We start from the raw sequence: 57,671 nt of genomic DNA, 5'->3' as shown, positions 1-57,671 counted from the left end.
AGTACGGCTGGATGCTCTTCACCGCATACTGCCCGATCGGGAATTTATAACCGGCGAAGTATTCAACGCCCCACGCATCATCCGCGAAGTAGTTGTTGACGGTGTTGCGTTTGGTTGGCGAGAAGTTCTCATACCAGCCCGCACCGGCGGACAGCGTCCAGTTGTCCGGCGTCCAGCTCAGCGCGGTGCCGTAGATATTCTGGTCGTAACGCTTGCTGTCGCCATTGCCCGGATTGCGGATATCCGCACGGGTGTAGTTCCACGCGGTGCCCCACGCCAGATCTTTGGTGATGTGATAGTTCACGCCCAGCGAACCGCCGCCCTTGCGCTTGTAGCGCAGGCCGTTGCCCGGCAGATAGTCGTTATCTTCAAACAGATAAGCCGCATAGACATCCGCATCGCCGAAGGTGTTTTTATACTTCAGCATCTTGCGCGAGCGGTAAGATCCGTCGTAGTCACCGTTGATGCCGTTACCCGGTGCCTGGGCCAGCATATCGTAGTCCCAGATATCGGTTTTAGCGCCGACGACATCGTAATAAACGCTGTTCTGCTGGCCAAAATAGAGCTCGCCCAGCGATGCGCTTTTGAAACCGGTATACAGCTGGCGACGCGTGGTGTTATGGGCGCCATCCGCATAGTGGTTATCCCAGCCCCACCACGCCGGGAAGTTAACGCCCAGCTCGTAGTAACCCACCCAGCTGACATCGTCAAACAGGTAGTAGTTGGCGCTGAAGCGGAAACGTGAACCGCCGTCGTAGCCGTTACGCTTATACGATTTATCGTTAACCCCGTTCTGATGCAGATACTGCGGACGAATACTGCCGCCCACTTTGAAATCAAGACGGCTAAGCGGATCGCCGGCCTGCGGATCCTGCTTCAGCAGGGTGATTTCCGCCTGACTGGCGAGGGGTGCAGCAACAAGTAACGCAGCCACTGCGCTGAGAGTGAAAGCACGCATTTTCATTTTTATATCCCGTTAAGGTGAGCGCTCTATGATTGAGCAGCGGAATAGTACGGTGCGCTTAGCGGAGAGGTATTTATAATTTTGTGCGGATACGCCTGAATGTAACTGGTTTCGCATCAACTGATAAAAATTATGTCAAATCAATAGATTTGTAACGTATAACCTTATGCAGCACAGGCAAAACAGGCCAAAAAAAACGGCCCGCGCGGGGCCGTTTAGTCACAGAGCAGGCGGTTTAGCCTTTGATCTGCGCGTGCATTTCCTGCACCGAAATCACTTTTTCGGTCGGATCCGCATTCAGCGCCATCGCGGTAGCAAAACCACCGTTCAGCGTGGTGTCGTAATGCACTTTGTACTGCAGCGCGCTGCGGCGAATCAGTTTCGAATCCTCAATCGCCTGGCGTCCTGCGGTGGTGTTGACGATGTAGGTGTACTCACCGTTCTTCAGGCGATCCTGAATGTGCGGACGTCCTTCGTGCACCTTGTTCACCAGGCGCGGATTGATGCCGGCTTCACCCAGCACTACGGCGGTACCGTGCGTCGCATCCAGCTCGAAGCCAAACTTCTGCAGCTTCGCGGCCAGGTCAACGATACGTTTCTTGTCGCCTTCACGCACCGACAGCAGCGCACGCCCCTGCTTCTTCATATTGCTCTGCGCGCCGAGCATAGCTTTGCTGAATGCTTCCGCGAAGGTGCGGCCCACGCCCATCACTTCACCGGTCGAACGCATTTCCGGACCAAGAATCGGGTCCACGCCCGGGAATTTGTTGAACGGCAGCACCACTTCTTTCACCGAGTAGTACGGCGGAATCACCTCTTCGGTCACGCCCTGTTCAGCCAGGGTTTTGCCAGCCATCACGCGCGCAGCCACTTTCGCCAGCGGCACGCCGGTGGCTTTGGAGACAAACGGCACGGTACGCGCGGCACGTGGGTTCACCTCAATCAGGTAAACTTCGTTGTCCTTGACCGCAAACTGCACGTTCATCAGGCCACGTACGTTGAGTTCGAACGCCAGCTTTTCCACCTGCTGACGCATCACGTTCTGAATCTCAGTGCTCAGGGTGTACGCCGGCAGCGAACAGGCCGAGTCACCAGAGTGCACGCCCGCCTGCTCAATGTGTTCCATGATGCCGCCAATCAGCACACGTTCGCCGTCGCAAATCGCATCGACGTCCACTTCCACCGCGTCATCGAGGAAGCGATCCAGCAGCACTGGCGCATCGTTGGACACGGACACCGCAGTCTGGAAGTAGCGCTTAAGATCCACTTCGTCATAGACGATTTCCATCGCCCGGCCGCCCAGCACGTAGGAAGGACGCACCACCAGCGGATAGCCAATCCCTGCGGCTTTTTCTACCGCCTGTTCCAGCGTCGCCACCGTGGCGTTAGCTGGCTGTTTCAGCTTCAGGCGATCCACCGCCTGCTGGAAACGCTCACGGTCTTCCGCGCGGTCAATGGCATCCGGGCTGGTACCAATCACCGGCACGCCAGCCGCTTCCAGCGCGCGCGCCAGCTTCAGCGGCGTCTGGCCACCGTACTGCACGATAACGCCTTTTGGCTGCTCGATGCGCACGATCTCCAGCACGTCTTCCAGCGTTACCGGCTCGAAGTAGAGACGGTCTGAGGTGTCGTAATCGGTTGACACGGTTTCCGGGTTACAGTTGACCATAATGGTTTCGTAACCGTCTTCACGCAGCGCCAGCGCCGCATGCACGCAGCAGTAATCGAACTCAATACCCTGACCGATACGGTTTGGCCCGCCGCCCAGAATCATGATTTTGTCGCGATCCTGATTAGGATTGGCTTCGCACTCTTCTTCATAGGTGGAGTACATGTAAGCGGTGTCCGTGGCGAACTCTGCCGCACAGGTATCCACGCGCTTGTAAACCGGATGCAGGTTGAACTGATGACGCAGCTTGCGGATTTCACTCTCCGCCACGCCTGCCAGCGTTGCCAGACGCACATCGGCAAAGCCTTTACGCTTCAGCGTACGCAGGAAATCCGCGCTCAGCGAGTTGACCCCTTCGCGCGCCACCTGCTCTTCCAGGCGCACCAGCTCTTCAATCTGCACCAGGAACCAGCGGTCAACGTTGGTCAGGTTAAACACGCCGTCGACCGACATGCCGGCACGGAACGCATCAGCGATATACCAGATGCGGTCAGAACCGGCATCTTTCAGCTCGCGGCGGATACGGGTCAGGGCTTCGCCATCATCCAGATCCACTTTCGGGTCGAAGCCGCTGGCGCCCACTTCCAGACCGCGCAGCGCTTTCTGCATCGACTCCTGGAACGTGCGGCCAATCGCCATCACTTCACCGACTGATTTCATCTGCGTGGTCAGACGGTCATTGGCACCGGCAAACTTCTCGAAGTTGAAGCGGGGAATCTTGGTGACGACGTAGTCGATGGACGGCTCGAACGAGGCCGGCGTACGGCCACCGGTGATGTCGTTCATCAGTTCATCGAGGGTAAAGCCCACCGCCAGCTTGGCCGCGACTTTGGCAATCGGGAAGCCGGTCGCTTTCGAGGCCAGCGCTGAGGAGCGCGACACGCGCGGGTTCATCTCAATGACGATCAGGCGACCATCTTTCGGGTTCACCGAGAACTGGACGTTGGAACCGCCGGTTTCGACACCGATTTCACGCAGTACCGCCAGCGAGGCGTTACGCATGATTTGATACTCTTTATCGGTCAGCGTTTGGGCAGGCGCCACGGTGATGGAGTCACCGGTGTGAATCCCCATCGCGTCAAAGTTTTCGATCGAGCAGACGATGATGCAGTTGTCGTTTTTATCACGCACCACTTCCATCTCGTACTCTTTCCAGCCAATCAGCGACTCATCAATCAGCAGCTCATTGGTTGGCGACAGATCGAGGCCGCGCTCGCAAATCTCTTCAAACTCTTCGCGGTTGTAAGCGATACCGCCACCGGTGCCGCCCATGGTAAACGACGGACGAATGATGCACGGGAAACCGACCTCTTCCGCTACTGCCAGCGCTTCTTCCATGGTGTGCGCGATACCGGAACGTGCGGTATCCAGGCCGATGCTCTTCATCGCCACGTCGAAGCGGCGACGGTCTTCGGCTTTATCAATCGCATCGGCGGTGGCACCAATCATGGTCACGCCAAACTCGGCCAGCACTCCCTGACGCTCCAGCTCCAGCGCACAGTTCAGCGCGGTCTGGCCACCCATGGTCGGCAGCACCGCATCCGGGCGCTCTTTTTCAATGATTTTACGCACCACTTCCCAGTGGATAGGCTCGATGTAAGTCGCATCCGCCATTTCCGGGTCGGTCATGATGGTGGCCGGGTTAGAGTTCACCAGAATGACGCGGTAACCCTCTTCACGCAGCGCTTTACACGCCTGCGCACCTGAATAGTCGAATTCACATGCCTGGCCAATCACAATCGGGCCAGCGCCAAGGATCAGGATAGATTTTATGTCAGTACGTTTTGGCATCGTGGGCTCCTGATTACTTCGCGTTAGAACGGTAAGCTTCGATCAGTTCGATAAAGTGATCGAACAGCGGCGCCGCATCGTGCGGACCTGGGCTGGCTTCCGGATGTCCCTGGAAGCTGAACGCCGGTTTGTCGGTACGGTGAATGCCCTGTACGGTCTGGTCAAACAGGGAAACATGGGTCACGCGCAGGTTAGCCGGCAGGTTGGTTTCATCGACGGCAAAACCGTGGTTCTGCGCGGTGATCATCACGGTGTTGTTATCGAGGTCTTTCACCGGATGGTTGCCACCGTGATGGCCAAGCTTCATCTTCACGGTTTTCGCACCGCTGGCCAGTGCCAGCAGCTGATGGCCAAGACAGATACCAAACACCGGAATGTCGGTTTTCAGGAAAGCCTGAATCGCGCTGATGGCGTAGTCGCACGGCTCCGGGTCGCCAGGGCCATTTGACAGGAAAATCCCGTCCGGATTCAGCGCCAGCACCTCATCAGCCGGCGTTTGCGCCGGGACAACCGTCAGGCGACAGCCGCGATCCACCAGCATGCGCAGAATGTTGCGCTTGGCGCCGTAGTCATAAGCCACCACGTGGAACGGCAGCGCGTCAGCGCTTTGCTGCTCGGGCAGGCCGCCTTTCAGCGCCCAGCTCCCCTGCTGCCACGCGTAGGTTTCCGCCGTGGTCACTTCTTTCGCCAGGTCCATGCCTTTCAGGCCCGGGAACGCCTGGGCTTTCTGCAGCGCCAGCGCCGCATCCGGACTGTCGCCGGCGATGATGCAGCCGTTCAGCGCCCCTTTCTCACGCAGCAGGCGCGTCAGTTTGCGCGTATCGATATCGGCGATACCGACAATATTGTTGCGCTGCAGATAGGCTGACAGGCTCTCTTCGCTGCGGAAGTTGCTGGTAATCAGCGGCAGATCGCGGATGACGAGGCCCTGAGCATGGATTTGACTGGATTCTTCATCGGCGGCATTGGCACCAACGTTGCCGATATGAGGATAAGTGAGGGTGACGATCTGGCGGGAATAGGAAGGATCAGTGAGGATTTCTTGATAACCGGTCATTGACGTATTGAAAACGACCTCCCCCACTGCCGATCCCGTTGCCCCGATGGCCCGACCGTGGAATTGGGTTCCGTCTTCCAGAACCAAGAGCGCTGACTTAATCAAAACATCCTCCAGGGAATAAACAGTCACAATATCTGCATATTAATTCAAAATGATGCGCTGAATCAATGCAAAAACCGCCTGACCGCTCGATTTTTGGCAAATTGCGCGCATTCTAATGATCGACCTGGTGATTGTCTACCCTGAGTGGTTATTTTTTTGTATATTTCGGGCTACTGAATGTTAAAAGTGAAGCAAGGCGACAAAATAGTGAGAGATCTCCGATAAATAATCGGTTGCCTGACGCAATTAATGGCAAAACACCGGCTGACTGCGTAAATTTTTGACCAAATGGTCAAAAAAAGCCACCCGACATGAAAAAACGCGCAGATAAGTCATAAAAACAACCATCATAAACAAAAATAACAATCAGACTTCCATTTTACAGACAAAATAAAGGGCAATGAAAACATTGCCCTGTTCAATCAATATCTTACCGATTGAAATAACCACATCACGATGGTTCACAACACTCACAACATCGACAAATCCAGCACATCACGCATATCATAAAGGCCAGATTTCTTATCTTTTAACCACGCAGCGGCTTTAACGGCCCCGTTGGCGAAGGTCATACGGCTGGAAGCCTTGTGCGTAATCTCTACGCGCTCGCCGATATCCGCAAACATCGCGGTGTGCTCACCGACAATATCGCCCGCGCGCACGGTGGCAAAGCCAATAGTTTGCGCCTTGCGCTCGCCGGTATGGCCTTCGCGCGCGTAAACCGCGTGCTCATCCAGCTTCCAGTGCATGGCGTCGGCAATCGCCTCTCCCATCGCCAGCGCCGTGCCTGATGGCGCATCCACTTTGTGGCGGTGATGCGCTTCCACAATCTCGATATCCGCATAGTCGCCCATCACTTTTGCCGCCTGCTGTAACAGGTTAAGCACCAGATTGACGCCTACGCTGAAGTTAGCGGCAAACACGATGCCAATCTCTTCAGCTGCTTCACGGATGGCTGCCTTACCGGCTTCATCAAAACCGGTGGTGCCAATCACCATCGCTTTTTGATGCTGACGGCAGAACGCCAGATATTCCAGCGTGCCTTCCGGACGGGTGAAATCGATCAGCACATCGAAATCATTCACCACCTGCCGCAGATCGTCGGTCACCCGTACGCCGGTTTTGCCGATTCCCGCCAGTTCACCGGCATCCGCCCCCAGCAGCGAGGAACCGCTGCGCGCCAGCGCCGCGCCTAACACCACGCCTTCCGCCTGCTGTGCGGCCTGAATCAGATTGCGTCCCATGCGACCCGGCGCACCAACAATAGCAATGCGGATTTCACTCATATTTATTCATTCCTGATACAAAACTATGCATGCAAAGCGTAAACAGGTTAACGGTCAGATAACAGTCACGCCACAATAATAACGGGATAATAAGAATTTTAGGCCAGCCGCGATAGATTATCAGTAAAAGCAATCCCGCCCGCTGGAAGTCACGGCTGAGGTGATAAAGGATAAAGAAAAGGCCGAACATTGTCGGCCTGTTTCTGTCAGCAAATTGAAGTGCTTACTGCACGTTGCGTACGTCGACGCGCAGCTCTTTCGGCACTTCAAACACGATATTCTCTTCACGGCCAATCAGCTCAATTGCCGCTTCGCCGCCCAGCTCACGCAGGCGCTGAATCACCTGCTGCACCAGAATATCCGGAGCCGAAGCACCGGCGGTAACGCCGATACACTGCACGCCTTTGACCCACTCTTCCTGAATATCATCCGCAGAATCAATCAGCTTCGCCAGCTTGCCGGCACGCTGCGCCAGCTCCGCCAGACGATTCGAGTTGGAGGAGTTTTTCGAGCCGACCACCAGAACCACCTCCGCATCCTGCGCCAGCACACGCACGGCTTCCTGGCGGTTGGTGGTGGCGTAGCAGATATCATCCTTACGCGGTCCGATGATTGCCGGGAAGCGCTGACGCAGCGCATCGATCACGTCCGAGGTATCATCCACCGACAGCGTGGTCTGCGTCATAAAGCACAGGTTGTTTTCATCTTTTACCTGCAGCTTAAACACATCCTCTGGCGACTCCACCAGATACATACCGCCGTTCGGGTTGCTGTACTGGCCCATGGTGCCTTCCACTTCCGGATGTCCGGCGTGGCCGATGAGGATCGCTTCCACGCCTTTACGGCTGGCACGCGCCACTTCCATATGCACCTTGGTCACCAGTGGACAGGTGGCGTCAAACAGCATGGTGAGGCTGCGCGCTTTCGCTTCGGCCCGCACGGCCTGGGAAACGCCGTGTGCCGAGAAAATCAGGATGGCGTTGTCCGGTACTTCACTGATCTCTTCAATGAAGATCGCACCGCGCTCGCGCAGGCTGCTGACCACGTAGCGGTTATGCACCACTTCATGACGCACGTAGATCGGCGCGCCATACATCTCCAGCGCCCGCTCGACAATGCTGATGGCGCGGTCGACGCCTGCACAGAAACCGCGTGGGTTAGCTAACAGGATTTGCATCGCTGGCCTCCAGCACCGGATCGATCTCCAGCACTTCAATCTCGAATTTAATGCGCTGACCCGCCAGCGGATGGTTGAAATCGACGGTAATCGAGTCACCGGAAATTTCACGAATCACGCCCGGCATCTCGCTGCCGCCCATGCCGCTGAACAGCATGATGGCACCGACTTCCGGCTCGCCCGCGTCGTTGAAATCACGGCGCGAGAAGTACTGGATCAGATCCGGGCTGGCAGCGCCAAAGGCGTCTTCCGGCTCGAGCGTAAAGGCGTGCTGATCGCCCACTTTACGCCCGACCAGCTCCTGCTCCAGCGCCGCCGACAGGCTGCCATCTCCCAGACGGAACAGCGCAGGCTTGCCGTTGGCGCGCGTGGATTCAGCCGTCGAGCCATCCTCCAGCTTCAGTGTAAAATGCACCAGCAGCGCGCTGTCGCGCTGAACGATGTCTGTCATCTGTTACCCTTATTTATTCGTGACCTGTTTGCCTTTCGGGCTCAGAAAGCCCTCCAGCACCACCAGCGCCGCACCGATGCAGATTCCGCAGTCGGCAATGTTAAAGGTGGCGAAGTGCCAGTCACCGACATAGAAGTCGATAAAGTCGACCACAAAGCCGTGCCAGGCACGATCAAACAGGTTACCCAGCGCCCCGCCAATAATCAGCGCGTAGGCAATGTTGGTTAATTTATTGCTGGCGCGATTGCGATACATCATCACCAGCAGCGACACCACAATGGCGATGGCAATACCGGCAAAGAACCAGCGCTGCCAGCCGCCTTTGTCTGCCAGGAAGCTGAACGCCGCGCCATAGTTGTGCGCGTAGAACAGGTTCAGGAACGGCATCAGCGGCTGGGTTTCATGCAGCATCATGTTGTTCATGACCCACTGCTTGCTGGCAAAATCGACCACGATCACCACCAGCACCAGCCATACCCAGCGCAGTCCGGTTGAGCACAGTTTACTCATCAGGCAAATTTCCGCACTTCACCGTTTCCGGCTACGTTGGTGTAGCAACGTCCACACACCGCAGCATGCTCCGGATTCTGGCCGACGTCAGTAGTGTAATGCCAGCAGCGCGGACATTTCTCGCCTTCTGCTTTGTGTAGCGCGATTTTCAGACCTTTTAACAGCTCGCTCTGCTGTGCTTCGTCGCTGGCCGTCACATAATCCGCCACGGTCGCGCCCGAGGTCAGCAGCACGAAACGCAGCTCATCGCCCAGCGCCTGCAGCTTCGCCGCCAGTTCCGGATCGGCGTACAGCGTGACGGTGGCTTCGAGTGCGCCGCCGATGCGTTTGTCGCTGCGCGCCTGCTCAATCACCTTGTTCACTTCACCGCGCACTTTCAGCAGTTCTGCCCAGTACGCATCATTCAGCGCTTCATCCTGCGCCAGACCGAACAGGCCCTGATACCACTCTTCGGTGAACACGTACTGTGGACGCTCGCCAGGCAGATAGCCCCAGATCTCATCCGCGGTGAACGACATGATCGGCGCCATCCAGCGCACCAGCGCTTCAGCGATATGCCACAGCGCGGTCTGGCAGCTGCGACGCGCCAGGCTGTCGCCCTTCGCGGTGTACTGACGATCTTTGATCACGTCGAGATAGAACGAGCCCATCTCGATGGAACAGAAGTGCATCAGACGCTGCACCACTTCGTGGAAATCGTAGTTCTCGTACGACTGCACAATATCCTGCTGTGCCGCCAGCGCACGGCCTACGGCCCAGCGATCCACCACCACCATCTCTTCCGGGCTGACGCAGTCGGTTGCCGGGTTGAAGCCTGCAAGGTTGGCCAGCAGGAAGCGCGCGGTGTTTCGGATACGGCGATAGCTGTCGGCAGCCCTTTTCAGGATTTCGTCGGATACCGCCATCTCACCGGAGTAGTCGGTTGAAGCCACCCACAGACGCAGAATATCCGCGCCCAGCTTGTCCATCACGTCCTGCGGTGCCACGGTGTTGCCGATTGATTTCGACATTTTGCGGCCCTGACCGTCGACGGTGAAGCCGTGAGTCAGTACCTGACGGTAAGGCGCTTTGCCTTTCATCGCCGTGGAGATCATCAGCGACGACATGAACCAGCCGCGATGCTGATCCGAGCCTTCCAGATACATATCCGGTGCGTGCCCGTCAAATTCCGGACGCGCATCCACTACCGAGAAGCTGGTCGATCCGGAGTCAAACCAGACGTCGAGGGTATCCGGCACTTTGACGTAGTGATCGGCGTCATCGCCCATCAGATCGCGCGGATCGAGATCCCACCACGCCTGAATACCGTCCTGCTCGACGCGCTGCGCCACTTTCTCCATCAGCTCCAGCGTATCCGGGTGCAGCTGCTCGCTCTCTTTATGGACGAACAGCGCCATCGGCACGCCCCAGGTGCGCTGACGCGAGATGCACCAGTCCGGACGGTTAGCGACCATCGCTTCGATACGCGCCTGGCCCCAGTCCGGGATCCACTGCACACCTTTGATCTCTTTCAGCGACTGCGCACGCAGGCCTTTCTGATCCATGCTGATAAACCACTGCGGCGTAGCCCGGAAGATGATTGGCGTTTTATGACGCCAGCAGTGCGGATAGCTGTGCAGCAGTTTTTCCACGTGCAGCAGCGCGCCTTTCTCCTGCAGCAGCGCAACGATCATGTCGTTGGCTTTAAATACGTTAACGCCATCCAGGGTTGGATAGGTGCCCGGCAGATACGCGCCGTCCGGCCCGACCGGGTTAGCGGTTTCGATGCCGTATTTCTGGCCGATCACATAGTCATCCGGACCGTGGCCTGGCGCGGTGTGCACCGCACCGGTACCGGCGTCCAGCGTGACGTGCTCACCCAGCACCACTTTTGACTGGATCTGCTCAAGGAACGGATGCTGGAACAGCTGCAGCTCCAGCGCGGCGCCTTTGCATTCGCCCAGCACCTGCCACTCACTGATGCCTGCGCGTTTCAGCACCGATTCCACCAAATCTTTCGCGAGGATCAGGCTGCGGCCGGCAATCTGCACCAGCTGGTAGTCGAATTCCGGATGCAGCGAGATGGCGCGGTTTGCCGGCATGGTCCACGGCGTGGTGGTCCAGATAACCAGTGAAACCGGGCCTTCCGACGCCGCAACGCCAAACTTCGCGCGTACCGCATCGGCGTCCAGCGCGTTAAACATCACGTCGATAGAAGGTGAGGTTTTGTCGTAATACTCCACTTCCGCTTCCGCCAGCGCGGAACGGCAGTCCATACACCAGTGCACCGGCTTGGCGCCTTTGTGCAGATGGCCATTACCGATGATCTTGCCCAGCGCGCGAATGATGTTGGCTTCGGTCTGGAAATTCATGGTCAGATAAGGACGATCCCAGTCGCCGAGCACGCCAAGACGGATGAAGTCCTTCTTCTGGCCTTCAACCTGCTCCGCCGCGTAGTTGCGGCAGGCTGCGCGGAATTCAGCTGCGCTGACTTTCTCGCCCGGCTTGCCAATCATCTGCTCAACTTTGTGCTCAATCGGTAAGCCGTGGCAGTCCCAGCCGGGAACATACGGCGAGTCAAAGCCCGCCATGCCTTTCGACTTAACGATAATATCTTTCAGAATCTTGTTGACTGAGTGACCAATATGAATGCTGCCGTTCGCATACGGAGGGCCATCATGCAGGATAAAGGTTTTTTTCCCTTTTTTGGCTGCGCGGATGATGCCGTACAGGTTGTCATCATACCAACGTTGCAGCATTCCCGGTTCGCGTTTGGCCAGATCGCCACGCATCGGGAACCCCGTTTCCGGCAAATTCAGGGTAGATTTATAGTCACTCATCAGATTCTCGGTTCCGTATTTCGGTCATTAAACCGGTGTTTTTAGCCCAAAAAATTGGCGGGCCGTCACCACATCTTTCGCAATTTGTTCTTTCAGCGCGTCCAGCGAAGCGAAACGCTGTTCGTCGCGAATCTTCTGCTTCAGCACCACCTCAATGTGGCGCCCATAAAGATTCATATGTGTGTCGAGCAGGTGAACTTCAAGCTGCTGACGCAGACCTTTTACCGTCGGGCGCGTACCAATGTTTGCCACGCCGGGAATCGGCTGCTCGCCCAGCCCCAGCACTTCAACCGCAAAGACACCTTTTACCGGCGTCACGGTGCGACGAAGCGGGAGATTGGCGGTCGGGAAACCAATGGTGCGTCCCAGTGCATCACCGTGCACCACGCGGCCAGAAATACTGAACGGATGACCGAGCAGCTGCTGCGCCTGAGCAAAATCGTCCTGCGCCAGCGCCTGACGTACCGCCGTACTGCTGATACGTTTGCCGCCATCACAATAGGTCTGGGTGCTGATGACCTCAAAGCCATACTCCGCACCGGCTTTCTGTAATAACAGGAAATCCCCCTGGCGACCAGCGCCAAAGCGGAAATCATCCCCCACTGCGAGGAATTTCACATTGAGCTTGTCGACCAGCAGTTCGCTGATAAAGCTTTGTGCTGAGTGTGCCGCAAAACGGCGATCGAAGCGCACGCACACCACGGCATCAACGCCCGCCAGTGCGAGGTATTTGAGCTTTTCACGCAGACGCGTCAGGCGCGCCGGCGCTTTGTCGCCGGCAAACAGCTCCAGCGGCTGTGGCTCAAACAGCATCACCACCACCGGCAGGTTGCGTTTACGTCCTTCGGCAATTAACTCCGCCATCAGCGCCTGGTGGCCGCGATGCACGCCGTCAAAATTACCAATGGTCAGGACGCAGCCGCGATGCTGCTCTTTCAGATTGTAAATACCGCGGATAAACTTCATGGCTGACTCAAACCGGTGGAAATCGGCGGATTATACCCTTGAATAGCGTTCAGGTTAACCCGTCTGCGTGCCTTTCCTGCGCCTGATTCAGCGTCAGGCGCCCGCTGGCTGGCGGCTCCGGCCCCATCACAACAATTTTGTTGCGAAATACTGTATTCAGCGCGGTGTTGCTGGTAGAATCTTGCGCCATCAATTACGTAAGCGGGTGTCGTGGTTAAAACGACGCTTTATTGCACAAATCCATTGACAAAAGAAGGCGCAAAAGGCATAGTCCTCGGCCTTTGATTTGTCCATATAGAACACATTTGGGAGTTGGACCTTGGCTAATATCAAATCAGCTAAGAAACGCGCCGTAACATCTGAGAAACGTCGCAAGCATAACGCGAGCAATCGTTCTATGATGCGTACTTTCATCAAGAAAGTATACGCGGCTATCGCAACCGGCGACAAAGCTGCTGCGCAGAACGCATTCAACGAAATGCAACCAATCGTGGACCGTCAGGCTGCTAAAGGTCTGATCCACAAAAACAAAGCTGCACGTCATAAAGCAAACCTGACTGCTCAGATCAACAAACTGGCTTAATCGCCGTCTGTTTATCGCTTTGTTAAAAGAACCGGCGCTTCGCCGGTTTTTTTATGCCTGCGATCCGTGGCTGAACAGCGCGCTGAAGTCGCGATGACAGATGCTCTGCACCGCCGGATGCTGAATCATGCGCCCGGCAAAAATAACGTGATACTCCTCCATCACCGTCTCCAGCCTGCCGATCTCGCGCACGCTATCGTCACGATAGACCTCATCCCCGTACAGCGTCGGTGCGACAAAGATCGCATTATTCTGCGCGCCAAACGCCTTCATCAGCGCCGCATCATCAAATTCACCGAGAATCTCAACCTGTAACCCCTGGCTGTGGATCCAGTTCAGCAGCTTGCGCCCCAGCATCGAACGCCGGCCGGGCAGCAGCAGGCGCCGCTGCTCCAGACAGGCCGGAAACGGCAGCTCAGGCAGTGGCGCATTACACCAGAAGCTAACCGGACATTCGCCGAGCTTGACCGAAAACAGCCCGGCCTGCTGAGTTGAATCTATCGGGCAGTCGGAGAGGATCATATCCAGCTTATGCTGGCTGAGCTGCTCCAGCAGCATTTCATGCGTTGATTCAAAGCAGCGCAGCTGAATTTTCTCGCCGGCCATCACCGCCGTTTCCAGCACCTTGCTCACCAGCTGTTTTGACAGCGCATCCGCCACGCCAACATCAAACAGCAGATGCGACTCCTTGCGGTAGTTAACGATATCGAGCATTTCCTGGCTGAGCATAAACATGCGATCGGCATAGCGGAACACCAGCTGCCCCAGCTCGGTGGGCACCAGGCCGCGCCCCTGACGGCGAAACAGCACGCCATTCAGCTGCTCTTCCAGCGCTTTGATCTGGCCGGTTACGGTCTGCGGCGTGAGGCACAGCACTTCAGCGGCGCGCACCACCGAACCGGTTTTGCACACCTGCCAGAAGTAGTAGAGATGATTAAAATTGAGCTGATTCATACCATAAAGGAGGCTTGCGCCTCTCCTTATTAGCGCAGTTTGATGCGCAGCAGCGTGTAACCTATCACCGCCGACAGCAGTGAACCGCTAAGAATGCCCAGCTTCGAGAACGTCACCAGCTGTTCATGCGCGGCGTCAAACGCCAGCGAGCTGATGAAGATCGACATGGTAAAGCCGATACCGCACAGCACGCCGATTGCCATAATGTCGCGAATGGTGGTGCTGCCAGGCAACGCCGCCAGCCGCAGCTTCACCGCCAGCCAGCAGAACAGCGTGATACCTAACGGTTTACCAATCAGCAGACCGAGGATAATGCCAAGCGGCTCCGGCGACAGCACATCGCCAAAGGTGATGCCGCTGAGCGAGATGCCGGCGTTGGCGAACGCGAACAGCGGCAGGATCAGCCAGTTCACCCACGGCATCAGTCCGTGCGCCAGGTGCTCAGCCGGTGAGTGTCCCTCTTTCTCCTCCAGCGGCACAAAGAAGCCCACCACCACGCCCGCCAGCGTGGCATGCACGCCGGACTTCAGTACCGCGGTCCACAGCACCACGCCCACCAGCATATACACCGCGATGTTGCGCACCCCGCAGCGATTGAGGATCGCCAGCAGCACGATAGCGCCGCCCGCCACGCTCAGCGACAGCACTGACAGATCGCTGGTATAGAACAGCGCAATAATCACGATGGCACCGAGGTCATCAATGATCGCCAGCGCCATCAGGAACACTTTCAGCGCCGCCGGTACCCGGCTGCCGAGCAGCGCCAGCACACCGAGCGCAAAGGCGATATCGGTGGCCGTAGGAATTGCCCAGCCGTTGCGGGCAACCTCGTTATCATGATTGAACAGCAGGAAAATGAGCGCCGGCGCAACCATGCCACCCAACGCAGCAATCACCGGGAAGATCGCGCGATCGCGGCTGGCCAGCTCGCCGCTGATCAGTTCGCGCTTCACTTCGAGGCCAATCAGCAGAAAGAACAGCGCCATCAGCGCATCGTTAATCCACAGCAGCAGGTTTTTGCTGATATCCAGCGCGCCGAAGCGAATCTGTACCGGCTCCGCCAGCAGGTTTTGATAGCCCTGCGCGGTGGCGGCATTATTGGCCAGCACCATCGCCGCCACCGCCGCCAGAATCAGCACCATGCCGTTGCTGGCGTCACTTTCGATAAAGCTTTTCAGCAAGCTTCGAATACTACGGGGTTTGTTCACAACTCCTCCTGAGCAGAGACATTTGGTGGAGAAGTTTAGCCGCTGAAACACCTCGTTAAAAGCAGCTTATGTCTCGTTTATTGCTCGGGATTTTCGAGTTATTCGCCAGGCCGGGCGTATTGCAGCGGAGGGAGGGGCTGAAAGCGGACGAACGCAATACGGCGCTGGTCGCTAAGCAGGTAGCGCGCCGTCAGGCCTGGTGGTTAGTGCAGGTCAGCAGCGTCACGTCATCCGTACGCTGCTGTGGCAGCGCATTATCGCCGGCAATCTCATGCTGGGCGCAGTGTGGCTGATGCGGATGCAGGCCGCCTGGCGGTGAGAAAGGCTCAGCCATCTGGGCACTTGCCAGCGCGGAAAACGCCACAAGCGCTGTTGAAAGTAACAACGGTAGAAGTCGCATAATTTTTTGTCTTTTCACTCTAACGGTCCGGAATGGACCAGGCATGCAGGTGATGATCCAGCCTGAGAGGTGGCAAACAGTGTTTTCCACGGTCAGTCAGGTTTCAGTGAAGGATTTTACGCCACTCAGGCGCAGGAATTTATAAAATCGTGCGGTTTATCACAGTTTACCGCACGATTTATGCATTAACCGACTTTAACCGGAATGTAAAAGGTGCCCTGCAGCAGATCCGGCGTGCTGTAGCGGAGATCGAGCTTAATCAGGTCCTTGCCCGGCCGCCGCGCCACGCCGAGCGCAGGCAGATGGTTGTAGTACACCTCTGCGGTAAAGGCATTGATCTCTTCCGGCGCACCGTGCCAGTCGATCTCCGCATACAGTCCGCTTTCACCGGTCCAGTTCTGCACATTACCGGTCAGCACATCGGCGTACTGGCTCTCCAGCGCCTGGAACAGGCTGATATGCTGCTGATCGCTGGAGTTGACGCCCGGACTGAACTGGAAACCGAGCCAGCCACGCTGCACGTGCTGGCCAGCGAAGGCGATGAAATCACGCGTATGCTGCGCCACCACGTGATTGTGATGATCAATGTATTCGCCGAAGCGGCACTCCCACTCGATCACTTCTCCGCACAGCTTCAGCTCCGGCTTCTCTGCCAGGCGCGCACTCACCCACTGCCGCTGGGTGGAGATGCGGCTGTGGAAGTCTTTCATCTGCATCTCAGGAATGCGGCGATAAGCGCCTGGCGTCATGGCGAAGTGGCTTTTAAACACCCGGGTAAAGTTTTGCTGATTATCAAAGCCAAACCGCACGGCGATATCAATTAGCGGCATGCTGGTCAGGCGCAGCGCCATGGCAGAGAGCGTCAGACGACGCTTGCGCGTGTACGAGGCCAGCGTCTGGCCGGTCATCTCTTTGAACATGCGCTGCATGTGCCACTTGGAGTAACCGGATTTCAGGGTAATCAGATCGATGTTGAGCTCGTCGGTCAGATTGGCCTCGATCCAGTCCACCAGATCGTTGATGTACTGTTTTTTCAGATTCAGGCTGAGCATTTTTTTTAATTGAATGGGTTGGGAAAGGCGGTGCTTTTGCGTAATCCGTCACATAAATATAACAAAATCGTATGGATAACGTAAGGAAGAGTAAAGACAGCGAGACGGGAAAAGCATTAATTGCTTAGGTAACTAACCTTTTATCGTCTTAACGGCATCGCATCGTTGAGCAGTGATGTGTCTGCGCATAGCGGTGCGCATCAATGCGCACCCTACGAAAATCGTGCCAGTACTCTGTCGGGGCGCCATGTATGGCGACCAAATGCTGGTCAATCTGATGGGCCGACACATGATCGGTGCGCATTAATGCGCACCCTGTAACATCGTGCATCACCTTGCAGGGTCGCCATTAATGACGACCGATAACGCCGGGCAGGCGTGCCTGCCCTCATCGACAACTCAGTGCGAACGCATGCCCGCTGCCGTCATCATCATACGAAACAGTGATGCCACCACGCCCAGTGCCAGCACGCTTGCGCCGTAGATGATTACTAACCACAGCACGCGCTTCCACCAGGGGGCTTTCGTTTCAGTGGGGTTGTTCATATTGCTGACCTCGGTTTGCATCTCAGTGGTATCCTTCGTCGGCTTTGATTTTTCCGCGGAACACGTAGTAACTCCAGAAGGTGTAACCCAGAATCACCGGAATAATCAGTAAGCTACCGACCAGCATAAAGGCCTGACTCTGCGGCGGTGACGCGGCGTCCCAGATGGTGATCGACGGCGGAATAATGTGCGGCCACACGCTAATACCAAGGCCGGAGAAGCCGAGAAACACCAGCGCCAGCGTCAGCAGGAACGGCGAGTAGTGCGCCTCACGCTTAATGGCGCGCACGATGCCCCACGAACACAGCAGCACCAGCACCGGCACCGGCAGGAACCAGAACAGGTTAGGACGGCTGAACCAACGGTGCGCAATCGCATCGTGGGTGAACGGCGTCCACAGGCTGATAATGCCGACAATCAGCAGCAGCGCGATCACCAGCGGCGTCGCCAGCGCGGACATCTTACGGTGCAGCTCATGCTCGGTTTTCATGATCAGCCAGGTACAGCCCAGCAGCGCGTACGCCACCACCAGACCGACGCCGCAGAACAGCGGGAACGGCGCCAGCCAGTCCAGCGCCGAGCCGGCAAACTCGCGCCCTTTCACCGGGAAGCCGTCGATAATCGCACCGACCGCAACGCCCTGACTGAAGGTCGCCAGCAGTGAACCGGCGATAAATGATTTATCCCAGAACGCACGGTGCTCTTCCGTGGCCTTAAAGCGGAACTCAAACGCCACGCCACGGAAAATCAGACCAATCAGCATCGCGGTGAGCGGAATGGCCAGCGCATCGGCAATCACCGAATAGGCCAGCGGGAACGCACCGTACAGACCGGCACCGCCCAGCACCAGCCAGGTTTCGTTGCCATCCCAGACCGGCGCAACGGTATTCACCATCATGTCGCGCTCAACTGCATCTTTATTGAACGGGAACAGGATACCGATGCCAAGATCGAAGCCATCCATCACGATATACATCAGGGTGGCGAACACGATAATGGCGAACCAGATAATGGAGAAATCGATCATTTATTTACCCTCCTGCGGTTCGTTCAGACTCTCATGGGCCGCAGAAAGCGGACGCGCAGGTGTTTTATCCTGCCCCGGACCACCGTGGCGCACATCTTTACCCTCGCCGGTCAGCGGACCTTTCTTGATCAGGCGCATCATGTAAACGTAGCCGACACCAAACACTGACGAATAGACGAGGATGAAGGCCAGCAGGCTGATGCTCATATGCAAATCACCATGCGCCGACACCGCATCAATGGTGCGCTGCACCCCGTACACCACCCATGGCTGACGACCAATTTCCGTGGTAAACCAGCCGGCAAGAATGGCGATCAGGCCGGACGGGCCCATCAGCAGGGCGAACCACAGGAACGGCCGGGAGTTATACAGCCGCTTTTTGTAACGCAGCCACAGGCTCAGCACGCCGAGGGTGATCATCAGCAGGCCCATCGCCACCATCACGCGGAACGACCAGAAGATCACCAGCGAATTCGGACGGTCCTCTTTCGGGAAGCTCTTCAGCGCCGGGACCTGTTTGTCCAGGCTGTGGGTCAAAATCAGGCTGCCAAGGTACGGCACTTCCAGCGCATATTTGGTGCGCTCTTCATCCATATCCGGAATACCGAACAGAATCAGCGGCGTCGCTTCCCCCGGCGGGTTTTCCCAGTGGCCTTCAATCGCCGCAATTTTTGCCGGCTGATGCTCAAGGGTATTCAGGCCGTGCGCATCGCCGATCATCGCCTGAATCGGCGCAACGATCAGTGCCATCCACAGTGCCATGGAGAACATTTTGCGGATTGCCGGGTTATCGTTACCGCGCAGCAGATGCCACGCGCCAGACGCGCCAACAAAGAAGGCACTGGCGAGGAAGGCCGCCACCGACATATGGAACAGGCGGTACGGGAACGACGGGTTGAAGACAATCTTAAACCAGTCCTGCGGCACCACGATGCCATTCTCTATGATGTAGCCCTGCGGGGTATGCATCCAGCTGTTGGACGCGAGGATCCAGAAGGTCGAGATGATGGTGCCGAGCGCAACCATGCAGGTGGCAAAGAAGTGCAGGCCCGGCCCAACGCGGTTCCAGCCAAACAGCATCACGCCGAGGAAGCCTGCTTCAAGGAAGAAGGCGGTGAGCACTTCATAAGTCAGCAGCGGACCGGTAATACTGCCGGCAAACTGCGAGAAGCCACTCCAGTTGGTACCAAACTGATACGCCATCACCAGTCCGGACACCACGCCCATACCGAAGTTAACGGCAAAGACTTTGGACCAGAAGTGGTAGAGATCGCGATAGGTCTCGTTACGGGTTTTCAGCCACATGCCTTCGAGCACCGCCAGGAAACTGGCGAGACCGATGGTGATGGCCGGGAAAATAATATGGAAGGAAACAGTAAAGGCGAACTGAATCCTGGCCAGGTGGAAGGCATCTAATCCAAACATTGCTTACCTCTTTGCCACAAGATTACACCGAATTTTTACTTATAATTAACAAGTTTGACGCACAAAAATTATTATTTCGTGACGTCGGAAGAGATTCACGCCAATTGTAAGGCAAGCGGCGAGAACAAAAAGAAACAGTGGGAATGGCTAAAACTATAACAGTATTTTTTGATTTCGATCATTGTTTTCACCAGAAACTACTTCTTTAAAATCACTAAGTTAAGGTTAAAGCCCGTGATTTATTGTGACAATCTTGTTATTAAGCAGAGCGAGAGGAAAAGGCGGCAATCTGGTAACTGGCTAATTTAGCTGTTAATTACAGCGCAAAACAAAACGGCAGAGGACCGCACCGTTACGTTACGCTGTAAAATTTCCTGCACAGCCGCCAGAAAGAAAGTTTGTTAATTAAAAGATAATTTTTATAGACCAAAAAGAAATTAATTTGCTGCCTTTCGGTGACATTTTGTGAGCCATCGCGCATTAACCTGCTGGGGCACGGCATTTGCCAGCGGCGTCAGGCTGTGCTTTGTTAAAGCAGCACAGTCCGGTTAATCAGCGAAGGAGAGGTTATGACCCGTCTTACCGCCCAGGATTTTCCCCAGGAACTGCTTGAGCTTTATGACTACTATGCGCACGGTCGCATCAGCAAGCGCGAGTTTCTCTCGCTGGCCGCGAAGTTCACCATCGCCGGCATGACCGGAGCCACCCTGCTCAGCGCCATGAGCCCCAATTATGCGCTGGCAGAGCAGGTGTCGTTTACCGATCCTGATATCAACGCCGAATACATTCACTACCCGTCGCCCCAGGGACATGGCGAGGTACGCGCTTATCGGGTGCGCCCGACTCACGCCAGCGGCAAGCTGGGTGCCGTGGTGGTGGTACACGAGAATCGCGGCCTGAATCCTTACATTGAAGACGTGGCAAGACGGGTCGCCAAAGCGGGCTATGTTGCGCTGGCGCCGGATGGCTTAAGTTCGCTGGGCGGCTATCCGGGCAATGATGAAGAGGGCCGTGCGATGCAGGCCAAAGTCGACCCGACCAAACTGATGAACGATTTCTTCGCGGCGGTCGATTTCCTGATGCAGCATCCCGAGGGGAACGGCAAGGTAGGCATCACCGGCTTCTGTTATGGCGGCGGCGTAGCAAATGCGGCGGCAGTGGCGTTTCCTGAGCTGGCCTGCGCCGTGCCGTTCTACGGCCGCCAGCCAAAAGCGGAAGATGTGGCGCGCATTCAGGCGCCGCTGCTGCTGCACTATGCCGCGCTGGATAAAGGCATCAACGAAGGCTGGCCAGCCTATGAAGCCGCCCTGCAAGCCAGCCACAAAACCTATGAAGCGTATATTTATCCCGGCGTGAATCACGGCTTTCACAACGACTCAACGCCACGCTATGACAAAGCTGCCGCCGACCTGGCATGGGGTCGCACACTCGGCTGGTTTGAGAAATATTTGCACGCCTGAGCCTGGCGCGCCGCGACGGCACTCACGCCGTCTGCGGCGCTTTAATGATGCGGTGGACATTGCTTTCCAGCCAGTCGGCGAGGCCGATGACCTGCCCTTCCACCTCATGGCCCAGCGCCGTCAGCCGGTACTCCACGTGCGGCGGCACCACTTCATAAGCGATACGCTCAATGAAGCCATCCTCTTCCATGTAGCGCAGCGTCTGCGCCAGCATGCGTTCACTGATGCCACCAATCCGGCGGCGCAGTTCGCTGAAGCGCAGCGTTTCAGCGCGCAGCGCCAGTAACACCAGCACACTCCAGCGGCTGGTAATCCGTTTTAACACTTCACGTGACGGGCAGTTCACATTGAGCAATTCACCACGGGAAAATTTATCACTCAGGTTTTCAGCCATTTACATCACTCCACTCAAACTAACAAATCTGTAAGTACTTACTAAAAGTTAGTTTATCTCGTAGGCTGTTTCCATACCAGTTCAACCTGAGGAAAAACACCATGATTGCGATTACCGGAGCCACTGGCCAACTGGGCCGTTTAGTGATTAATGCCTTGCTGAAGAAAGTACCGGCCAGCGAGATCATCGCGGTGGTACGTTCACCGGAAAAGGCGCAGGACCTGCAGGCGCTCGGCGTCGCGCTGCGTACCGCGGATTACAACCAGCCACAGACGCTGCAGGGCGCCTTTGCCGGCGTGCAGAAAGTGCTGCTGATCTCCTCCAGCGAAGTGGGCCAGCGCGAAGCCCAGCACCGGGCGGTGATTGATGCCGCCAAAGCGGCGGGCGTGTCATTTATCGCGTATACCAGTCTGCTGCATGCCGATATCTCGCCGCTGGGTCTGGGCGTCGAACACCGCGCCACCGAAGCGCTGCTGCAGGCTTCAGGCATCCCTTATGCCCTGCTGCGTAACGGCTGGTACAGCGAAAACTACGCGGCCAGCATCGCACCGGCGTTAGCGCATCATGCCTTTATCGGCGCGGCGGGCAACGGGCGCATCGCGTCGGCGGCGCGCGAGGATTATGCTGTCGCGGCGGCAGAGGTGATCAGCCGTGACGATCAGGCCGGCAAAGTGTACGAACTGGCCGGCGATGACAGCTATACGCTGGCAGAATTCAGTGCGGAGATCGCCCGCCAGTCCGGCGAACAGGTGGAGTATGTTAACCTGCCGCCTGCGGAATTCAGCGCAGCGTTGATCGGAGCCGGTTTACCCGCGCCGCTGGCCGAACTGCTGGCGGATTCCGACGCCGGTGCCGCTCAGGGTGCCCTGTTCGACGACAGCCACACGCTTAGCAAACTCATTGGCCGCCCGACCACACCGTTCGCCGCGGTAATTAAGGCCACGCTGGCAAAGTAAGGCGCTGATGGCGCCCTCACCTGCGGTGAAATTCGGGGTGAGGGCGACGAAAAGCCCTCTTTTCCCGTCTCGTTTGCCATCAAATGATCAACCTCTTCCCGCTTCTTTGCCGTTATCACTGACGATTTTCTTATTTACAGATAATTCTGTTCACTTATTTAAAGCTTCATCTGAAACACTGCTTTCAATTCCTGAAATATAGGACGTTGTATTCGCTGAAAAAAGCCTTAAATAGCCGATCAATCGACAAGATTTATTACGTTCATAGATATTTCGCATTGTTGTCTCATCGGGTCAGAGATCTATAATTTGTCCTTTGAGCAACCAGGCAATTTCAGGAGGCCGCTATTAATACTAACCACCAGCAACGTCAAGCTTTCGGAGAACACGAAGCCCATGCTGATCTGGGGTATCAATACGATCCTCACGAGTTTATCCGCGAAGGTATGCAGGATTCGGAGCCGGAACCCGAGCTGATCGAAGGCCTGCCTGCGCCTGATGCGCTGACACCTGCCGATCGCTATCTGGAGCTGTTTGAGCACGTGCAGACGTCACGTATTTTTGCCGACAGCAAAACGTTTCCGGACTGCGCGCCTAAATTCGATCCGCTGGATATTTTAATCCGCTATCGCCGCCGTAAACGCTCGGCGGAGTTCGACCTGGAAAAATTTGTCCACGAGCATTTTTATTTACCGCAGGTCAATGAGAGTTTTTATGTTTCCAATCCGGATAAAACCCTGACGGAACATATTGACGATCTGTGGCCAGTGTTAACCAAAATGCCGCAGCAGCATTTACCGCATTCGTCGCTGCTGCCGCTGCCGAAGCCTTACGTAGTGCCCGGCGGGCGTTTTGGTGAAACGTATTACTGGGACTCCTACTTCAGCATGCTGGGACTGGCCGAAGCGGGCCGCGACGATCTGCTGCGTCATATGGCGGACAACTTCGCCTGGCTGATTGATAACTACGGTCACGTGCCGAATGGCAACCGTACCTATTACCTCAGCCGCTCGCAGCCGCCGGTGTTCGCGCTGATGGTCGAGCTGTTTGAAGAGGACGGCATTCGCGGCGCGAAGCGCTATCTTGACCAGCTGATGAAAGAGTATCAGTTCTGGATGGACGGGGCCGGCGAGCTGATGCCGCATCAGGCCTATCGCCACGTGGTGCGCATGCCGGATGGTTCGCTGCTCAACCGCTACTGGGACGATCGCGACACGCCGCGCGATGAGTCGTGGATGGAAGATGTGGAAACCGCCAGCAAATCGCGTCGGCCGGCCAGCGAGGTCTATCGCGATCTGCGCGCCGGTGCCGCTTCCGGCTGGGATTACTCCTCGCGCTGGTTGCGCGATCCGCAACGTCTGGCCAGCATTCGCACCACCCAGTTTATTCCGGTGGATCTGAATGCGTTTCTCTACAAGTTGGAGCTGATGATCTCGACGCTGGCGCACGCGAAGGGCGAAGAACTCACCGGCCTGGCGTGGCAGAAGAAGGCGGATGCGCGCAAGCAGGCGATTCATCGCTATCTGTGGGACAACACCGCAGGCGTGTACCGCGACTACGACTGGCGTCGTGAACGCTTTGGTGCCTTTACCGCAGCGGCGGTGGTACCGCTGTTCCTGGGGCTGGCATCACCCGAGCAGGCGCATCTGCAGGCGGTGGCGCTGCGCCAGCTGCTGCTGACGCAGGGCGGGCTGGTAACCTCCATGGTGGAGAGCGGCGAGCAGTGGGATAAACCTAACGGCTGGGCACCGCTGCAATGGATGGCGGTGGTCGGACTGAATAACTACGGTGAAGAGACGCTGGCAACGGAGATTGCGGTCAACTGGCTGACCACGGTGAAGAATTTCTATTCGCTGCACCATAAGCTGGTAGAGAAGTACGATATCAGCGGCGATCGCGCCCGCCCGGGCGGCGGCGGTGAGTATCCGCTGCAGGACGGCTTCGGCTGGACCAACGGCGTCACCCGTCGCCTGCTGGCGATGTACGGGCATTTGCTGGCGGACTGACGCGGAGTACTACGGTCTGATGCGGGATGCTGCGGCCTGATGCGGGATGCTGCGGCCTGATGCCCTCACCCTGGCCCTCTCCCACCGGGAGAGGGAAACACTGCCATATGTGATTAATGAACTAATAGTTCACTCGATCGGCCCCCTCTCCCACCGGGAGAGTGAAACGCTGCCATATGCAGGACTGAGACAGCCCAGGTTAATTCAAGAGCCAATCCCCCGCTCGATCGGTTCCCTCTCCCGCGTGCGGGAGAGGGTTAGGGTGAGGGGACAGAACGCACTCCCCCCTTAATTCCCCTGCAAAAACGCCAGCAGGTCGGCATTCAGCTGGTCCTGATGCGTCACCGCAAAACCGTGCGGGCCGTTCTCATACACTTTCAGCTGCGAACCCGCAATCATCTCATGCACCAGCTTGCCGGTGGCTTCAAACGGCACCACCTGGTCATTACTGCCGTGGATCACCAGCGTCGGCACATCCACCTTCGCAATATCCGCACGGAAATCCGTCTCAGAGAACGCGGTCACGCAATCCAGCGTACCTTTCAGCGACGCCAGCAGCGCAATGTTCAGCGTCTGCGTCAGCACGCCATCGGAAACCGTCTGGCCCGCATTGGTGCCGTAAAACGGCGTGGCGAACTCTTTAATAAACTGCGCACGATCCTTCAGCAAGCCCGCTTTGATCCCGTCAAACACCGCTGCTTCCACCCCTTCCGGGTGATCGTCGGTTTTACCAAAGATCGGGGTGACGGCGCCCAGCAGCACCAGTCCTTTCACTTTCGCGGTACCATAACGACCAATGTAGCGCGACACATCCCCGCCGCCCATTGAGAAGCCCACCAGCGTCACCTCATCCAGCTGCAGATGCTCGATCAGGCCGTGAATATCGTCGGCAAAAGTGTCGTAATCGTAGCCTTCCCACGGCTGATCGGAGCGACCAAAGCCGCGGCGGTCAAACGCGATGACGCGGTAGCCGCGCTCGGCGAGGAAGTTGAGCTGGCTGTCCCACATATCGGCATCCAGCGGCCAGCCGTGGCTGAACAGCACCGGCTGCCCCTTGCCCCAGTCTTTGAAGTACAGGTTTACGCCGTCTTTAGTCTTGAATGTGCTCATGTTTTTTCTCCGTTAGTCAGTGATGTTGTGTCTGGCAATCAAACTAGCGTGGGATGCTGGAAAAACCTAAAGCAGAGATTTTGACAACTTGTGCAAAGATTTTTGCTAAGCCCTGCCGTCAAAAATCCTTGTACAAGTTGGCCGATTTTTTCCGCTATCTCCTGACGGGCGAGCTTCGTATCGTGCTCTCATCGCACACTGACAGGAACAGCCTGATGAACCAGCCAAATCCACAAACAGCGCGCAGCGGCGCGTTTTCCCCTTTCGCCTACGGGCTTTTCGCCGTGATCTGGACCGCTTCGGTGCTCGGCAATACCGGTAGCTTTATCCGCGACGTCGCCAGCGCCTGGCTGATTACCGGACTGTCGGATAACCCAACCGCCGTCGCGCTGATGCAAACCGCCGCCACCCTGCCAGTGTTCCTGCTGGCGCTGCCGGCCGGCGTGCTGTCGGATATTGTTGACCGCCGCCGCCTGCTGATTGTGGTGCAGCTGCTGATGGCCAGCGTCAGCGGCACACTACTGCTGCTGTCGCACAACCACTGGCTCACCGTTGAATGGCTGATCGGCCTGACCTTTGTCGGCGGCGTCGGCGCGGCGCTGTTCGGTCCGGCATGGCAGGCCATCGTGCCGGAGCTGGTACCCCGCCATGAGCTGAAAAATGCCGTCGCGCTCAACTCGCTGGGCATCAATATCGCCCGGGCGATTGGACCGGCTACCGGCGGCCTGCTGCTGGCAAGTTTAGGTGCTATGGCCGCTTACGGTGCCGATGTCGCCAGTTATTTTTTCGTCATCGCCGCGCTGCTGTGGTGGAAACGTCCGGCGAAAGCCGCTACCGCGCTGAATGAGCACTTCTTTGGCGCTTTCCGCGCCGGGCTGCGCTATGTGAAAGCCAGCCGCGAACTGCACCGCGTACTGTTGCGCGCCGCGCTGTATTTTGCCTTCGCCAGTGCCATCTGGGCGCTGCTGCCGCTGGTGGCGCGCACCATGCTGCACGGCAGCGCGGGCTTTTATGGCTTGCTGCTTGGGGCCGTCGGTGCCGGTGCCATTGCCGGCGCGCTGCTGCTGCCGCGCCTGCGTGCCCGGCTGAGCCATGATGGACTGATGCTGCTCTCCGCCGTGCTCAGCGCGCTGGTCATGGTGGCGCTGGCGCTCAGTCCGCCGCAGTGGCTGGCGCTGCTGCTGATGCTGGTACTGGGCACCGGCTGGATCATCGCGCTGACGACCCTCAACGGCGTGGCGCAGGCGGTGCTGCCCGACTGGGTGCGCGGTCGCGGGCTGGCGGTCTATCTGATGGTGTTCAACGGTACGCTGGCGGGTGGCAGTCTGGCCTGGGGGCTGATCGCTCAGCACATGGGTCTGGCGCCAACGCTGATGCTGGCCGGCGCGGCGCTGCTCATCACGGCGCTGCTGGCAAAACGGCTGGCGCTGCCGGCGGGCGAAGCGGATCTGCAGCCGGCGCAGCACTGGGCTGAACCGGTGGTGAGCGATGCGGTGGATATCCGTCGTGGCGCCGTACTGATCCAGATTCGCTACCGTGTTCCCCAGGCCGATCGCGCCGCTTTCCAGCACGCCATGCACAAACTGGCGCAGGCGCGACGCCGTGACGGTGCCTATGCGTGGGGATTAATGGAGCAGACCGATGATGCCGGGGCGCTGCTGGAGTGGTTTATGGTGGAGTCATGGCAGGAGCATTTACGTCAGCACCAGCGCGTCTCGCGCGCCGATGCTGAGTTACAGCAGGCGGTACTGCAGTACCATCAGGGTGATGAACCCCCGCAGGTCAGCCATCATATTGCGCTGTGATCAGGCTGGCGCGTAGATGTCACTCAGACCGGGCAGCGTCGGCAGGCGCTCGCGCCACCAGATAGCCGCGTTGCCGCAGGCGCTCTCATTCCACGCCAGATAGGCGATATCGCGCCGGCACTCGCTGTCCAGCTGGCGCGCCACCAGCGCACCGCTCGCCAGATGCGGGCGCGCCAGGTAAAGCGGCAGATAACCGCAGCCGAGCCCGGCGAGATGCGCCTGCAGTTTGGCCGGGAAATCATGCACGCTCAGCGTCTTCTGCTCATCCAGCACGCGTAAATCCATCCCGGCACCGTGGCGGGATGAATCATGCACCGTGACCGCGCGATACTGGCGAATCTGTTCGCGCAGTAGCGGTTCGGGCTCCGCCGCCAGCGGATGGTCAGGAGCGACAGCGAACACATACTCCAGCCAGCCCAGCGGCTGGCAGACAATCTCTTTGCGCGTGGCGGGTTCCTGAACCGCGCCAAAGACAATGTCCGCTTCGCCGTAATGCAGCGCTTCCCAGCAGCCGGCCAGCACGTCCTGACGGAACTGCAGCTGGGTGTGCGGGTGCTGCTGATAAAATTCGTCAATCAGCGGCGTGAGGATGCTGAACGGCAGCGAAGCATCCACGCTGATGGTCAGCAGACTCTCCCAGCCGCTCTCCACGTAGCGCGCCTGCTGCTCCAGCTCGTTCACCGCACGCAGCAGCGTCCGCCCTTTTTCCAGCATCAGACGGCCGGTCGGCGTGAATGTGGCGCGATGGCCGGAGCGATCGAGCAGCGTGATTTTTAAATCGCTCTCCATCTTCTGCACGGTATAGCTCAACGCCGACGCGGTTTTGAACAGTCGCGCGGCCGCAGCGGCAAAGGTGCCATGACGATCGAGCGCATCCAGAATCAGTAGCGCCTCCAGATTTAAACGCATTCCCTACCCTCCGTAAAAAAAGTTGAACGACAACGTAAAAACAATCCGTTATCAATAACTGCTGTCATTTCGTATTTTTTTCCTCATCGGCGCAAGCATTTTTAACCGCGCATTAACACGGTGGCTGAGGGCCGCTACGCTTAATTTAACGGAGAGAACAGAATGACGACCGCATCCCTGATTTTTACCAACGGTAAGTTTCACACCGTCGACCGCGCAAACCCGCTGGCCACCGCCGTAGCCATCAAAGACGGCAAGTTTCTCGCCGTAGGTAGCGAAGCGGACGTCATGCGCTTTGCCGGCAGCGACACGCAAATCATCGACGCCAAAGGGCACACCGGCATTCCCGGCCTGAACGATTCCCACCTGCATCTGATTCGCGGTGGCCTCAACTACAACCTTGAGCTGCGCTGGGAAGGCGTACCGTCGCTGGCCGATGCGCTGCGTATGCTGCGCGAACAGGCCCTGCGTACGCCGTCACCGCAGTGGGTGCGCGTGGTCGGGGGCTGGAGCGAGTTCCAGTTTGCTGAGCGCCGCATGCCGACGCTGGACGAAATCAATACCGCCGCGCCCGATACGCCGGTCTTCATTCTGCATCTGTATGACCGCGCGCTGCTCAATCGCGCCGCGCTGAAAGTGGTGGGCTACACCAAAGAGACCCCCAACCCGCCGGGCGGCGAAATCCAGCGCGACAGCAATGGCAATCCGACCGGCATGCTGATCGCCCGTCCTAACGCCATGCTGCTGTACGCCACGCTGGCGAAAGGGCCCATACTGCCGCTGGAACAGCAGGTTAACTCGACGCGTCAGTTTATGCGTGAGCTGAACCGCCTCGGTCTGACCAGCGCCATTGACGCCGGCGGCGGCTTCCAGAATTACCCGGACGATTACAACGTGATCGCCGAACTGCACGCGAAAAAGCAGCTGACGGTACGCATCGCCTATAACCTGTTCACTCAGCGGCCCGGCCACGAGCTGGAAGACTTTGAGAAGTGGACCGATATGCTGAAGCCGGGCCAGGGCACCAACTTCCTGCGCCACAACGGTGCCGGTGAAATGCTGGTGTTCTCGGCGGCGGACTTCGAAGATTTCCTCGAACCGCGCCCGGATCTGGCACCCGGCATGGAAGATGAGCTGGAGCGCGTGGTGCGTCACCTGGTGGAGCATCGCTGGCCGTTCCGCCTGCACGCCACCTATAACGAATCAATCAGCCGCATGCTGGATGTGTTTGAGAAGGTGAATCGCGACATTCCGTTCAATGGCCTGCACTGGTTCTTTGACCATGCGGAAACCATCACTGAAGCCAATATTGAGCGGGTAAAAGCGCTCGGCGGCGGCCTGGCGGTGCAGCATCGCATGGCTTTCCAGGGGGAATACTTTGTCGATCGCTACGGTAAAGAGGCCGCGAAGCAGACGCCGCCGGTGGCGCGCATGCTGGAGGCCGGCGTGCCGGTGGGCCTCGGTACCGATGCCACCCGCGTTGCCAGCTATAACCCGTGGACCGCACTGTACTGGCTGGTTTCAGGCCGTACCGTCGGTGGGATGCAGTTGTACGATGACAACGCACGCATCGACCGTGAAACCGCACTGATGCTATGGACCAAAGGCAGTGCCTGGTTCTCCAGCGAGCAGAGCGCCAAAGGTGAGATCAAAGTCGGCCAGCTGGCGGATCTGGTGCTGCTGTCGAAAGATTTCTTCAGCGTGCCGGAAGAGGAGATCAAAGGCATTGAATCGGTGCTGACGCTGGTGGATGGCAATGTGGTGTATGCCGCCGGCAGCTTCACGCCGCTGGCACCGCCGCCGGTGCCGGTGTTGCCGGAGTGGTCGCCGGTGGTTACCGTGCCCGGTCACTACCGCAGCGCCCCGCCGCAGACCAGCGGCCGCGCCGCGCGGATGCCGCAGGTACACCAGTGCAGCGGCCCCTGTGGCGTGCACAGCCACGCTCATGATGTCGCGCGCCAGTCATCGGTGCCGGTGTCAGACAACAATGCGTTCTGGGGTGCGCTGGGCTGTTCCTGTTTTGCGTTTTAAGTGATCAAGGGGTGCGGGCGCTGGCCCTCACCCCATCGATATATTGCCTGCCAGACCGAAGCCCTGCTTACCGTTCCTCTTAATCTGGTACATCGCGCCATCCGCCCGGGTCAGCGCGTCATCGAAGCTGTCGCGCCGGTGTACCGGGGCGATACCGATTGAGGCGCCAATCCGCGCATGACCATTGTCGACATCAAACGGCGTCAGCGCCGCATCCAGCACCGCCTGCGCCAGAATGCGCACCTTCGGGTAATCAATCAAAAACGGCAGCAGCAGCACGAACTCATCGCCGCCAAGCCGCCCGACGATGGCCTCTGACGGCAGCAAATCGCGGATGCGCTGGCTGAGCTGAATCAGCACCTCGTCACCGCTGCGATGGCCGAGCGTGTCATTGACGTGCTTGAAGTTGTCGAGGTCGATAAACGCCACGCACAGCGGCCCGGCGCGTTGTAGCTGACTAAACTGCGCCTGCAGCGCGTGGCGGTTGGGTAACGCGGTTAACGGGTCGTGATGCGCCAGCAGGGAGAGCTGGGCTTCGTAATTCTTCTCTTTGGTCATGTCGATATGGGTGCCGGTCACTTTGAGTGGATTACCCTGCTCGTCCCACTCGCTGACGCGTCCGCGATCCAGCACCCAGGTGATTTTGCCGTTCTTGCCGATCATACGGTGCAGCGCCTCGTAATAGGGCGCGCGCCCTTCAATATGATCGTAAAAGGCGCGCAGCACCTCATCGGCATCTTCCGGATGCAGGCACTCGCGCCAGGCATCAAAGCGCGCTTTGGTCTCTTTCGCCTGAAAGCCGAGCATCGCGCCCCAGCGCCGGTTAAAAATCACCAGTTTGCCGCTGGGAATATCCAGCTGCCACAGGCACAAGCCGGTGCCGTCCAGCGCCGCGTTCAGCTTATTACGCGCGTCGTGCGCCAGGCGCTTGAGGCGCGCATTGTGCTTTTTCAGGTTCTGAATCTGCTGGCGCAGCGCTTCTTCGGACATGGTTGATCGCTGGAGAGAAAATAAGGGCTATTTTGCCTGCACGATAGATTCTGTAAATAAAACAAATGAAAAGGCGATTAGCGTCGGAAAATTGCGCCGGGTTCAGCAGGAATGGCGAAGCAACGCGGTAATTTCAGCAAACAAAACTTACACTTACTAAAAATAGCAGCGCGCTTCGCTTCGTCGCGCCGGCGAAACCTGCCTTTCACCAGGAATTTTCTCTCCTGTTTTTAAGAAATTTCTTAAGCGCGATTTAAGTCCACTTGTATTAAGTCGCTGTTGAAGGATGCCTGACGCGCAACGTGCCGTCAGAGAAGAAGTGCCGTCATGGTGGCGGCGCGCGCAACCGGTCCAGCGAGTGAAATCATCCGTGAGTAAACGCATCCTCAGCCTCCTTCTGTTACTGGGCTTTTGCCTGTCTGCCTGGGGTGCAACCACGTTAAATTTCTCGCCGCGCTATGGTCTGGTAGCACCGGAAGTCACGCTGTCGCCGCAGAGCCAGCAGTGGCTGAAACAGCACTCTGTACTGCGCGTCGGCGTGTGGAACAACCCGCTGCCACCCTATTCCGTGTCGTTTGAAGCCAATACCTACGAAGGACTTTCGGCCGATTATCTGGCCATCGTGGCGAAGGCGTTAAATCTGCCGGTGAAAATCAAGGTGTATAAAACCCGGCTGGAGCTGGTGGATGCGCTCAACGACGGTGAAGTCGATCTGATTCCTTACTACACGCTGGCCGCCAATCAGGATACGCAGCTGGCGCTGAGCCTGCCGTATTCACTGGCGCGCAGCGTATTAATCAGCAAACGTAACGCGACCTTCGACAGTGAGCTGAAAAATAGCCGCTATCGCCTGCTCTATTACGGTGATGCGGAACTCAAAGCGCTGCTGCACAAGCGCTATCCGCGCGCCACGCTGGCCCCGGCCGCGCCGCCGCTGTGGGCCTACACCGACACCGCGTTTAGCGAAAACACCCTGTTCTGGAGCAACAGCGCCACTCAGCGCTTTCTTTCGCATCGCGGCCTGCAGAATGTGATTGAAGCGCACAGCACGCCGTACACCAACGATGTTGACGCGCGCTTTGCCAGCAACAGTGCCAATCTGCCGCTGATCGCAGCCATCGATGAAATCCTGAAAAACATTCCGCTGCGCAACGCGGTACAGATTGCGGAAGCCTGGAGCCTGGATTATCAGTCGGTGGTTAAAAACCATCCGCTGGATCTCAGCGACCAGGAGGCCGCGTGGCTGGCAGAACACCGCGAGATCACCGTTAACTACGATCCTTCGCATACGCCGTTTACCTTTATTGATAACCGCCAGCGCGTGGTCGGCCTGAGCGTGGACCTGCTGAAAATGATTTCCCAGCGCACCGGCATTCGCTTTCGCTACAACCCGATTCAGGGGTTGAGCAACATGCGCGATACGCTCAACCGCCAGCGCGATGCGATTATCGCCGTCAGCGACGCCACCGCGCAGCAGGACGACAAAATCCGCTACACCCGCTCCTACATCTACTCGTCATGGGTAGTGGTGACGCGCAAAGACAGCCCGTGGAAAAGCTTTGATGAGATGGCGGGCAAGCGCGTCGGTATCTATGAGCGCGCCTACTATCGTTACGATTTACGTGAGCGCTGGCCGGGCATCAACTTTGTCGAAAACGGCGTGTCGATTGATTCGCTCGGTCAGCTACTCGATAAGCAGCTGGATGGCTTTATCGTGCCGTACGAGTCGTCGCTGTTTCTGCTCAACAATCACTTTAATGACAGCTTCAAAGTGGCGTTTGTCGCGCCGCTGCCGATGTTCCGCATGGCGATGGCGGTCAATGGGCAGGATCAGGTGCTGCTGTCGATCCTTAACAAAGCGCTGTCCGATATTCCGCAGCCGACCATGCAGTCGCTGATGGAGCGCTGGATCAAATACACGCCGCCCGCCACCAGCACCTCGTGGCAAAGCTATCGCAGCTATATATTGCGCATCGTCGCCGTGGCCGGGCTGGGCCTGCTGTTTTTCCTGTGGCGTAACCATCTGCTGAAAGCCTCGCTGGCGAAACAGCGCGAGCACGAGCGTGAAATCAGCGAGCAGCTGGCGCATATCGAAGCGCTGATGGCCGACCTGCGCAAAGCCAACGAAGTCGCGGTGCGCGCCAGCGAAGCGAAAAGCACTTTCCTGTCGCACATGAGTCATGAAATCCGCACGCCGCTGGCGGCGCTGATTGGCCTGCTGGAAATCGAGCATCTCGGCCAGAGTAATGAACAGCAGCGGCAGAAGAACATTGATGTCGCCTGGGAGTCGTCGCGTTCGCTGCTGTCGCTGGTGGGCGATATTCTCGACCTGGCCAAAATCGAATCCGGGCATTTCAGCGTGCAGCTGCAGCCGATGTCGCTCAGTGAAGTGGTGCGTGATTGCGAAGCGCTGTTCCGCCAGGTGGCGCTCAACAAAGGGCTGGCGCTGAATATCATGCTGGAGCTGGAGCAGGACCAGGTTCTGTTTGACCCGGTGGCGCTGAAGCAAATTCTCTCCAATCTGGTGAGCAACGCCATCAAGTTTACCTCGCACGGCGAAGTGGAAGTGGCGCTGTATCAGGCAGAGAGCACGCGACCGGAGTATGTGCTGGAGGTGAGCGACAGCGGGGTTGGCCTGACGGCAGAGCAGCAGCAGGCGATCTTCGAGCCGTTCATTCAGGTCGATCAGGGCAGCAACCGCGCCAGCGGCACCGGGTTAGGCCTGAATATCTGCCGCCGGCTGGCGGTGATGCTCGGCACCGAGCTGCACGTCGAGAGTGAACCGGGTGACGGCAGCGTGTTTATGCTGCGCTTCCGCGCGGAAGCGGCGCGTATTGAACATGAGCAGCCCACCCTGCCACAGCCGGTGGAGCCCGCTAAACAGGCTGCACTGCGCATTCTGATTGTCGATGACAACGCCACTAACCGTCTGCTGCTGGCCCAGCAGCTGCGCTACGCCGGCCACCATGTGCTGGTGGCGGACGGTGGTGCGGCGGCACTGGCGCTGTGGCGCGAAAATCAGCCGGACCGCGTGATTACCGACTGCAACATGCCGGAGATGGACGGCTTCGAATTCACCCGCCAGCTGCGCGCCGAAGAGAAGCGCCTGGTGCGACGCGCGGTGCCGGTTTACGGCCTGACGGCGATGGCGGAGGAGCGCGTGGCGCAGCTGGCGCAGGACGCCGGCATGAACGGTTGCCTGTTTAAACCGCTGGAGCGCGCGCAGCTGCTGCAGGTGATCACCGGCGCACCGATGAACCCGACGCGCGACGATACCCTGCTGACGCTGGAAAATCTGGCGGCAAACAACCCGCAGGCGTGGCGCGACCTGGTGACCACCGCGCGCCAGCAGAACAGTTACGATCTCGCCCAGCTGACGCAGGCGGTGGCTGCGAACAATTTTGCTTCGGCGCGTCACGCCGCGCATCAGCTACTCGGCAGTGCCCGAATGCTGCGCGCCGACGCGCTGCAACATCGCTGCCGCGCCGCCGAACAGGCGGCGGAGCATGAAGATGGTGCGCTATTACAACAGCTGCTGCCGGAGGTCGCCGGGGCGGTGGCCGAGCTGGACGCGCTGTTCCTGCGTGCCCTGGAAACGCCTATTCCTGAAGAGGTGATGTAATGAAAGAGAGCGCAATCTGGCAGATTGCCGTGCTGGACGATCATCCGCTGATTGGTAAAGCCATGCAGTACCGCTTAGCGCAGGAGCCGCAGCTCGATCTGGCCGGGGCTTTTGCCCAGCGCCAGCAGCTGATGAATTTCCTGCAGCGCCACCCGCTCGATATCCTGGTGCTGGATTACATGCTGGGTGAAGACCAGCTCGACGGGCTGCAAATGGTGAAACAGCTGCGCCTGCACTACCCGCAGCTGAAGATTCTGGTGTCGTCCGCGGTGGAGAAACCGGCGATTGTCCAGCTGTTGCTGAAAGCCGGCGTGCAGGGATTTGTCGGCAAAAGCCACGATCAGGAGGTACTGATCGACGCCATCCATCAAATCTGTCGCGGCAAGCGCTTCCTGACGCCGGACATGATGCTGGAGCTGGATAAATTCCAGGAGAGCGATCGCGAGATGCACGACTACCTGACGCCGCGCCAGGCGGGCGACGACATCTCGCTGCTGCTGCGCGAGCTGAGCCCGCGCGAAATCGAGGTGATTCGCTGTTATCTCGACGGGTTGAGCATTACGCAGATCGCCGGTAAATACGCGCGCAGCCGCAAAACCATCAGCGGTCAGAAGCAGACCGCGCTGCGCAAACTGGGGCTGCGCTCGGATCTCGAACTGTTTAAGTACAAGCAATATTTCACCGAGCTGGTGACCACCCAGTAAGCGACTGCGCTGCGGATAAAATCGGTTCTGTGACGCGGATCAAGGCTTAATCGCCGCACAATGCTGCCTTCATGAATTCTAGTATGGTAGTTTAGCCGTTATCATACAGACACGATGACGATGGATGACATAATGCAGCTGACAATGCGGTGGTTTGGGCCGAAGGAAGACAAGGTTTCGCTGGAATATATTCGCCAGGTGCCGGGCGTACGCGGCGTGGTGGGCGCACTTTACGATGTGCCGGTGGGCGAAACCTGGCCGCAGGAGAAGATCCAGGCGCTGGTCGATCAGGTGCACGCAGCCGGACTGACGGTCGAAGTGATTGAGAGTGTTAATATTCACGACGACATCAAGATCGGCCTGCCGAGCCGCGATCGCTACATCGCCAATTATCAGCAAAGTATCCGCAACCTGGCGGCCGCCGGGGTAAAAGTGATCTGCTACAACTTCATGCCGGTGTTCGACTGGATGAAGACGGATATGAATTATGTGCTGCCGGATGGCTCCATCACCATGGCCTTCGAGAAACAGGGCATCGATAAAAGCCTCGACGAGGTGGTGAAAGAGGTGCTGGGCAGCGCCAACGGCTTCGCGCTGCCGGGCTGGGAGCCGGAACGGCTGGCAAAAGTTCAGGAGCTGTTTGCCAAATATCAGGACGTTGATGACGCGAAGCTGCGTGAAAACCTCGCCTATTTCCTCAAAGCGGTGATCCCGGTGTGCGAAGAGGTGGGCGTGAAGATGGCAATCCACCCGGACGATCCGCCGTATTCGATCTTCGGTCTGCCGCGCGTGGTGAAAAACCGCGACGATCTCGACTGGATCTGTAACGTCGTCGATTCTGAAGCCAACGGCATCACGCTGTGCACCGGATCGATTGCCGAGGATCCGCAGAACGATGTCTATGCCATTCTGGCCGAATTCTCGCGCCGCAAACGCATCCCGTTTGCCCACGTGCGCAACATCAAGATCATCCGCGATAAAGATTTCTACGAGTGCGCGCATCCGACGGAATATGGCTCGCTGGATATGTATAAAGTGCTGCAGTCGATGTATGACAACGGCTTTGACGGCTATATCCGTTCGGATCACGGCCGCTTTATCTGGGGTGAAACCGGGCGCCCAGGCTACGGTTTGTACGACCGCGCGCTGGGCACCACCTATCTGCTGGGCCTGTGGGAAGCGCTGAGTAAACGTTAATGGGCTACGATCTGGCCCTCATCCCTGTGGCTTTTTCAATAACGGTACCAGCAGCGCCGCGACGAAAAAGCCTGTCATGATCAGCCAGAACGCGTCGGAAAAAGCCTGGGTGCGCGCTTCACGCAGCGTCAGCGCCGCCAGCGACTGCAGCGCGGCCGTATGCGCGGCATCCGGGCTCAGGCCGCTGGTCATCAGCGCCTGAGCGCGCCCCTGCAGAAAATCACCCAGCGTCAGGCTGGCGCTGTTGAGATGATCCGCCAGCCGGCTAAAGTGCAGGTTGGTGCGGTCGTTGAGCACCGTACCGCACAGGGCAATACCAATCGCACCGCCAAGGTTGCGCATCAGATTAAACAGGCCAGACGCGAGCTTCAGGCGGGCCGGTGGCAAACTGCCCAGCGTCAGCGTCACCGTCGGTGCCACGGCAAACTGCTGCGCCATACCGCGAAACGCCTGCGGGAACAGCAACTCCTTCGCCCCCCAGTCATGGGTAATCGGCACGAAGAAATGCATCGACAGTGCAAAACAGATCAGCCCCGACGCCAGCAAAATACGCAGATCGACGCGGTTCGCCAGCCAGGCATACAGCGGGATCGACAGAATCTGAAACACCCCGGTGGAGAAGATCGCCAGTCCAGTCTCCAGTGCGCTGAAGCCGCGCACCTGGCTGAGAAACAGTGGCGTAAGGTAAATGGTGGCGAAGATCCCTACGCCCGCCATAAACGAGAAGTAGCAGCCGAGGCTAAAGTCGCGGTCCTTGAGCGCGCGTAAATCGACGATCGGTTTGGCATGCCGCAGCGTGCGGATCACAAACAACACGCCCGCCGCCAGCGCAATCCAGCCGGTGGTGGCAATGGTATCATCATCAAACCAGCCCCAGCGCGGTCCCTCTTCCAGCGTATATTCCAGACAGCCGAGCGCCAGCGCCAGCAGCACGATGCTGAGATAATCCGCGCCGCGCAGCAGTTCGCGGTTGGGCGCGTCGATGTTCACCAGCAGCGGAACCGCAATGGTGATGTAAATACCGGGAATGATGTTGATGAAAAACAGCCAGTGCCAGCTGAAGTTATCGGTGATCCAGCCGCCAACGGTCGGGCCGAGCGTCGGCGCCAGCGACGCCAGCGCGCCGACGGTCGCGGCGGCAATCACCCGCTGCCGGCCCTGGAAAAAGGCGAAGGCGGTGGTGAACACCAGCGGGATCATCGAGCCCCCCGCCAGCCCCTGCAGCGCACGGAACGCGATCATGCTCTGAATGTTCCACGCCCAGCCGCACAGCAGGCTCATCAGCGTAAAGCCACAGGCCGAGGCGGCGAACAGCCAGCGCGTAGACAGCACGCTGGCCAGCCAGCCGGAGAGCGGAATAATGATGATTTCGGCGATCAGGTAGCTGGTCTGCACCCACACGGTTTCATCATCGCCCGCCGACAGGCCACCGCCAATGTCGCGCAGCGAAGCTGAGACAATCTGGATATCCAGCAGCGCGATAAACATGCCGATGCACAGGGTGGCAAAGGCGAAGACTTTCCGGCTGACCGGCATCTGCGCGGGCGCGATCGGCGCGGCGACCACGCGGCTCATTGCGCGCTGCGCTCATCGACGGTCACGGTCACCGACAGTCCCGGACGCAACAGCCCGAGCGTAGCCGCATCGCCGTCCAGCGCAATGCGCACCGGCACGCGCTGGACAATTTTGGTGAAGTTACCGGTGGCGTTTTCCGCCGGCAGAATGCTGAAGCGCGAACCGGTCGCGGGCGACAGGCTGGCGACATGCCCGCTGAAGGTGCGGCCAGGCAGCACGTCCGCGACAATTGTTGCCGTCTGGCCTGGCCGCATGTGCGCCAGCTGGCTCTCTTTAAAGTTGGCGTCAATCCACAGCCCCTGCGCCGGCACCAGCGACAACAGCTGCGTGCCGCTGCTGACATACGAACCGGCCCAGGCGCGGCGATTGCCGATCACGCCATCAAACGGCGCGCGGATAGCGGTGTATTCCAGATTGAGCTGTGCCAGTGACAGGTCGGCCTGTGCCTGCGCCAGCGCGGCGTGCGTCTGCTGCTCGCGCGCATCCAGCACCTGCAGCTGACGTTCGGCGACCGCGCGATCGGCACGGGTTTTGCCCTCCTGCGCCAGCGCCTGATGGTAATCGGCCTGCGCATGATCGCGAATCTGCTGCGACACCGCAGCGCTGCTCACCAGCGCGTCATAGCGGCGCTGGTCGGCGGTGGTTTTCTGCGTTACCGCCTGCGCCACCAGCAGCGCAGCACGCGCGCCGTCGATGGTGGCCAGCTGGAGCTGGCGCGTGGCGGCGATATCCTGCAGCGCCGCCTGCTGTGCGGCGACTTCGCCCGCCGCACGGTCAACCGCCGCCCGATAGTCGCGGTTATCCAGCTGCACCAGCAGGTCGCCCTTTTTAACCGCCGCATTATCCTGCACCGCAAGCGTCTGGACATAGCCGGACACTTTGGCCGAAATCGCACTGATATCCGCGCCGACGTAGGCATCATCGGTCGAAGGCATAAAGCGCGCGCTGTGCCACCAGTAATAGCCATAGCCGGCCAGCGCCACGCCGCCGCAGGCCAGCATCAGCAGCAGTGCCGCTTTTTTCCGCGTCAGGCTCATGGTTCGTTCCCGGTCACCGTCTGCGGGGCGAATTTTTGCGCCGTATCGCCCGCGCGTTTTCTCGCCAGATACTGCTGGCGATAGTGCATCATCGGACTGGCCGCCGGGCCTGGCACCATCTGGTATTTGTCACTGGAGAGCGGCTGGCCGGTGGCGCTGTCGACCATTTGCGGCGTCACCGGGCGCTGAGTGGCGCTTTCAACCAGCTGCATCTGCCGCCCTTCCGGTGAGAAGTGGGTGCTGCCCCACTCGGCCAGCGCCAGTATTACCGTACGAAAATCGCGGCCCGCCGGAGTGAGCTGGTACTCGTAGCGTGCCGGAGCGTCGCTGTAACACACCTTTTCCAGCAATCCATCCTCTACCAGCTCTTTCAGCCGGCGCGACAGAATATTGGGTGCCACGCCGCTGCTTTTCTGAAACTCATCAAAGCGGGTAAAGCCGGCCAGCGCATCGCGCATGATCAGCATGCTCCAGCCGTCGCCGACGCGTCCAAGGCTGCGTGCGATAGGGCACGGCATATTACACAGAGGTTGGTTTTTCATGGGCCAGTTCCCGATGTGAAGTCGATGCGGGATACTGTGGCAGGGTAACTTTCATTTTGCAAGTTACTTGCAGAATGAAAGTAACAAACAGATTGTCAGCGCGCGTTCCGGCGCAGCCTCACAGCCTGTCGATCAATTCCTGCCGGTGGTCATGCAGCAGACGCAGCATTTCACGCAACAGCGGATCTTCGTTGCCCTTCTGCCACGCAATACTCAGCGGCAAGCCTTTGATCTGCTCAGGTAACGTCAGCGGGATATAGCGGACGCTTTCGCTGTTCATGGTGCGATAAGAGGCTGGTACCACCGCCAGACCGAGGCCGGCGGACACCAGGCTGAGAATGGTTTGCTTCTCTTCGGCATATTGCGCGATATGTGGCGTCAGGCCGGCCTGCTTAAACAGGCTGATGGTGAGATCGTGGCTGTGCGGCCGGGTGCGGCGGTCCGGAATGATCATGGCTTCATGCTGAAAATCTGCCACCGTCACCTGCGCTTTATCCGCCAGCGGATGCGTCAGCGGCACTGCCAGCACGCAACTTTCGCGGGTAATAAAACGCAGCGCCAGTGACGCATCCATGCGCTGCGGCGCGCGGATAATAATCATATCCAGCCAGCCGGATTTTAATTTGGGAATCAGGTTAAGGGTTTTATCTTCGATAATATGGATATCGCTCAGCGGATGACGCGGCACAAATAAATTCAGCAGTGCAGGAACTAAACCGCGCGCGGCGCTATCGATAGCGCCAATGCGTAATGTCCGGCGTTCATCTTTTAATCCGCCTTTAAAACGCAGCGCCAGCGCATCAAACTGATCGATCAGTTTTCCCGCTTCGTCAAAAAACAGGGCTCCCTCGGCGGTTAATGAAACATTGCGCGTTGAGCGGTTTAACAGGCGCACGCCCAGATCCTCTTCCAGCAGGCGAATAAAGCGGGAAAGTGATGCAGGCATCATTTCCATACTTTGTGCCGCCCGGCCGAAATGCAGTTCTTTACCCACCGCGACAAAACAACGCAATTGATTTATATCCACATTTTCCTCGCCGCACGATTATTCAAATAGTTTATATAATCCACGCCTGATGATCGCGCAATACAAACCTGCATACTGCATTCGACAACCAGAAAATAATACTACCCTACACAATCTGGAGCACTTTAATATGAACTCTCACCTCGAAAAAAGGGTGATGCGTAAAGTGACGTTGCGCATTGTGCCCTTCATCATGCTGCTCTATTTCATCGCGTTTCTTGATCGCGTCAATATTGGTTTTGCCGCGTTAACCATGAATCAGGATTTAGGTTTCTCGCCCACGGTATTTGGTTTTGGCGCCGGGATCTTTTTCCTCGGCTATTTTCTGTTTGAAGTCCCGTCGAATTTAATTTTGCACAAAGTGGGCGCACGCATCTGGATCGCCCGCGTGATGATCAGCTGGGGATTGGTCTCCGGCTGCATGGCGCTGGTGCAGGGCACCACCAGCTTCTACCTCCTGCGCTTTCTGCTCGGCGTGGCGGAAGCCGGTTTCTTTCCCGGCATCATTCTCTACCTCAGCTACTGGTTCCCGGCGGCGAAGCGCGCGCAGGTTACCGCCATCTTCATGGCCGCCGCCCCGCTCTCTACCGCGCTCGGCTCGCCGGTCTCTGCGGCGCTGCTGGAGATGCACGGTCTGCTGGGCTACGCCGGCTGGCAGTGGATGTTCGTGTTGGAAGCGATTCCGGCGTTGCTGCTGGGCATCGTGGTGCTGTTTTTCCTCACCGACCGTCCGGCGCAGGCTAAATGGCTGAACGCAGAAGAGCGGCGCTGGCTGCAGGAGACCATGCAGGCCGAGGAGCAGGCCCGGTCGACGCAGCACGGCCACAGCAGCGCCTGGCGCGGGCTGGCGGACAAGCGCGTACTGGCCCTGGCGCTGGTGTACTTCGGCACGTCGGCCGGGCTGTACACGCTGGGGATCTGGTCACCGCAAATTATTCGCAGCTTCGGCGCCTCCTCGCTGGAAATCGGCTTCCTCAACGCTTTCCCGGCGGTGATCGGCGTGATCGGCATGATCCTGTGGGCACGTCACTCCGATCGTCGCGGCGAGCGCAGCTGGCACGTCATTGGCGCCTGTTTACTGGCTGCCGCCGGGCTGATTTACGCCGGTAACGTCAGCACGCTGCTGGCGGTGATTATTGCGCTGATGCTGGTCACGGTCGGCATCAGCGCCTCCAAGCCGCCGCTGTGGAGCATGCCGACGCTGTTTCTCAGCGGGCCGGCCGCGGCCGCCGGCATCGCCACCATTAATTCCATCGGCAATCTCGGCGGTTTTGTCGGCCCGATGATGATTGGCGTGATCCGCCAGCAAACCGGCAGCTACACCTGGGGACTCTATTTCGTCGCCGCGCTGCTGGCGTTGTCCGCGCTCATCGTGCTGATTCTCGCCGCGCAGACGCCAAAACCGCAAAGCGCCGATCTTCCTCATCCTCATACCCATTAATTGACTGGAGAACACAATGCGTAACTACAAAATTGCCGCGATTCCGGCAGACGGTATTGGCCCGGAAGTGATTTCGGCTGGCGTTGAGGTGCTGCAGGCGCTGACGCGGCACGATGAACAGCTGACGTTTGACGTGCAGACCTTTGACTGGGGCTCGGACTACTACAAACAGCACGGCGTGATGATGCCGGAAGATGGCCTGCAGACGCTGAAGCAGTTTGATGCCATCTACTTCGGTGCGGTGGGCGCGCCGGACGTGCCGGATCACATCACGCTGTGGGGGCTGCGCCTGCCGATTTGTCAGGGCTTCGATCAGTATGCCAACGTGCGGCCCACCAAAATTCTGCCGGGCGTGACCTCGCCGCTGCGCAACCGTGGACCGGGCGATCTTGACTGGGTAATCGTGCGCGAGAACTCGGAAGGGGAATACTCCGGCAACGGCGGCCGTGCGCACCGCGGCCTGCCAGAAGAGGTGGGCACTGAAGTGGCGATTTTTACCCGCGTCGGCGTGACGCGCATCATGCGCTACGCCTTTAAACTGGCGCAGTCGCGGCCGCGCAAACTGCTGACGGTGGTAACCAAATCCAATGCCCAGCGGCACGGCATGGTGATGTGGGATGAAATTGCGGCGGAAGTGGCGCAGGAGTTTCCGGATGTGCAGTGGGACAAGATGCTGGTGGATGCCATGACGCACCGCATGACACTGCACCCGCAATCACTGGACACCATTGTCGCCACGAACCTGCATGCGGATATTCTCTCCGACCTCGCCGGCGCGCTGGCCGGCAGTCTCGGCGTCGCGCCAACCGCCAATATCGATCCGGAGCGGCGTTTTCCGTCGATGTTCGAACCGATTCACGGCTCGGCGTTTGATATCACCGGCAAAGGCATCGCTAACCCGATCGCCACCTTCTGGACCGCGGTGCAGATGCTGGAACATCTGGGCGAGCGCAACGCGGCCGCGCTGATAATGCAGGGCATTGAGCAGGTGTGCGCGGCGGGCATTCTGACGCCGGACGTCGGCGGCAGCGCCACCACCGCTGACGTGACGCGCGCGCTGGTGCAGTTTATTGAAGCCAAATCTCAGGTGGCGGCAACCGCCTGAATCGAAAGGCGGGGTGTTACAGCGCCGCCGCCAGCCGGTCCAGCGCCAGCAGGATGCCATAACGCCGCGCCGGTGCTGCATCCGGCAGCGGCAGCCAGTAGTTGGCCTGGCTGGCGAGATCCAGCGCCGCCGGGCACAGCGCCATCACTGGGGTCTGCTGGATGTGAGCGTGATGCACCGCGCTGAGCACGCTGCTGTTGATGGTATCCGGCGCGAGGATCAGCAGCAGATCGTCCGGCTGCAAACGGCTGAGCGTCAGGCGCAGCAGGTTGTCGTCCTGGATCCACGCCAGCGCCAGCCCGGCCTCACTCAGCCGCTGCTGCACTTCCGCCACCAGCGGCGTGTGCTGGCCGGCGGCACCGATCAGCAACACGCTGCGTGCCTGACGCAGCGCCTGCGCCGCCTGCTGCCAGCGGCTGTCATCCAGCTGCTGCCACTGCCGGGTCAGCGCCTGATGCAGACTCACCAGCTGCGGCACCGCATCGTGGCTGGAAGTAGCCGGTTCGGCGCTGGCGCGTGCCAGCCGCATACGCAGATCGCGAATATCGTCGCAGCCGACCGAACGGGCAAAGCGGGTAATGGTCGCCGCACTGACTTCCGCCCGGCTGGCCAGCTGTTCAATGGTGGCCGAGGCCGCGAACGCGGCGTCACGCAGGATGGCGCGCGCCACCCGCTGCTCCTGCTGGCTGAGCGAAGCCTGCCGCTGACGAATCACCGTCATAAACGCACTTTCCTGCTGGCCGGCCTGGCGCACCTGGTGCAGAAAATCATCCAGATCGCGGTAGCCCGCCGAGGCAGCAAAGCGCTGGAGTACAGCCGGGCTGACACCCGCCTGCGCCGCCAGACTCTCCATGGTGGCCTGCGCGCTGGCGTGCAGGTTATCCAGAATAAATCGCGCCAGCTTTGATTCCTGCGCATCAAAACGCGCCGACTGCTGCTGCAGTTGCCAGACAATATCCATTAGCTCATCACATCCTCAGTAACGAACCCTCATGATGCATGAAAATATTTTTCATTGTGAGATTTTTTTCAGCTGATCGCACTGAATTTTCCTGGAATTAAATCACTCGCAACAGAAAATCATCGTCCCGATCACACCAATGAAAATTATTTTCATGGCAATTTAATGATCAAATTATTGATAAATAATACTTTAAATAACTTTCATCACAAAATCATCTGGCCGCAGGGTATTTACAGTGCGACTGAGACAGGTCTTAAATGCCGGAGTCAATTCACAGGAGGATAAATTATGCGCATTGTTCTTTGCTGTGCCGCTGGCATGTCTACCAGCATGCTGGTGAATAAAATGCAGCACGCTGCACAAGCGCGCGGGCTGGCGATCAACATTCAGGCCGTCCCGGTGGCCGATTTCGAACGTATCCTGCCGGATGCGGATGTGGTGCTGCTCGGCCCACAAGTGCAGTTTGAAGCTGCCCGCCTCACCGCCATCGCGGCCCCGCAGGGCAAGGCGGTCGCCGTGATCGACATGATGGATTACGGCATGATGCGCGGCGAACAGGTGCTGGATAAAGCGCTGGCGCTGCACGCTTCCTGATTCTTCGTTTCCCCTAATCTGACTGATAACACACGGCGTTGCGCTGTGGGAGATTCTGCATGCCTGAAGATGACGTAATGGTGGCTCCGGAAGAGGAGATCATGCTGCTGCTGGTGCAGGCCGGTGCCGCGCGCAGCGCCGCTCTCAGCGCCCTGCGGCTGGCGCGCGCCGGCCAGTTTGATGCGGCACAGCAGCAGCTGGCGGCGGCGCGGGAAAACGTAAGCAGCGCGCACCAGCAGCAGACGGCACTAATTAGCCTGGACGAAGGCAGCGGCCGGCTGCCGGTTACCCTGATTCTGGTTCATGCCCAGGATCACCTGATGAACGCCATGCTGATTCAGGATTTAGCGGGCGAAATCATTGAACTCTATCGCCGTACCACGGCAGGAGAAAACGATGCTTAAGATAGCAATCATTGGCGGCGGCAGCAGCTATTCGCCGGAGCTGGTGGAGGGAATCATCAACCGTTATGCGCAGCTGCCGGTAACCGAACTGGCGCTGGTGGATGTGGCGGCAGGACGCGAAAAGGTACAGATCATCGCCGATCTCACGCGGCGCATGCTGCAAAAGAACGGGCTGGAGCAGGTTAAGGTCAGCGTGCATTTCGCGCTGGATGAGGCGATTCGCGGTGCGCGCTTTGTGCTGACACAGCTGCGCGTCGGCCAGCTGGCAGCACGCGCCGCCGATGAACGGCTGGGCCTGAAGTATGGTCGTCTCGGCCAGGAAACCACCGGCGTCGGCGGCTTCGCCAAAGCGCTGCGCACCATTCCGGTGATGCTGGAGATTGCGCGCAAAGTGGAACAGCTGGCACCCGACGCCTTCATCATCAACTTCACCAATCCGGCGGGCATCGTTACCGAAGCCGTGGCGCGCTACAGCAACGCGAAGATCATCGGCCTGTGTAACGTGCCGGTGAATATGCACCATATGATCGCCGGCATGTTACAGGCGCCGTTTGACGAGGTGGCGCTGCGCTTCGCCGGGCTGAACCATCTGGTGTGGGTGCATCAGGTGCTGTGCCGCGGCGAGGACGTGACCGCCGGGGTGATCGAACAGTTGTGCGAAGGCCAGGCGCTGACCATGAATAACATCAAAGAGATGCCGTGGTCGCCGGCGTTTCTGCGGGCGCTGCAGGCAATTCCCTGCCCTTATCACCGCTACTACTGGCAAACACCGCAGATGCTGGCCGAAGAGCAGGAGAAAGCGCAGCACGGCCAGGCCGGAACGCGCGCCGAACAGGTGATGAAAGTGGAAGCCGAGCTGTTTGCGCTGTATGCCGATCCGCAGCTGGCGCACAAGCCGGAGCAGCTGAGTTTTCGCGGCGGCGCATATTACTCCGAAGTGGCCGTTGAGCTCATCAGCGCCATCCATAACAATAGCGGGCAAAATCTGGTGGTGAACTGCCAGAACCGTGGGGCGATTCACGGTCTGCCGGATGACGCGGTGGTGGAAGTGAACTGTGTGGTCGATGCGCAGGGCGCGCACCCGCTGGTGTTTGGCGCGCTGCCACCGCTGATGCACGGGCTGACGCAGCAGATCAAAGCCTTCGAGCGATTGACCATCGACGCGGCGGTGCACGGCGATCGCGGTGCCGCGCTGCTGGCGCTGGTCGGCAACCCGCTGGTCGGCGATGTCGCCAGCGCCGAAGCGCTGCTGGACGAAGTGCTGACGCTGAATCAACCGTGGCTGCCGCAGTTTGCGTGATATCCCTGTCGCAAACCGCACCCAGGCCGTCGCGGCGCGCTTCATCGCGCAATAAATTGCGCCGCGCCGAAATGACACGCATTGACCTGTTAATTTGTTGCGCCATTGTGCCCGAGGAGGCCCTATGTCCAACCGTAATATCATCGAACGTTATGTGCTGCCCGCCGCGCTCAAGGTGGCCGGGCAGAAGCATGTGCTGTCCGTGCGGGACGGCATCATTCTCAACATGCCGTTCATGCTGATCGGCAGCTTTTTTCTGATCTTCGCCTACCTGCCGATCCCGGCCTGGGGCCATCTGATGGCAGACCTGTTCGGCGACAGCTGGCGCAATAAACTGCTCTATCCGGTGCGTGCCACCTACGACATCATGGCGCTGATCTCCAGCTTCGGCATCGCTTACCGGCTGGCGGAGAAATACCGCACGCTCGACCCGCTGACCAGCGGCGCGATGGCGCTGGTAGCGTTTGTGATGACCATTCCGCAGCAGACGCTGTTCGCCCCGGTTGAAGGCGCGCCCGCGCAGCTGGTCACCGGCGTGCTGCCGATTTCACTAATCGGCAGTCAGGGCCTGTTCGTGGCGATTGTGATTGCGCTGCTCTCCACCGAAATCTACCGCTTTGTGCACAGCCGTAACCTGGTGATCAAGATGCCGGAAGGCGTGCCGCCGGCGGTGGCGAAATCGTTCCTCGCGCTGGTTCCCGGCTTCTGCGTGCTGGCCGTGGTGCTGCTGCTGCGCCTGGCAGTTGAAGCCTCACCGTTCCACGACATCAACAACCTGATCGCCACGGTGATTGGTCTGCCGATGCACCACGTCGGCGGCACGCTGCCGGGGATGATTTTCTCGGTGCTGCTGATTGGCATTCTGTGGACGCTCGGCCTGCACGGCGATGCCATCGTGCTGGTGTTCATTCAGCCAGTATGGCTGTCGAACATGAGTGAAAACCTCGAAGCCTTTCAGCATAACCAGCCGATTCCGCACATCTTTACCCAGCAGTTTTACGATTTATGGATTGCGCCTGGCGGCACCGGCGCGCTGCTTGGGCTGGTGATCTTTATGCTGATCCGCGCGCGCAGCCGCCAGATGAAACAGCTGGGGAAAATCGCTGCGCCGGCGGCGCTGTTCAACATCAGCGAGCCGCTGGTGTTCGGCATTCCGCTGGTGATGAACCCCTACCTGTTCCTGCCGTTTATCCTGACGCCGGTGCTGCTGGTGATTGTTTCGTGGGCGGCAATGAGCAGCGGTCTGGTGGCGCCGCCAGCCGGCATCGCCCTGCCCTTCACCACGCCAATTTTCGTCAGCGGCTATCTCGCCACCGGCGGCCATATCTCCGGCACGGTGTTACAGGTGGTCAACCTGACGATTTCGCTGGTGGTCTACTATCCGTTTTTCCGCGTGTGGGATCGCCTGAAACTGCGCGAAGAGCAGCAGAACGAACAGCAGGCGCAGGCCGCCAGCGGCAGTGCCGTCGTGCCTTCCTGAACCACTCCCTCTGCCGGGTGCGCCCTGCTGCGCACCCGGCCGCATCCTTCCACTTTTTGCAATAATGACTTCGCAAATCTGGCTATTCTGCCAGCAATACGGCTGTGCGAACCTTAGGCCACGGCTCGGGATCACCCCGACCACTACCTGAGGAACAGCATGATGAAACTGTACAACTTAGCGCTCTCCGGCCACGCTCACCGCGCACTGCTGGCGCTGTCACTGCTCGGCATAGCGCATGAAACGGTCGAAGTCGACCTGCCTGGCGGCGAACATAAAACCCCGGCGTTTCTCGCCATCAACCCGTTCGGTCAGGTGCCGGTGCTGGAAGACGATGGCGTTTACATCGCGGATTCCAATGCCATTCTGGTGTACCTGGCGAAGAAATTTAACCGCAGCGACTGGCTGCCGGAAGATGCGCTGGGCGCCGCCCAGGTGCAGCGCTGGCTGTCGGTAGCGGCCGGTGAACTGGCTTACGGTCCGGCGGCGGCGCGCCTGATTACCGTGTTTGGTGCCAAATTTAATGCTGAAGAGGTGCTGGCGCGCGCGCATCTGATTCTTTCCCGGCTGGAAAGCCATCTCAGCCAGCGTGAGTGGCTGGTGGGCGACCATCCCACCATTGCTGACATCGCTTTATATAGCTACCTGGCCGGTGCCCCGGAAGGCAATGTCGAGATGTCCGGTTACCCTGCGGTGAATCAGCTGCTGCGCCGGATTGAAGCGCTGCCCGGCTTTGTGCCTTTTCCGCAGACCGCCGCCGGCCTGCGCGCCTGACAGGAGCCAGCATCATGGGCGAGAAACTGATTACGCTGCCGGTATGGCATGACGGTGAAATTGCGCTGCAGCAGCAGGCGGGGGTGGCGGAACGTATGGCCGATGTCGGGCAGCGCGTGATCCGCGATTACATGCCCGATCAGCATCGTGACTTTTACGCGCAGCTGCCGTTTATCGTTGCCGGCAGCGTTGATGCACAGGGTGATGCCTGGGCCACGCTGCTGGAAGGCCAGCCCGGTTTTATCTTCTCGCCCAACGCCACCACGCTGGATATCGCAGCCGGTCCTGACGCCAGCGATCCGGCCGCCGCCGGGATGACCGATGGAGCACCGGTGGGCCTGCTCGGCATCGAGCTGCACACGCGGCGGCGCAACCGCATGAATGGCGTGCTGACGGCAATTGGCGGCGGCCTGCGCGTGCAGGTTGACCAGAGCTTCGGCAACTGCCCGCGCTATATTCAGCTGCGCGATTTCCGCTTCGACCATGCGCCCGGCAGGGCTTATCAGGGCGAAGTTGAGACGCTCAGCGCGCTGGATGACGCCGCGCGCGCCGCCATCCGGCAAGCCGACACGTTTTATGTCACCACTTATGCCGACCAGGCGCGCCGTCAGGTGGACGTTTCGCATCGCGGCGGCAAAGCCGGTTTTGTTCGCATCGCTGCCGATGATGTACTGACCATTCCGGACTTCAACGGCAACCTGTTCTTCTCCACCCTCGGCAATATCGTACTCAACGGCAAGGCCGGGCTGCTGTTTATCGACTACGCCAGCGGCGATGTATTGCAGATGAGCGGCGATGCCACGGTGATAACCGATTCCGCCGAAATCGCGGCCTTTCAGGGAGCCGAGCGGCTGTGGCGCTTTAGCGCGCGCCGCATTGTGCGCCGGCGCGCTGCCCTCGCCCTGCGCTGGGCCGATCAGCCAGACGGCGTATCGCCCGCCTCGCTGATGACCGGCGACTGGCCATCCGCCAGCGAACGCCTGCAGGCGCAGCAGCTGGCGGCGCAGTGGCGACCATTCCGCATCACGCAGACCGTCGATGAGAGCGCGCAGATTCGCTCGTTTCATCTTATGCCGGATGATGGCGCTGGCGTACTGCCGCATCTGGCGGGCCAGCATCTGCCGATCCGCCTGACGCTGCCGGGCAGCACTAAGCCACTGATTCGGCAATATACGTTGTCAGTTGCGCCGTCGGATGGTTATTACCGCATCAGCGTGAAGCGTGAAGGCGTCGTATCACAGTATCTGCACGATGCCCTGCGCGTCGGCGATCGGCTGGAGGTGCGCGCACCGGCCGGTGACTTCACTGTTGATGCACACGAAACGCGGCCAGCGGTGCTGCTGGCGGCGGGCGTCGGCATCACGCCGCTGCTGGCGATGCTGCGTCACCTGATTTATGAAGGCCGACGCAAACGCCGGATGCGTCCGGTGTATTTGCTGCAGTCGGCGCGTAACCTGGCCGAACGCCCGTTTGCGCGTGAGATCGATGCGCTGCTGGCAGCCAGCGAAGGTGCGTTGAAACTGGTACGCGTGCTCAGCCAGCCGGGTGCAGCCGAAGCCGGCGTGGATTACGACGTTGCCGGACGCATTGATATGGCGCTGCTGTCGCAGGTACTGCCGTTCAACGATTACGATTTCTATCTGTGCGGCCCGCCGTCATTTACCCAGGCGATGTATGACGGACTGCGCGGCCTGAATATTGCCGACGCGCGTATTCATGCCGAAGCGTTTGGTCCTTCGTCGCTGCAGCGTCAGCAGGAGAATGTGCCAGAGCCCGTCGCGCTGCCGCCGGTAGCGACCGAAGCGGTGCCGGTGGTGTTTACAGAGTCGCTGAAAGAAGCGCGCTGGACGCCGCAGTCCGGCACGCTGCTGGAGCTGGCCGAAGCGCGCGGCCTGAGCCCGGCCTACAGCTGTCGCGCCGGACATTGCGGCAGCTGTAAGACCAGACTGGTGAAAGGCGCGGTGACTTATACTTCCCAGCCAGGCATCACGCTGGCGCAGGATGAGGTGCTGATCTGCTGCGCGGTGCCGGCGCAGGTCGAAGAGGGGGACGCGGGGGTGCAGCTGGCGTTGTGAGGTGAGTGCCCGGCTATGCAATCAAACCAGCAGGCTGCAGGGCGGGCGGCATCTTACCCGCGCTCAGTTGGTCAGAATCGATTCGATTCCCTGTATCAGCGCAGGGAAATAGGATTGATCAATAGCGATCTCGCCGGTCAGTTGCCAGCTATCATAAATAGCGGGAGTCGCAGTGAAGTTGAAACCGATTAAATCACTTCCCTCGACAGCATTGAATTCGCAGGTGAATGATTTCATTCTTGGTGCGAACTGTACCGGCTTAGGTCGTCCATTTTTGTATAGGGATGCATAAAACTCCGATAACATTTCCTTCAGGCTTTCAAGGTCGAAAATCGTCAGTTCGCACTGACATTGCAGGTTTATACTGCAACCGGCAATTTCCAGCCAGCACATGATCAAATCCAGCCTGCGATCTTCAGGCTCCTCAATTCTTGAGATAAATGAGAAGCGAAATAACGTATCTTCATTTTTGATCTCAAACATTTCTGTCCCGCCACTCAGTCGATATGGAAGTGTGAAATTGTTCAGTCCCGTTCCCTGACCACAACATGTAACGTGTACTCTTTGTGGACATACCTGATTTTATCATGCTCCACAATCTTTTTCAGACGGTCATTTTTATACGATATAAAAACATGCCAGGCATTTTTTGAGCATCAGGGCTTCGTGAACCATAGCGGATAGCTTTTTCCAGTATATTGACCGGAATATATCTACCTGACTCGGCCATATGCGCGGCCGTAGTACGTGTAAATTTAAGATTTCGCACGGACAGGCCAACCTTCAGGCGACCACGCAGCATATTCAGCGTTGCTTCGCTTAGCACACTGCCTATGCTTTTACCCGCAGCGACATCCAGCACCGCCCGACCACTGCTCAACAGGCGAAAAACACCAAATGCAATCAGCGCAATATCTAGCGGATCAATGAGCGGGGTTTGCAATGGGGCTTCTTCAAGCGTGGTAAAACGCCCATCCGCATCATAAACCTGCCACAGTCCGGGAGCTTGCGCGACCGTGTAACCAATACACAGTCCTGTAGCATCATCCACAATTGGACGCGCACCGTGTGGAGGCATGAACTGAGGTTTTACAGCATAATACTCATTATGAGGCAGGGGGTTTCTGAAGTTAAAAAAGTACCCCGGCTCATCGGGATCCAGCATCCGTATATCCATCACACCTTCTCCATTCTTCCATAAATCAAATTCCCACATACAAGAATCGCGAATTATTTAATGAAGTCAAGAGCCGAATTATACTTATAACTAATCTTTCTCAATGAATTAGCTTTGTAACTTATACATGAGGCCGGTTTTTCAGTTCACTATTAGCCATATGTTACCTGTTCCCCTGGCAATTTGCTGAACTCGCCGTTGTCATGTTTTTAGGAGATTCACTAACATTTTCTGGTAATTTTCAGGTTGTTCGTTTTCTGAATGTCTGACTAACAAGCCTTTCCAGCGAGGCTAAAATACGAGAGATGTTGGTGGGCGATATTTTAAATGATCGCAGCAGATGGAGAGAATCATGGATGAATGGAGGCGAACATTAATCAATGCCAATAAAAAAGGGGGTATCAGCGCTGACTTTTCCCCTTCCAGAAGATTAGCTTTCGGTGATGACGGCAGAATTTGAGAAGTATTTATAAGCTGGACGACAGCGTGCAAAGTTCTTTTTTTGCGCTGCCACCAGCAGGCTAGCCACTGGAATGGAGCGACAGGATGACGCTAAGTCAGAACAATTGCTCACCGCACTGCATCAAGAAACACAGCAACGGCTCTCATTCTTAAGAGAAATTATTATTACAAAACGCATCATTCCCTGATGACCTGTGGCTTGATGATTTGCCTTAAGTTATCCATCGGTATTATCTCTGAGCCTAGAGAAGTATTTAAATATACGAAATCGGGAGTTAATAGCGTTAACCTTCCTGCTTTTTTATCATAATTTTTATCTTTGAAAACTAATGAAACATTGGAACCACCTCCGATACCAAATATTTTTAATGACTTCCCAAACACTTGACTAGAGTAATCCCCAAGAACCACTTGAAGATAAACCGTAACAGCCGTCAGCCCTGCAATCAAAAATAGCTTCCCTTTTAATGGAGAGATGAAGTAGCAACAATAAAAAATGCACAAAACCAGTGAAGACAAGTATATAAAGATAAACGTCACTTTGTTTTCTGCAAGAACTATGTAACTTAGGACGAGTATCTGAAATAGAATGGAGGCAAGAAAGAGAAACCATAATGAATGAGAGTATGAAATGGCATTGCCTTTTTTTAAAATAAAATACCCCACACCACTCCAAAGTATCACGGAAAACCCTGCAAGCATTAAAAATGTTAGCCCACTAGTAAGTGAGACCACAAAGAAATTCTCACTTATTAATTCATAGCTAAAAAAGCCGTTCCTTGCCATATAGTTATAAATAAAACTGAAAGATAAAAATGGAAAGTAAATGAAGTGCATTATGAGAAATGGTATGACTGCAGCTGATGCTTTTTTCATCAGATTAATCTTATCGCTATGAAATTCACTTTCCACTTTACTTCTCAGCTCTTCTAACAAAATGCCTCCTATTAAATTTAATATTTTGTTAATTATTTCAGTGCGGAAGATATCTCTTTACCGTTCTGGTTTACAAATTCTACCAGAGAGGTATAAATCATGTTTAAAACACCTTTTTACTTGATCTCAATTTGTATCAGTTTCAGTGTTATGGCAAGCGAGTTAGAGGAACATGCCACCACTCAACACCTGCTCGATCAAGTCCAGCTTTTCCACGACCAGACCCGCGCCGTCGCCGCGCAGTCCGATCCCAATAACCGCCGCCGTTACCTGTTCGACTACAACAAAGCCAACGAAGACCTCAACACCATGCGTGCTGGCATCGACCGCTACATGCAGCCTTCCCGTGCGCAGCCGCTGGATTACGGCAAGGTCAGCGGCGATTACACGAGAGGCCGTCCGCTATGGCGATGACTGCCGCGCAGATCAACGCGTTTAAAACGGCATCCGGCAACATCGATATTAGCGTTCTGTATCTGGTGTCCGTTGGGCTACTACTGTGCGTTGTTTCTCTGGGCAGCCTGGGCTGCAGTGGATGTCAGGCATGGACGGGAAAATACCTAAGTCAGGGATGCCGCGCTAGTCCGATTTGTTATCCGTTCTATGACTTTACCGATCGTCTGCATCTGGATGTTCGCCAGTAAAGCAGACATTTTGAAGTGCTTTTATCCGTCAGGTTGCTTAAGAGGAAGGCTCATACTGGATAGCTGAAGCAGTACAGTGACCTCAACAGTCAAAGTGACCAGAAATCATTGGTGCTTCAAAAAGCAAAAACCCAGCCATAAAGGCTGGGTTTTCAGAATGTTGGTGCCCGGACGCGGAATCGAACCACGGACACGGGGATTTTCAATCCCCTGCTCTACCGACTGAGCTATCCGGGCAACGGGGCGCATTAAACCTTACTCACGCCGTACCGTCAAACGCTTTTCGGTAAAAATCAGCTGACTGCTGCCTTTTGCAGCAACCGCCGGACCCGATGGTAAAAACCTGCGCAACCGGATTATTTAGTGGTGAATTTTTAGCCACTCACGCCGATAACCGTGCTGACATCCCATAACCATAATAAGGTCCACCATGTTCAGCACTATTACATCGGGAATCCTGTCGCGCCTCGCGTGGCAGAAACGCAGTCACAGCAGCGCAACGCTTAGTTCGCTGCAGGAGGCCATCGCTATGGTTGAGTTTACGCCTGATGGTCACATCCTCACCGCTAACACGCTGTTTCTGGAGCGCATGGGCTACACGCTGGCAGAAATTGTCGGCCAGCATCACAGCCTGTTCTGCACGCCGGATATGGTGCAGTCGCCGCAGTATCGCGAGTTCTGGCAGCGTCTGAATCGCGGCGAAGGCTTCAGCGATAAGTTTTTGCGCGTGGCGAAGCACAGCCGTCCGATCTGGCTGGAAGCCAACTACGTACCAGTGCAGGATCGCCACGGCCGGGTGATCAAAATCGTCAAGCTGGCGAGTGATATCACCGCGCGCATCATGGATGCGCAGGAGCAGCGCGCCATGACCACCGCCATTGAGCGCTCGATGGCGGTGATTGCCTTCAACCTCAAAGGCGAAGTGCTGATGGCCAACGATAACTTCTTCAATACCATGGGCTATCGCGCTGATGAGATCATCGGTCGCCATCACAGCCTGTTCTGTCCGCCCGAAATGCGCACCAGCGAGGCCTATCGTCGCTTCTGGCACAAGCTCAATCAGGGTGAATATATCTCCGGCCAGTTCGAGCGCGTCAATAAGCAGGGCAACACCGTCTGGCTGCGCGCCACCTATAATCCGGTGTTTAACAGCGCCGGCGAGCTGTACAAAGTGGTGAAGTTCGCCACCGACGTTACCGCGCAGGTGGAAAAGAACCAGCTGGAGCGCGAAGCAGCGCAGCAGGCATGGCAAACCGCGCTGCATACCAGCGAAAGCACACAACAGGGTGCGGCGGTCATTGAGAACAGCGTGCAGAATATCAATGCGCTGGCCAGCGAACTGCACGGTATTTCTGGTGATATCAATGATCTGAGCGACTCTTCCGATCGCATCGGCGCCATCGTGGAGAGTATTCGCCGTATTGCCGACCAAACCAATCTGCTGGCGCTCAATGCGGCAGTGGAAGCCGCGCGCGCCGGTCATCACGGCCGCAGCTTTGCCGTGGTTGCCAGTGAAGTACGCACCCTCGCGGCGAACATCAATCGCGCCACCAGCGAAATCGAGAATCGGGTGAGGCATAACCATCTGCTGGCGGATAAGGCGCAGAAAGGCATCGCGTCGAACCTGAAACGTGCCGATCAGGGCGTAGTGCTCGCGCAGCAGGCGGGCGGTGTGATTGCCGAAATTCGCGGCAGCTCCAGTGAGGTGGTGCGCGCCATCAGCCACGTCGCCGATACACTAAAAGCCCCGCAGTAAGCGCAGCAGCGTGCGCTGGCCGGCGGTGACATAAAAGTGTCATCGCCGTGCCGTAACCTAAGATTATTCCTAATCAACGCCAGACTCTTTCTCATGCAGCAGCCTGATTTCCGCACCGGGCTTAGCGCCCTGACGGGTCGTGCCCGCGCGCGTTCGCTGTGTATTGCGGTGCCGTTCGTCACGCCAGCGATGGACAACACGGCGGTAATGGCGCTGTTTAGCGAACACAAAGATTTGATTGGCCTGCCGGTGGTGGAAAACGGCACGCCGTTCGGCATGATTAACCGCCACATCTTTCTGTCGCAAATGACGCGCCCGTTCTTCCGCGAGCTGTACGATCGTAAAAGCTGTATCGCCTTTATGGACAAACAACCGCTGGTGATCGATGCCGAAACCGAACTCGATCGGGTCGCGCAGCAGGTGGTCGCCAGCGGGGATAAATCAGTGACCGATGGCTTTATCGTGACTGAACAGGGCCGCTATATTGGCATCGGCCTCGGTATCGACCTGATTCGCACCGTCTCCGATTTGCAGGCGCAGCAGCATCAGCAAATTTTACAGAGCATCGATTACGCGCGGGTGATTCAGGACGCGATGCTGGACCGCTCGCGGCAGCAGATGGCGCAGCAGCTGAGCGACTGGTGCCTGCACTGGCAGCCGCGCGACGGCGTGGGCGGCGACTATTACGCCTTTCACCGCGACGAGCACGGCTGGCTGGCGCTGATTGCCGACTGCACCGGTCACGGCATTCCCGGCGCGTTTATGACGGTGATTCTGCATACGACGCTGGAGCGTGCGCTGCAGCACAACCATCGTACGCCGTCTGCCCTGCTGCAGGCGCTTAACCGCCACATCAAACAAACCCTGGGCCAGCTTAACGCCTCGCAGCAGACTTCGCTGTCCAACGACGGCTGCGATGCGATTGCGCTGCGGCTGGAGACGACCAGCCATCAGCTGAGCTGGGCCAGCGCGCGCATGCACGCGGTGCTGCAGCCGCTACAGGGTGAAGCAGCCGCGCTGCAGGCCGATCGCGTCGGCGTTGGCTACACCGATACACCGCACGACTATTGCTGGCCGCAGCAGCAGCGCACACTGCAGCCCGGCGATGTGCTGCTGGTAATGAGCGACGGCGTGACCGATCAACCCGGCGGCGCGCGGCAGATCATGTTCGGTAAAAAGCGGATTCAGACGGTCATTGCACAAC

At 57.9% G+C, this 57,671-nt stretch carries 49 protein-coding genes and 1 tRNA gene (2 of these 50 running past the window's edge); 21 read left to right on the top strand and 29 right to left on the bottom strand.

Annotated elements, in window-relative coordinates; translation table 11 throughout:
* The 9 genes from CBW22_RS03960 to ribF all read right to left on the bottom strand — a co-directional run.
* Positions 1 to 964, bottom strand: the 5' portion of a protein-coding gene (locus CBW22_RS03960; RefSeq protein WP_088516073.1) for a porin. Its footprint begins 179 nt before the window's first position; 964 of the gene's 1,143 nt are visible here — the first part of the coding sequence; the start codon lies at positions 962 to 964; its stop codon lies beyond the left edge, outside the window.
* 235 nt (positions 965 to 1,199) lie between these two features.
* On the bottom strand, positions 1,200 to 4,424 hold the full coding sequence (gene carB, locus CBW22_RS03955) for a carbamoyl-phosphate synthase large subunit (RefSeq protein ID WP_088516072.1): 3,225 nt from the start codon (positions 4,422 to 4,424) through the stop codon (positions 1,200 to 1,202).
* Positions 4,425 to 4,437: 13 nt separating this feature from the next.
* The gene (carA, locus tag CBW22_RS03950) at positions 4,438 to 5,586 is read right to left on the bottom strand and encodes a glutamine-hydrolyzing carbamoyl-phosphate synthase small subunit (protein WP_031279710.1); all 1,149 of its coding nucleotides are present in this window, start codon (positions 5,584 to 5,586) and stop codon (positions 4,438 to 4,440) included.
* Between the two features lie 470 nt (positions 5,587 to 6,056).
* A complete protein-coding gene (gene dapB / locus CBW22_RS03945) occupies positions 6,057 to 6,872 on the bottom strand; it encodes a 4-hydroxy-tetrahydrodipicolinate reductase (RefSeq protein ID WP_021507594.1) in 816 nt (271 codons plus the stop codon).
* Positions 6,873 to 7,095: 223 nt separating this feature from the next.
* A complete protein-coding gene (gene ispH, locus CBW22_RS03935; protein ID WP_021507596.1) occupies positions 7,096 to 8,049 on the bottom strand; it encodes a 4-hydroxy-3-methylbut-2-enyl diphosphate reductase in 954 nt (317 codons plus the stop codon).
* Complete coding sequence (fkpB, locus tag CBW22_RS03930) at positions 8,030 to 8,500, bottom strand: FKBP-type peptidyl-prolyl cis-trans isomerase (RefSeq protein ID WP_088516071.1); 471 nt, start codon at positions 8,498 to 8,500, stop codon at positions 8,030 to 8,032. The genes ispH and fkpB overlap by 20 nt, the downstream gene beginning before the upstream one ends.
* A gap of 9 nt (positions 8,501 to 8,509) precedes the next feature.
* Complete coding sequence (gene lspA, locus CBW22_RS03925; protein WP_021507598.1) at positions 8,510 to 9,010, bottom strand: signal peptidase II; 501 nt, start codon at positions 9,008 to 9,010, stop codon at positions 8,510 to 8,512.
* Positions 9,010 to 11,829 carry an isoleucine--tRNA ligase gene (gene ileS, locus CBW22_RS03920; protein ID WP_088516070.1) on the bottom strand — a complete coding sequence of 940 codons (2,820 nt, stop codon included), beginning with the start codon at positions 11,827 to 11,829 and terminating at the stop codon, positions 9,010 to 9,012. Before ileS ends, lspA begins: the two co-directional genes overlap by 1 nt.
* Before the next feature lie 27 nt (positions 11,830 to 11,856).
* Positions 11,857 to 12,795 (bottom strand): bifunctional riboflavin kinase/FAD synthetase, encoded by a 939-nt coding sequence (ribF, locus tag CBW22_RS03915; protein WP_058774845.1) that lies wholly within the window; start codon positions 12,793 to 12,795, stop codon positions 11,857 to 11,859.
* A gap of 319 nt (positions 12,796 to 13,114) precedes the next feature.
* Between ribF and rpsT the strand changes: the two genes are divergently transcribed.
* Positions 13,115 to 13,378, top strand: coding sequence for a 30S ribosomal protein S20 (gene rpsT, locus CBW22_RS03910; protein WP_013507813.1), 264 nt, complete (start codon positions 13,115 to 13,117; stop codon positions 13,376 to 13,378).
* Positions 13,379 to 13,429: 51 nt separating this feature from the next.
* Here the strand turns inward: rpsT and nhaR are convergent, their stop codons facing one another.
* From nhaR to CBW22_RS03880, 7 genes are all read right to left on the bottom strand, one after another.
* Positions 13,430 to 14,332: a transcriptional activator NhaR gene (gene nhaR, locus CBW22_RS03905; protein ID WP_088516069.1), complete on the bottom strand. Its 903-nt coding sequence runs from the start codon at positions 14,330 to 14,332 to the stop codon at positions 13,430 to 13,432.
* A gap of 29 nt (positions 14,333 to 14,361) precedes the next feature.
* The gene (nhaA, locus tag CBW22_RS03900) at positions 14,362 to 15,540 is read right to left on the bottom strand and encodes a Na+/H+ antiporter NhaA (RefSeq protein ID WP_031279712.1); all 1,179 of its coding nucleotides are present in this window, start codon (positions 15,538 to 15,540) and stop codon (positions 14,362 to 14,364) included.
* A 190-nt stretch (positions 15,541 to 15,730) separates the two neighbouring features.
* The gene (locus CBW22_RS25930; protein ID WP_164861030.1) at positions 15,731 to 15,874 is read right to left on the bottom strand and encodes a hypothetical protein; all 144 of its coding nucleotides are present in this window, start codon (positions 15,872 to 15,874) and stop codon (positions 15,731 to 15,733) included.
* 251 nt (positions 15,875 to 16,125) lie between these two features.
* Complete coding sequence (locus CBW22_RS03895; protein WP_058780419.1) at positions 16,126 to 16,992, bottom strand: helix-turn-helix domain-containing protein; 867 nt, start codon at positions 16,990 to 16,992, stop codon at positions 16,126 to 16,128.
* Positions 16,993 to 17,391: 399 nt separating this feature from the next.
* Positions 17,392 to 17,559 carry a DUF2474 domain-containing protein gene (locus tag CBW22_RS03890; RefSeq protein WP_021507606.1) on the bottom strand — a complete coding sequence of 56 codons (168 nt, stop codon included), beginning with the start codon at positions 17,557 to 17,559 and terminating at the stop codon, positions 17,392 to 17,394.
* Position 17,560: 1 nt separating this feature from the next.
* Positions 17,561 to 18,565, bottom strand: coding sequence for a cytochrome d ubiquinol oxidase subunit II (gene cydB, locus CBW22_RS03885; RefSeq protein WP_021507607.1), 1,005 nt, complete (start codon positions 18,563 to 18,565; stop codon positions 17,561 to 17,563).
* Entirely contained in the window at positions 18,566 to 19,990 is a 1,425-nt protein-coding gene (locus CBW22_RS03880; protein WP_021507608.1) for a cytochrome ubiquinol oxidase subunit I, read from the bottom strand.
* 569 nt (positions 19,991 to 20,559) lie between these two features.
* Here CBW22_RS03880 and yghX point away from each other — a divergent pair.
* The gene (gene yghX, locus CBW22_RS03875) at positions 20,560 to 21,450 is read left to right on the top strand and encodes a YghX family hydrolase (RefSeq protein ID WP_021507609.1); all 891 of its coding nucleotides are present in this window, start codon (positions 20,560 to 20,562) and stop codon (positions 21,448 to 21,450) included.
* 22 nt (positions 21,451 to 21,472) lie between these two features.
* Here yghX and CBW22_RS03870 read toward each other — a convergent pair whose 3' ends face one another.
* Complete coding sequence (locus tag CBW22_RS03870; protein ID WP_021507610.1) at positions 21,473 to 21,844, bottom strand: winged helix-turn-helix transcriptional regulator; 372 nt, start codon at positions 21,842 to 21,844, stop codon at positions 21,473 to 21,475.
* A 101-nt stretch (positions 21,845 to 21,945) separates the two neighbouring features.
* Here CBW22_RS03870 and CBW22_RS03865 point away from each other — a divergent pair, with 101 nt between their 5' ends.
* Together CBW22_RS03865 and treF are read left to right on the top strand one after the other, a co-directional pair.
* Positions 21,946 to 22,800, top strand: coding sequence for an SDR family oxidoreductase (locus tag CBW22_RS03865; protein WP_088516068.1), 855 nt, complete (start codon positions 21,946 to 21,948; stop codon positions 22,798 to 22,800).
* 347 nt (positions 22,801 to 23,147) lie between these two features.
* Entirely contained in the window at positions 23,148 to 24,806 is a 1,659-nt protein-coding gene (gene treF / locus CBW22_RS03860) for an alpha,alpha-trehalase TreF (protein WP_058759659.1), read from the top strand.
* Between the two features lie 288 nt (positions 24,807 to 25,094).
* Here the strand turns inward: treF and CBW22_RS03855 are convergent, their stop codons facing one another.
* Positions 25,095 to 25,916 (bottom strand): alpha/beta fold hydrolase, encoded by an 822-nt coding sequence (locus CBW22_RS03855; protein WP_088516067.1) that lies wholly within the window; start codon positions 25,914 to 25,916, stop codon positions 25,095 to 25,097.
* Between the two features lie 215 nt (positions 25,917 to 26,131).
* On the opposite strand from CBW22_RS03855, the gene CBW22_RS03850 reads away from it, so the two are divergent.
* Entirely contained in the window at positions 26,132 to 27,721 is a 1,590-nt protein-coding gene (locus CBW22_RS03850; protein ID WP_088516066.1) for an MFS transporter, read from the top strand.
* Here CBW22_RS03850 and CBW22_RS03845 read toward each other — a convergent pair whose 3' ends face one another.
* Positions 27,722 to 28,630, bottom strand: a complete 909-nt coding sequence (locus CBW22_RS03845) for a LysR family transcriptional regulator (protein WP_021507614.1) — start codon at positions 28,628 to 28,630, stop codon at positions 27,722 to 27,724.
* A 162-nt stretch (positions 28,631 to 28,792) separates the two neighbouring features.
* Here CBW22_RS03845 and CBW22_RS03840 point away from each other — a divergent pair, with 162 nt between their 5' ends.
* Positions 28,793 to 30,661, top strand: a complete 1,869-nt coding sequence (locus CBW22_RS03840) for an amidohydrolase (protein ID WP_088516065.1) — start codon at positions 28,793 to 28,795, stop codon at positions 30,659 to 30,661.
* A 27-nt stretch (positions 30,662 to 30,688) separates the two neighbouring features.
* On the opposite strand, the gene CBW22_RS03835 is transcribed toward CBW22_RS03840, so the two are convergent.
* Positions 30,689 to 31,651: a sensor domain-containing diguanylate cyclase gene (locus tag CBW22_RS03835; RefSeq protein WP_088516064.1), complete on the bottom strand. Its 963-nt coding sequence runs from the start codon at positions 31,649 to 31,651 to the stop codon at positions 30,689 to 30,691.
* Positions 31,652 to 32,021: 370 nt separating this feature from the next.
* Between CBW22_RS03835 and CBW22_RS03830 the strand changes: the two genes are divergently transcribed.
* The 3 genes from CBW22_RS03830 (at position 32,022) to uxuA (ending at position 37,174) form a co-directional block, all read left to right on the top strand.
* Positions 32,022 to 35,273, top strand: coding sequence for a transporter substrate-binding domain-containing protein (locus CBW22_RS03830; protein ID WP_088516063.1), 3,252 nt, complete (start codon positions 32,022 to 32,024; stop codon positions 35,271 to 35,273).
* Positions 35,273 to 35,977 (top strand): response regulator transcription factor, encoded by a 705-nt coding sequence (locus tag CBW22_RS03825; protein ID WP_058759664.1) that lies wholly within the window; start codon positions 35,273 to 35,275, stop codon positions 35,975 to 35,977. The genes CBW22_RS03830 and CBW22_RS03825 overlap by 1 nt, the downstream gene beginning before the upstream one ends.
* Before the next feature lie 132 nt (positions 35,978 to 36,109).
* Positions 36,110 to 37,174 (top strand): mannonate dehydratase, encoded by a 1,065-nt coding sequence (uxuA, locus tag CBW22_RS03820; RefSeq protein WP_031279714.1) that lies wholly within the window; start codon positions 36,110 to 36,112, stop codon positions 37,172 to 37,174.
* Between the two features lie 18 nt (positions 37,175 to 37,192).
* Here uxuA and CBW22_RS03815 read toward each other — a convergent pair whose 3' ends face one another.
* The 4 genes from CBW22_RS03815 to CBW22_RS03800 all read right to left on the bottom strand — a co-directional run bounded on the left by CBW22_RS03815 (position 37,193) and on the right by CBW22_RS03800 (position 41,355).
* On the bottom strand, positions 37,193 to 38,749 hold the full coding sequence (locus tag CBW22_RS03815) for a DHA2 family efflux MFS transporter permease subunit (protein ID WP_254919470.1): 1,557 nt from the start codon (positions 38,747 to 38,749) through the stop codon (positions 37,193 to 37,195).
* Complete coding sequence (locus CBW22_RS03810) at positions 38,746 to 39,786, bottom strand: HlyD family secretion protein (RefSeq protein WP_088516062.1); 1,041 nt, start codon at positions 39,784 to 39,786, stop codon at positions 38,746 to 38,748. The genes CBW22_RS03815 and CBW22_RS03810 overlap by 4 nt, the downstream gene beginning before the upstream one ends.
* Positions 39,783 to 40,328 (bottom strand): winged helix-turn-helix transcriptional regulator, encoded by a 546-nt coding sequence (locus CBW22_RS03805; protein ID WP_088516061.1) that lies wholly within the window; start codon positions 40,326 to 40,328, stop codon positions 39,783 to 39,785. The genes CBW22_RS03810 and CBW22_RS03805 overlap by 4 nt, the downstream gene beginning before the upstream one ends.
* Positions 40,329 to 40,446: 118 nt before the next feature.
* Entirely contained in the window at positions 40,447 to 41,355 is a 909-nt protein-coding gene (locus tag CBW22_RS03800) for a LysR family transcriptional regulator (protein ID WP_088516060.1), read from the bottom strand.
* 130 nt (positions 41,356 to 41,485) lie between these two features.
* Here CBW22_RS03800 and CBW22_RS03795 point away from each other — a divergent pair, with 130 nt between their 5' ends.
* Both CBW22_RS03795 and CBW22_RS03790 read left to right on the top strand, forming a co-directional pair.
* Positions 41,486 to 42,796: an MFS transporter gene (locus CBW22_RS03795; RefSeq protein ID WP_088516059.1), complete on the top strand. Its 1,311-nt coding sequence runs from the start codon at positions 41,486 to 41,488 to the stop codon at positions 42,794 to 42,796.
* Positions 42,797 to 42,812: 16 nt separating this feature from the next.
* Complete coding sequence (locus tag CBW22_RS03790) at positions 42,813 to 43,901, top strand: tartrate dehydrogenase (protein WP_088516058.1); 1,089 nt, start codon at positions 42,813 to 42,815, stop codon at positions 43,899 to 43,901.
* 16 nt (positions 43,902 to 43,917) lie between these two features.
* Here CBW22_RS03790 and CBW22_RS03785 read toward each other — a convergent pair whose 3' ends face one another.
* Positions 43,918 to 44,862 carry a MurR/RpiR family transcriptional regulator gene (locus CBW22_RS03785; RefSeq protein WP_088516057.1) on the bottom strand — a complete coding sequence of 315 codons (945 nt, stop codon included), beginning with the start codon at positions 44,860 to 44,862 and terminating at the stop codon, positions 43,918 to 43,920.
* Positions 44,863 to 45,150: 288 nt separating this feature from the next.
* On the opposite strand from CBW22_RS03785, the gene CBW22_RS03780 reads away from it, so the two are divergent.
* The 6 genes from CBW22_RS03780 to CBW22_RS03755 all read left to right on the top strand — a co-directional run bounded on the left by CBW22_RS03780 (position 45,151) and on the right by CBW22_RS03755 (position 51,492).
* Positions 45,151 to 45,459: a PTS sugar transporter subunit IIB gene (locus CBW22_RS03780; protein ID WP_058759671.1), complete on the top strand. Its 309-nt coding sequence runs from the start codon at positions 45,151 to 45,153 to the stop codon at positions 45,457 to 45,459.
* A 59-nt stretch (positions 45,460 to 45,518) separates the two neighbouring features.
* Positions 45,519 to 45,863, top strand: coding sequence for a PTS lactose/cellobiose transporter subunit IIA (locus CBW22_RS03775; RefSeq protein WP_254919469.1), 345 nt, complete (start codon positions 45,519 to 45,521; stop codon positions 45,861 to 45,863).
* Positions 45,856 to 47,163 carry a 6-phospho-beta-glucosidase gene (locus CBW22_RS03770; protein WP_021507629.1) on the top strand — a complete coding sequence of 436 codons (1,308 nt, stop codon included), beginning with the start codon at positions 45,856 to 45,858 and terminating at the stop codon, positions 47,161 to 47,163. The genes CBW22_RS03775 and CBW22_RS03770 overlap by 8 nt, the downstream gene beginning before the upstream one ends.
* 124 nt (positions 47,164 to 47,287) lie before the next feature.
* A complete protein-coding gene (gene celB / locus CBW22_RS03765) occupies positions 47,288 to 48,643 on the top strand; it encodes a PTS cellobiose transporter subunit IIC (RefSeq protein ID WP_021507630.1) in 1,356 nt (451 codons plus the stop codon).
* A gap of 162 nt (positions 48,644 to 48,805) precedes the next feature.
* Positions 48,806 to 49,417 (top strand): glutathione S-transferase family protein, encoded by a 612-nt coding sequence (locus tag CBW22_RS03760; RefSeq protein WP_088516056.1) that lies wholly within the window; start codon positions 48,806 to 48,808, stop codon positions 49,415 to 49,417.
* 14 nt (positions 49,418 to 49,431) lie between these two features.
* Positions 49,432 to 51,492 (top strand): FAD-binding oxidoreductase, encoded by a 2,061-nt coding sequence (locus CBW22_RS03755; protein ID WP_088516055.1) that lies wholly within the window; start codon positions 49,432 to 49,434, stop codon positions 51,490 to 51,492.
* A gap of 63 nt (positions 51,493 to 51,555) precedes the next feature.
* Here CBW22_RS03755 and CBW22_RS03750 read toward each other — a convergent pair whose 3' ends face one another.
* From CBW22_RS03750 to CBW22_RS03740, 3 genes are all read right to left on the bottom strand, one after another.
* Positions 51,556 to 51,975, bottom strand: a complete 420-nt coding sequence (locus CBW22_RS03750; RefSeq protein WP_088516054.1) for a hypothetical protein — start codon at positions 51,973 to 51,975, stop codon at positions 51,556 to 51,558.
* Positions 51,976 to 52,096: 121 nt separating this feature from the next.
* Positions 52,097 to 52,708 carry a hypothetical protein gene (locus CBW22_RS03745; RefSeq protein WP_254919468.1) on the bottom strand — a complete coding sequence of 204 codons (612 nt, stop codon included), beginning with the start codon at positions 52,706 to 52,708 and terminating at the stop codon, positions 52,097 to 52,099.
* 600 nt (positions 52,709 to 53,308) lie between these two features.
* Positions 53,309 to 54,067 carry a hypothetical protein gene (locus CBW22_RS03740; RefSeq protein ID WP_141097288.1) on the bottom strand — a complete coding sequence of 253 codons (759 nt, stop codon included), beginning with the start codon at positions 54,065 to 54,067 and terminating at the stop codon, positions 53,309 to 53,311.
* Positions 54,068 to 54,166: 99 nt separating this feature from the next.
* Between CBW22_RS03740 and CBW22_RS03735 the strand changes: the two genes are divergently transcribed.
* Both CBW22_RS03735 and CBW22_RS03730 read left to right on the top strand, forming a co-directional pair.
* A complete protein-coding gene (locus CBW22_RS03735; RefSeq protein WP_088516052.1) occupies positions 54,167 to 54,481 on the top strand; it encodes an integrative conjugative element protein, RAQPRD family in 315 nt (104 codons plus the stop codon).
* Positions 54,472 to 54,711, top strand: coding sequence for a hypothetical protein (locus tag CBW22_RS03730; protein WP_441339102.1), 240 nt, complete (start codon positions 54,472 to 54,474; stop codon positions 54,709 to 54,711). The genes CBW22_RS03735 and CBW22_RS03730 overlap by 10 nt, the downstream gene beginning before the upstream one ends.
* 161 nt (positions 54,712 to 54,872) lie before the next feature.
* On the opposite strand, the gene CBW22_RS03725 is transcribed toward CBW22_RS03730, so the two are convergent.
* A tRNA-Phe gene (locus tag CBW22_RS03725) sits at positions 54,873 to 54,948 on the bottom strand.
* A 193-nt stretch (positions 54,949 to 55,141) separates the two neighbouring features.
* Between CBW22_RS03725 and CBW22_RS03720 the strand changes: the two genes are divergently transcribed.
* Both CBW22_RS03720 and CBW22_RS03715 read left to right on the top strand, forming a co-directional pair.
* Positions 55,142 to 56,467 carry a methyl-accepting chemotaxis protein gene (locus CBW22_RS03720; RefSeq protein WP_088516051.1) on the top strand — a complete coding sequence of 442 codons (1,326 nt, stop codon included), beginning with the start codon at positions 55,142 to 55,144 and terminating at the stop codon, positions 56,465 to 56,467.
* Positions 56,468 to 56,560: 93 nt separating this feature from the next.
* Positions 56,561 to 57,671: the 5' portion of a SpoIIE family protein phosphatase gene (locus CBW22_RS03715; RefSeq protein WP_088516050.1), read on the top strand. 113 nt of this gene lie beyond the right edge of the window; 1,111 of the gene's 1,224 nt are visible here — the first part of the coding sequence; the start codon lies at positions 56,561 to 56,563; its stop codon lies off the right edge, out of view.

Source organism: Pantoea sp. VS1 (assembly GCF_002207995.1).
Lineage (GTDB): Bacteria > Pseudomonadota > Gammaproteobacteria > Enterobacterales > Enterobacteriaceae > Pantoea > Pantoea dispersa.
Note: the sequence above shows the minus strand (reverse complement) of the source record. Positions and strands in the feature narration are given on the sequence as shown.

Coding starts and splice junctions, on each gene's coding strand:
- carB (WP_088516072.1), bottom strand. CDS start 4,424: ATGCCAAAACGTACTGACATAAAATCTATCCTGATCCTTGGCGCTGGC.
- dapB (WP_021507594.1), bottom strand. CDS start 6,872: ATGAGTGAAATCCGCATTGCTATTGTTGGTGCGCCGGGTCGCATGGGA.
- ispH (WP_021507596.1), bottom strand. CDS start 8,049: ATGCAAATCCTGTTAGCTAACCCACGCGGTTTCTGTGCAGGCGTCGAC.
- fkpB (WP_088516071.1), bottom strand. CDS start 8,500: ATGACAGACATCGTTCAGCGCGACAGCGCGCTGCTGGTGCATTTTACA.
- lspA (WP_021507598.1), bottom strand. CDS start 9,010: ATGAGTAAACTGTGCTCAACCGGACTGCGCTGGGTATGGCTGGTGCTG.
- ileS (WP_088516070.1), bottom strand. CDS start 11,829: ATGAGTGACTATAAATCTACCCTGAATTTGCCGGAAACGGGGTTCCCG.
- ribF (WP_058774845.1), bottom strand. CDS start 12,795: ATGAAGTTTATCCGCGGTATTTACAATCTGAAAGAGCAGCATCGCGGC.
- nhaR (WP_088516069.1), bottom strand. CDS start 14,332: ATGAATCAGCTCAATTTTAATCATCTCTACTACTTCTGGCAGGTGTGC.
- CBW22_RS25930 (WP_164861030.1), bottom strand. CDS start 15,874: ATGGCTGAGCCTTTCTCACCGCCAGGCGGCCTGCATCCGCATCAGCCA.
- CBW22_RS03895 (WP_058780419.1), bottom strand. CDS start 16,992: ATGCTCAGCCTGAATCTGAAAAAACAGTACATCAACGATCTGGTGGAC.
- CBW22_RS03890 (WP_021507606.1), bottom strand. CDS start 17,559: ATGCAAACCGAGGTCAGCAATATGAACAACCCCACTGAAACGAAAGCC.
- cydB (WP_021507607.1), bottom strand. CDS start 18,565: ATGATCGATTTCTCCATTATCTGGTTCGCCATTATCGTGTTCGCCACC.
- CBW22_RS03880 (WP_021507608.1), bottom strand. CDS start 19,990: ATGTTTGGATTAGATGCCTTCCACCTGGCCAGGATTCAGTTCGCCTTT.
- yghX (WP_021507609.1), top strand. CDS start 20,560: ATGACCCGTCTTACCGCCCAGGATTTTCCCCAGGAACTGCTTGAGCTT.
- CBW22_RS03870 (WP_021507610.1), bottom strand. CDS start 21,844: ATGGCTGAAAACCTGAGTGATAAATTTTCCCGTGGTGAATTGCTCAAT.
- CBW22_RS03865 (WP_088516068.1), top strand. CDS start 21,946: ATGATTGCGATTACCGGAGCCACTGGCCAACTGGGCCGTTTAGTGATT.
- CBW22_RS03855 (WP_088516067.1), bottom strand. CDS start 25,916: ATGAGCACATTCAAGACTAAAGACGGCGTAAACCTGTACTTCAAAGAC.
- CBW22_RS03850 (WP_088516066.1), top strand. CDS start 26,132: ATGAACCAGCCAAATCCACAAACAGCGCGCAGCGGCGCGTTTTCCCCT.
- CBW22_RS03845 (WP_021507614.1), bottom strand. CDS start 28,630: ATGCGTTTAAATCTGGAGGCGCTACTGATTCTGGATGCGCTCGATCGT.
- CBW22_RS03840 (WP_088516065.1), top strand. CDS start 28,793: ATGACGACCGCATCCCTGATTTTTACCAACGGTAAGTTTCACACCGTC.
- CBW22_RS03835 (WP_088516064.1), bottom strand. CDS start 31,651: ATGTCCGAAGAAGCGCTGCGCCAGCAGATTCAGAACCTGAAAAAGCAC.
- CBW22_RS03825 (WP_058759664.1), top strand. CDS start 35,273: ATGAAAGAGAGCGCAATCTGGCAGATTGCCGTGCTGGACGATCATCCG.
- uxuA (WP_031279714.1), top strand. CDS start 36,110: ATGCAGCTGACAATGCGGTGGTTTGGGCCGAAGGAAGACAAGGTTTCG.
- CBW22_RS03815 (WP_254919470.1), bottom strand. CDS start 38,749: ATGAGCCGCGTGGTCGCCGCGCCGATCGCGCCCGCGCAGATGCCGGTC.
- CBW22_RS03810 (WP_088516062.1), bottom strand. CDS start 39,786: ATGAGCCTGACGCGGAAAAAAGCGGCACTGCTGCTGATGCTGGCCTGC.
- CBW22_RS03805 (WP_088516061.1), bottom strand. CDS start 40,328: ATGAAAAACCAACCTCTGTGTAATATGCCGTGCCCTATCGCACGCAGC.
- CBW22_RS03795 (WP_088516059.1), top strand. CDS start 41,486: ATGAACTCTCACCTCGAAAAAAGGGTGATGCGTAAAGTGACGTTGCGC.
- CBW22_RS03790 (WP_088516058.1), top strand. CDS start 42,813: ATGCGTAACTACAAAATTGCCGCGATTCCGGCAGACGGTATTGGCCCG.
- CBW22_RS03785 (WP_088516057.1), bottom strand. CDS start 44,862: ATGGATATTGTCTGGCAACTGCAGCAGCAGTCGGCGCGTTTTGATGCG.
- CBW22_RS03775 (WP_254919469.1), top strand. CDS start 45,519: ATGCCTGAAGATGACGTAATGGTGGCTCCGGAAGAGGAGATCATGCTG.
- CBW22_RS03770 (WP_021507629.1), top strand. CDS start 45,856: ATGCTTAAGATAGCAATCATTGGCGGCGGCAGCAGCTATTCGCCGGAG.
- celB (WP_021507630.1), top strand. CDS start 47,288: ATGTCCAACCGTAATATCATCGAACGTTATGTGCTGCCCGCCGCGCTC.
- CBW22_RS03760 (WP_088516056.1), top strand. CDS start 48,806: ATGAAACTGTACAACTTAGCGCTCTCCGGCCACGCTCACCGCGCACTG.
- CBW22_RS03755 (WP_088516055.1), top strand. CDS start 49,432: ATGGGCGAGAAACTGATTACGCTGCCGGTATGGCATGACGGTGAAATT.
- CBW22_RS03750 (WP_088516054.1), bottom strand. CDS start 51,975: ATGTTTGAGATCAAAAATGAAGATACGTTATTTCGCTTCTCATTTATC.
- CBW22_RS03745 (WP_254919468.1), bottom strand. CDS start 52,708: ATGTGGGAATTTGATTTATGGAAGAATGGAGAAGGTGTGATGGATATA.
- CBW22_RS03735 (WP_088516052.1), top strand. CDS start 54,167: ATGTTTAAAACACCTTTTTACTTGATCTCAATTTGTATCAGTTTCAGT.
- CBW22_RS03730 (WP_441339102.1), top strand. CDS start 54,472: ATGGCGATGACTGCCGCGCAGATCAACGCGTTTAAAACGGCATCCGGC.
- CBW22_RS03720 (WP_088516051.1), top strand. CDS start 55,142: ATGTTCAGCACTATTACATCGGGAATCCTGTCGCGCCTCGCGTGGCAG.